Raw genomic sequence first — 55,974 nt, forward strand, 5'->3', positions numbered from 1 at the left:
GCCGTCACCCTCAGCATGGGTGGCGTCAGGGGGGATCGGGAGCTCGACAAGCAGGCGCGCCGCTTCATGGCCGTGCTGCAGCAGGCGCAGGAGTACTCGGTGATGGATGGCCGGCTGGTGGGCCTGCGTGTCGAGGACAACAGCTGGCAGTTCATGCAGCGCGCGGCCAAGGATCGCAAGTGGCAGGTGATGAGCGGCGACAAGCTGCTGGATCGGGTCGAGCTGCCCGACAACATGCAGCTGGCCATCGAGCTCGAGGGTTTCAGCTGGCGGACCGACTCCGACGAAAAGTACGAGAAGGGGCGCGACGAGAAGGAGCGCACGCCCCAGGTGTTCATCTTTCCCGGTGGTGAGCTGACCCCCTTCGTGCTGACCCTGACCCAGCAGGACGACGATCAGCGCTATGTGCGCACGGTCAAGGCGGACGAGTTCGGCCGCCTGCGCCTGCTGCAGGACGAGGAGGAAGAGGAATGAACGCCCGCGGCATGACCCTGCTGGAAGTCATGGTGGCGCTGGCGGTGTTCGCCATCGCCGGGCTGGCGGTGATGAAGACCGCCAGCGAGCACCTCTCCGGCCTCAACTATCTGGAACAGAAGACCCTGGCGACCTGGGTGGTGGAGAACCAGCTGGTGCAGCAGAAGCTCGAAGCCAAGTGGCCCGGTGACAGCTGGGTGGAGGGGGACGAGCAGATGGCGGGCCAGACCTGGTACTGGCGCTATCGCGGGGTCGCCACCGCCGACAGCAACTTCAAGGCGCTGGACATGGAAGTGCGCACTGCGCCCAAGGCCGACAGCCCGGTTGCCATGATCCGGACCTATATCAGCCGATGAACCTGCATCAAGGTGTCTCCATAAGCCGGAGCCGGCATCAGCCGATGAACATTCACCAACGTCTCTCCATTAGCCAGCGTCAGGCGGGGTTTACCCTGCTGGAGATGCTGGTGGCCATCGCCATCTTCGCCGGCCTGAGCCTGGGCGCCTATCAGGTGCTGCAAGGGGTGCTCACCAGCGACGAGGTGGCCAAGCGCAAGGAGGCGCGTCTCTCCGAGCTGCAGCTGGCCTTCTCCGTGCTGGAGCGGGACGTCACCCAGATGGTGCCGCGTAGCGGCCGCATCGACGGCGAGAGCAACAAGGTGCTGCTGGCGGCCTCCCGCTTCGGCCAGCAGAGCGACGACTGGGGCATGGCCTTCATGCGCGGCGGCTGGCTCAACCCCGATGGCATGCTGCCGCGCTCCGGCCTGCAGCGGGTCGGTTGGCGGCTCAAGGATCACAAGCTGGAGCGGCTGAGCTACCTCTACCCGGATCCGGTGATCGGCACCGAGCCGCGCATTCAGCCGATGCTGGATCGGGTAACGGCGATGCGACTCTACTTCTACGACAAGGGCCGCTGGAAAGAGGAGTGGACCCAGCGCAACGTGCTGCCCTACGGGTTGGCGGTAGAGCTGGATCTTGAAGACTATGGCACCATTCGCCGCCAGTTCCTGATCGGTGCCGGTGGTCAGAGGGCAGATAATGGTAACTGATCGTCAGTTTCCCCTGTCCGTCATGGAAGATGACGGCACTATTCGACGCCGCCAGTTCCTGATCGGTGCCGGCGGCCAGCGAGCGGACAATGGCAATTAAGCGCGGCCGGGGCCGATCCCGCACCACTCCGGGCCGCCAGGGGGGCATGGCCCTGCTGGTGGTGTTGCTCATCCTGTCGGTGATGGTGATCATCGCCAGCAACATGAGCGGCCGGTTGCAGCTGGAGCTGCGCCGCACCGCCAACCTCACCGCCGGCAAGCAGGCCTGGTGGTATGCCATGTCGGCGGAGGCGCTGGTGAGCAAGGTGCTGGCCCAGGATTTCAAGGATGACCCCAACGTGGTCAGCCTGGGGCAGAACTGGGCGCGCCAGGATGCGGTCTTCCCGGTGGATGACGGCAAGCTCACCGGCCGGGTGCGGGATCTGCAATCCTGTTTCAACCTCAACAGCCTGAGCGTGCCGTTGAAGGACGGGATCAGCGGCGACGACCTGGAGAAGCAGCCCTATCCGGTCAAGGTGTTCAAGGCGCTGCTCAAGCAGCTCGAGGTGGAAGATTACGAGGCGGTGCAGCTGACCGATGCCATCCGCGACTGGACCGACAAGGATACCGTGCTGGTGTCGAGCTACGGCGCCGAGGATGCCTATTACGAAGGGCTCACCCCCCCTTATCTGACCGCCAACCAGTGGATGCTCGGCACCGACGAGCTGCGGGCGGTGCGCGGGGTGAGCGCCAAACTGTACGCCCGGCTGGCGCCCTATGTGTGCACCCTGCCCAACGACAAGCTGGTGGTGAACGTCAACACCATCCGGCCGGAGCAGTCGGCCCTGCTGGTGGCGCTCTATCTGGACAAGGTGGGGCTGGACGATGCCAAGCGGGTGCTGACCAGCCGCCCCCAGAAGGGGTGGAAGAACAAGAAGGAGATGACGGACCAGATGCCGGTGCAGGTGGGCAACATCCAGGGTCTGGATGCGGCGCTGGACGTCAAGAGCAGCTATTTCGAGGCCAGGCTGCTTGCCGAGGTGGGTGACACCCGGGCCAGGCTGGAGAGCGTCTTCGTGCGCGGCAAGGACAACAAGCTGGTGATGCTGCGCCGTCTGAACGGCGGCGCCGAATAACAAGGGAGGCGGGTGACGGTCGTTGGCCGGCCCGCGCCATCCCCCGATTGGACTGCAGCCCATGGCTGCGCGCCCGCCCATCCCGAGGGATGCGAGCGAGCATGGCAGGAGAGACATTAGTGAGCGAGAGTCTGGTCATCCGTCTGGGGACCAATGCGCAGCAGCCGGTCGAGTGGCTGGTGTGGTCGGGCGGGGAGGAGGAGGTGATCGCCTCCGGTACCCTGGCCTCGGCCCATGCCCTTGGCGAGCTGCAGGAGCGGGCCGGTGGCCGCCCGGCGGTGGTGCTGGTGCCCGGCAGCGATCTTATCTTCCGGCGGGTGAGCCTGCCGGGCAAATACAGCCGCCAGAGTGCGGCCGCGCTTCCCTATCTGCTGGAGGAGCAAATCGCCTCCGACGTGGATGAGCTGCACCTGGTGGTGCTGGGTCATCAGGGTCACGAAGTGGACCTGATGGCGGTCGACAAGGAGAAGATGCAGACCTGGCTTGGCTGGCTGGAGCAGGCCGGTCTCAAGAGCCGGCAGCTGCTGCCGGACGTGCTGGCGCTGCCGCAGGCGAGCGAGGGCTGGTCGGCGCTGCAGCTGGGCAAGGAGTGGCTGCTGCGCCAGGGGCCCTGTCAGGGCATCGTCGCCGACGAGCCGCTGCTGGCCATGCTGCTGGCGGCGGAGCCGGCGCCGGTGACCATTCACTGCCATACCCCGCCGCCGGCCATTGCGGCGGCCAGCTGGCAGGCGGCCGATCCCGAACTGCCCATGCTGCTGCTGGCCCGGGGCGCGCTCGCCAGTCAGGCCAACCTGTTGCAGGGCCCCTACCGGCCGCAGACCGAATACTCCCGCTACTGGCAGCAGTGGCGCAAGGTGGCGGTGGTGGCCGGGGCGCTGCTGGTGGTGGCGTTTGCCCAGCGCGGCGTGCAGCTCTACCAGCTGGCGGAGCAGGACAAGGCGCTCAAGGCGGAGATCCGGCAGGTCTACACCCGGATCTTCCCGGGGGAGAGCCGCATCGTCAACGTGCGCAGCCAGATGACCCAGCACCTCCAGCAGCTGGGGCAGACGCCCCAGGACGGGGTGTTGATGGTGCTGACCGAGCTGGCGCCCACCTTCGCCGAAGTACCCGGCCTCAAGCCCGAGGTGCTGCGTTTCGACGCGGCACGCGGCGAGCTCAGGCTGCAGGTGACGGCCCCCGGTTTTGCCGAGATCGAGCGTTTTCGCGAGCTGGCCGGCAAGCGCTTCGAGGTGCAGCAGGGGGAGGTGCGTAGCACCGAAGGCAAGGTCGAAGGGGCACTGGTGCTGAAGGGTAAATCATCATGATGGACAAACTACAAAGCTGGTGGCGGAGCATCAGCGCCCGCGAGCAGCGGCTGGTGGCGGTGGGCGGCAGCGTACTGTTGATCGGCTTCTGCTACTGGGTCATCTGGCAACCGATCGGCAACCGCATCGACGAGCGCGAGCGGCAGGTATTGAGCCAGCAGCAGACTCTCGCCTGGCTGAAAGAGAAGGGTGAAGAGGTGCTGGCGCTGCAGGGTGGCCAGGGCCGCCAGCTCGATACCAGTGGCACCCTGGAAGGGGTGGTCAACCGCACCGCCTTCAACCAGAAGATCAAGATTGCCCGGCTGCAGCCCCAGGGCCAGGAGCTGCAGGTATGGATCGACACGGTGGCGTTCGATGATCTGCTGATCTGGCTGGCGACCCTGGCGGATCGCCATGGCGTGCAGGTACAGGTGATCGAGCTGGCCAGCGAGAATCTGGCGCCCGGTCTGGTCAAGGTACGCCGCTTGCAACTGAGCCGTCCCCAATGAAACCACGCGTCCCGAGCAGGGCCTCGCGCCTGATCGGGCGTTTGCAGTCGAGTCGTTTTCTATGAAGCAAAGAGTGCTGATTGCCGTGCTGTTTCTGGCGGCCTATCTGGTTTTCCTGCTGGCCAAGCTGCCGGCGTCTCTGGTGGTGCGCCATCTGCCGCTGCCGCCCCTGGTGCAGCTGGAAGGGGTGAGCGGCACCCTCTGGAGCGGCCAGGTTGCCCGCCTGCAATACGCCAGCGAGTCGCTGACCCAGCTGCGCTGGGAGCTCAACGGCTGGTCGCTGCTGCGTTTTGCCCCTGAGGTCTCCCTGCGCTTTGGCGAGCGCAGCGGCCTCAATGGGCAGGGGGTGGTCGGCTGGAGCGGCGCCGCCTTCGGCCGCGACATCACCCTCAACGTGCCGGCCCCCTGGCTGCTGGCGCGGGTGCCGATGCAGCTGCCCGTGCCGGTGACGGTGGCCGGCCAGCTGCAGCTCAAGCTGGATCAGTTTGCCCAGGGCAATCCCTGGTGCGACAACCTCTATGGCAACCTCTACTGGTACGGGGCCGATGCCGATACCCCGGCCGGCAAGCTGGTGCTGGGGGATCCCGAGATCAAGCTGACCTGCATCGACTCCCGGCTGGTGGCCGAGCTCAAGCAGGGCTCGGAGGCGGTGCAGGTGCAGGGCAAGCTGGAGCTGCAGGCCAATCGCCAGTACCTGTTTCAGGGCACGTTGAAACCCGGGCCCGAACTGCCGGAGCAGATGAAGCAGGGGCTGCCCTTCCTCGGCCAGCCCGATGGTCAGGGGCGCTTCCCGCTGCGCTACCAGGGCCGCATCTGACGGCGTTGCCGTCTGTGCTGGCAAGCATCGACACCACCCCGCCCCGGCGGGGTGGTGTCGTTATGGGGCCGCGGCGGCCGGCGCCGTGATGAGGTGATTGAGAAAGAAGCGGAACAGCTCGGCCCGCGAGCGCAGGTGCAGCTTGGCGTAGAGGTGCTTGCGATGATTTTTTACCGTGCCTCTGCCGATGCCAAGCGCTCCGGCAATGGCCTCGGTGTCGAGCCCCTGCAACAGCAATCCCGCCACCTGACGCTCGCGGCGGGTGAGGCTTGCGCCCCCCACGCTGGCGATGGCCTGCTCCACCGTCGCCTTGAGATCGGCGCCACCCGGTAGCATCGGGCTCTGGGCCAGCAACGCGGCTCCCTCCCGCCAGTGCTGGCGGCACAGCGAATGCACCAGCGGGAACAGCGCTTCCAGCCTCGCCAGCTCGTCACGACTGAGGGAGCTGCGCTTGTCGAGGCGCCCGAGAAACAACATCAGGGTGAGGCCGTCGCGTACCGGCAGGATCAGCCCCACCTCCTCCTGCCAGCCGGTGGCCTGATAGAAGTGGTGGCGATACTCGGGGTCGAGCCGTCCGTGCGACACCTGCGCCAGGGTCCAGACCCCGGCAGGCAAGCCCTGCTCCAGCGCCTGCATAAAGGGATCCTGACTGAAGTGGCGGGTGAGGTAGCGATCGAACAGCAGCGCACGCTGGTGGTGCAGGTTGTCATAGAGGTAGACGGGACGCTGCCCCACCCCGAGCAGCAGGGCACAGTCGAACGCCACCTGCTGCTGGATCAGGCGCACCAGGGCTGCCGGGAAGCCGCTGCCATGCAGGGCATCGACGACTTCGGTCATGCTGCGGGTCAGAGCTTCTGTGGTGAGGGACTGGATCATGGGTGCTGGTTCATGGCGGTGGCTTCCGGGTGGCTGGGCTGGCTACCCACTATGACAGGATGCTAGCACGAGAGTGGCAAAACTGTCCCCTGGGGGACATATTCGGCGCGGGCCGGAGCGGCGAGGATGTGGGCTTTCCCCTGCTGTTGGAGAACCCATGATCAACCCCCACCTGCTCGATGAGCTGACCCGACGTGGCCTGGTGGCCCAGAATTCCGACCCGGTGGCGCTCGCCTCTCACCTTGCCAGCCCGCGCATCGTCTACTGCGGGTTCGATCCCACCGCCGGCAGCCTGCACATCGGCCATCTGGTGCCGCTCTTGATGCTGCGCCGCTTCCAGCTGGCGGGCCACACCCCGGTGGCGCTGGTGGGCGGTGCCACTGGCCTTATCGGCGATCCCAGCTTCAAGGCAAGCGAGCGCAGCCTCAACAGCGCCAAGACGGTGCAGGGCTGGGTAGCCAGCCTGTCGGCCCAGATAAGCGCCCTGCTGCCGGCCAGCGACGGGCTGGCGGCGCCGCTGCTGGTCAACAACGCCGACTGGATGGGGCAGATGTCCGCCCTCGATTTTCTGCGGGACATCGGCAAGCACTTCTCGGTCAACGCCATGCTGGCCCGCGAATCGGTGCGCCAGCGCCTCGCCCGCCCGGATCAGGGCATCTCGTTCACCGAGTTCTCCTACACCCTGCTGCAATCCCAGGACTTCGCCGTGCTCAACCAGCGTCTCGGCTGCACCCTGCAGATAGGTGGCAACGACCAGTGGGGCAACATCACCAGCGGCATGGATCTCACCCGTCGGCTCAATCAGGCCCAGGTCTATGGCATGACCCTGCCCCTCATCACCAAGGCGGACGGCACCAAGTTCGGCAAGACCGAGGGGGGCGCAATCTGGCTCGATCCGGCGCTCACCTCGCCCTACGCCTTCTACCAGTTCTGGCTCGGCACCGCGGACGAGGATGTCTACCGCTTCCTGCGCTACTACAGCTTTATGGCGCTGGCCGAGATTGAGGCGCTGGAGGCAGAGGATGCCAAGCGGCAAGGGCGCAAGCTGGCCCAGCAGGTGCTGGCGGACGAGCTGACCGAGCTGGTGCACGGCAAGGGGGCACTGGCGGCGGCGCGGCGCATCAGCGAGCTGCTGTTCAGCGGTGACGTGGCCCACCTTGGCGAGAGCGATTTGGCTCAGCTGGCCCAGGATGGCCTGCCGAGCAGCCCCATCGAGGGGGAAACGGATCTGGTGACCCTGCTGGTGGCGTGTGGCCTGGCGAACTCCAGGCGCATCGCCCGCGAGCTGCTGGCGGCGGGGGCGGTCAGCCTCAACGGCGCTATCCGCCAGGATGGGCCAGTGACCGATGGCGACTGGCTGTTTGGCCGCTACCTGCTGCTGCGCCGGGGCAAGAAGCAGTACCACCTGGTGATCCGCTCATGAGGGGGTGAGCGCCTCGATGACGTAGTCGAGGAAGTGGCCGACCAGGGCCGACTCGGCCCGGCGCTGGGTGTAGAGGGCATAGAAGCCGGTCCCCTTGGGACGGTAGTCGGGCAGCACCTCGCGCACCACTCCCTCGGCCAGCTCGGCCGCCACCAGGTAGCGCGGCAAGCGGGCGATCCCCAGCCCCTGGCGCATCGCCTGGTGAATCGCCTTCTTGCTGCTGAAGGCCAGCTCGCCCGCCACTTCCAGCGGGATCTCGCGCCCCTGGGCAAGCAGGGTCCAGCGCTCGTGGCGGCTGTACTCCTGGCAGCGGGTGATGAGGGGGTGCTGCTGCAGATCCTGCGGCTCGCGCAAGGGCGGGTGGTGGTCCAGGTAGTCGGCGCTGGCGCAGAGCACCAGATCGTCAACCGCGATGGGGCGCGCCAGATAGGGCTGAGTGCCAAGCTCGGTGCTGCGAAACGCCACGTGCAGGTTGTCGCGCAGGAGGTCGGCCGGGGTATTGCTGAAGTCGGCGATGATCCGCACCTCGGGGTGGTCGGCGCGAAAGCGCAGCAGCACCGGGGTCAGCACCACCTCGCCCCACAGATCCGGCGCCGTGATGCGCAGCTCCCCGCACAGGGCCGAGCGGCGGCGCTGCAGGCCGTCCAGCAACTGCTCGTGCAGGGCGATCATCTGGTCGGCCTGGCGGTAGGCGAGCTCCCCAGCGTCGGTCAGCTGCACCCGGCGGGTGGTGCGGCTCAGGAGCGTGTTGCCGAGGCTCTGCTCCAGGTGGCGCAGATCCTTGGAGGCCTTGCTCGGGGTGATGCCGAGCTGGGCCGCCGCCGCGGCGAAGGATCCGCAGCGGACGATGGCGACCAGCAGGCGCATCAGGTAGAGGGTGTCGAGCTTGTGGTGACGCATGAGGGGTGATCTATTGTGTCTTGCTGGGAATGAATGCCTTGCTTGTGTGCCTGATTATATCCTGATTGTCCCGGTTTATAGTGGCGGCCATTCCATTGCGATCCCGGGAGAGGGCGATGAACAAGGCACTTGGCGACAGCTTCCACTTCGAACGGGCCGGATTGCGGCTCAAGAACCGGGCCGTGCTGGCCCCTTTGACCCACAACATGAGCGGTGCAGGCGGCGATCCCGCGCAGGCCGAGCTCGACTGGCTGGCGCGCTGCGCCCGGGGCGGCTTCGGTCTGCTCATCGCCGCCGCCACCCAGGTGCAGCCTGGCGGACGCTGCTGGGCGGGACAGCCGGCCCTGATGACCGACACCCAGCAGCAAGCCTTCACGGCCCTGGCCGACAGTACGCGGCAGGCCGGGGCACTGGCGGTGGTGCAGCTGCATCACGGCGGGATGCGGGCCTTGCCCGAACTGAACGATGGGGCGCCGGTCGGTCCGTGCGCGCTGGCGCCGGGCGGGCGCTACCCGCTCGGGGTCAAGGGGCTGAGCGAGGAGGGGATTCTTACGCTGATCGAGGCCTTCGTGGGCGCCGCCGAGCGGGCCCATGGTGCCGGCCTGCACGGGGTCGAGCTGCACGGGGCCCACAACTTCCTGCTCTGCAACTTCCTCAACCCCCTGCACAACCGGCGCACCGACCGCTGGGGTGGCAGCATCGCCAACCGGGCGCGGATCCTGGTGGAGATAGTGCGCGGCATCCGCGCCCGCCTGCCCCGGGACTTTCTGGTCGGGGTGCGCCTCTCCCCCGAAAACTATGCCCATATCCAGGGCATAGAGCTGCCCCATCAGCTGGCGGTGGCGCACCTGCTGGCGGACGAGGGGATCGACTACCTGCACTTCTCCATGGGGGACAGCTTCAAGGCGGTGGCGGGGGACCCCGACGGCGGCGCCCTGCTGGAGGCGGTGCGGGTCGGGTTGGCCGGGCGGGTGCCGCTCATGGTGGCGGGCAAGATCCACGATGCAGCCTCGGCCGAGCTGGCCCTGGCCGGCGGCGCCGACCTGGTAGCGGTGGGCACGGCGGCGATCGGAAATCCGGACTGGATGGAACGGGTGAGCCGCGGCCTGCCGCTGCAGCGCGCCCCCTTCACGGCGGCGCACCTCGCAGAGATCGGCTTCACCCCGAGCGCCCTCGACTACCTGGCCGGCATGGGGGTGCTGGTCCCGCGCGATGCGGCCTGAGGGCTTTAATCAGCGGACTGGCTGCTGAGCCGATATGACAAGGCCCTCGCGATGAGGGCCTTGAGCGTATCAGGTGCCGAGGGGCAACAGCTCGGCGTAGTCGCGGATCGCCGGAAAGGCGGTGATGCGCTGCTCGGGCTGCCGGCTGTCCGGGTTCTGGATGGCGAGCTGGTAGCCGATCCCGTAATCGGCGGCGGCGCGCAGGATCCGCTCGCTGTCATCCACGAACAGGGTGCGAGCCGGGTCGAACGCCAGCCGCTCGGCCAGTGCCTGCCAGCAGTGCTGGCTCTCCTTCGACCAGCCCAGCTCGTGGGTGCTCACCATCAGCTCGAGGTGCTCGGCGAGGCCGAGGTGCGCATCCTTGACCGACAGGCTGGCGGGGTGGGCATTGGTGAAGAGCACCAGCTGCTTGCCGGCGGCCTTGAGCGCGGCCAGGAAGGGGATGACGTTGGGGCGCCACTGGATCTTCTCCAGGATCTCCTGCTTGAAGGCGCGGATGTCGAGCCCGAGCGTCTCGCTCCAGTAATCTACGCAGTACCAGTCGAGGGTGCCGCTGACGGCCTGGTAGTGCGCCTCGATCTGCACTCTGGCCTCGGCCAGCGGCAGGCCGAGTCGCTCGGCATAGCGCTCGGGGACCAGCTGCTGCCAGAGGTGGTTGTCAAAATGGAGATCGATCAGGGTGCCATCCATATCGAGCAGGACAGTGTCTATCTGGTGCCAGGGCAGTGGGGTCGGCATGGGGCCTCGGTGGTCGGGTCGAAACGGGCGGGTATTATAACGGATTTTTCCCGCCGCTTTCCCACCCTTGCCCCGTGGTGTTCGAGAGGGGAGTCGTTTACTCTTGAAACACGATTTTTTAACGAGCAGCCAGCCCCGATGAGTGATCACCACCAACGCAAACCCGTCCACCTCAGCGTCGACACCATGGCGCACGACAAGAGCAAGCCGGAGATCCTCAATGCCGAGATAGTGGCCGAGAGCCGGCTGTTCAAGGTGGAGTCGCTTCACCTCAAGTTTTCCAACGGCGAGGAGCGGGTCTACGAGCGGATGCGTGGCGGCAACCGGGGCGCCGTCATGGTGGTGCCGCTGTTTGATGCCCACACCCTGCTGCTGGTGCGCGAGTACGCGGCGGGCACCCACTCCTACGAGCTGGGCTTTCCCAAGGGACTGATCGACCCGGGCGAAGATGCCTTCGAGGCGGGCAACCGGGAGCTGATGGAGGAGGCGGGCTTCGGGGCCAACAGCCTGACCCTGCTCAAGCAGGTGTCGCTGGCGCCGGGCTACTTCTCCAGCCGGATGGACATCTTGCTGGCGCGGGATCTCTTCCCCGAGCAGCGGGTGGGGGACGAGCCCGAGCCCCTCGAGGTGATCCCCTGGCCGCTGAACCGGATCGACGAATTGCTGGCGCGACCCGACTTCACGGAGTCGCGCAGCATCAGTGCGCTGCTGCTGGCCCAACGCTGGCTGGCGGAGCAGGCAGAGTAGCCCGCAGGGGCAGTTTGAATACAGAGGATAACAAGATGCAGGAGTTGTTGGCCTGGGTGCCGGGGGTCAAGGAGATCGCGCGCGAAGCGGGCAGGATCCTTCACGAAATCTATCACGGCGGTCAGTTCGAGCGTCAGCTGAAGGAGGATGCGACCCCGGTCACCAGTGCCGATCTTGCTGCCGATGCCTACCTCAAACAGGCGCTGTCGGCGCTCACTCCCCATGTTCCCGTGCTGACCGAAGAGGCGGCCGACATCCCCTTCAGTCAGCGCGCCAACTGGCGTCAGTACTGGCTGGTGGATCCCCTCGACGGCACCGGCGAGTTCATCGCCGGCAGCGGTGACTTCGCCACCCTGATCGCCCTGGTACAGGACAATGTGCCGGTACTCGGTGTCATCTATGCCCCCGAGTCGGACGTGCTCTACTGGGCGGTGCGCGGCCATGGCGCCTTCAAGGAGGCGAACGGCGAGGTGCACCCCATCAGCGCCATGCACCACGAACACGATCAGCCCGATTCGCTGGTGGTGGCCATCAGTCGCCGCCAGAAGCTGGAGAATCTGACCCGCCGCCTCAACCCGGCCATCAACTACGAGCTGATCCCGCTCGGCTCCAGCTCCCTCAAGTCCTGTCTGGTGGCGGAAGGGGCGGCCGACTGCTACGTGCGGCTCGGCCCCACCGGCGAGTGGGACACCGCCGCCGCCCAGTGCATCGTCGAGGCGGCCGGTGGCCGCATCCTCAGCCTGGCGCTGCAGCCGCTGCGTTACAACGAGACGGAGTCGCTGGAGAACCCGGACTTCATCGTGATGGGGGATCCGGATCTCGCCTGGGGCAGCATTCTGGCTCACTGAGTGGGTGAATATCTTATCGTTGACGGCAATCAGGCGGCCCCATGGCCGCCTGATTGCATGGTGTGATCCGCTGGTTTTATCGGGGATGAACAGGAATATCCGCTGGCAAAGCGCGGGAATGACAGTGAATCATCACAAGAGAGGGCGGCGGAATGGCACGATTTTTCAGGTAATTCTGTAAACGATCATTTGGTCAAAATAAAAAATTGACCATGAATGAAAATTTGGTTTTAAATTTCGTTAATTTGACTGAATTTAGTTTTACTCATTTATGTGATCCCGATTCCATTCCCAATCTCACTGGCTGAAGCCCGTAATGGTAGTGATATGTTTCAGGGGGGATTTTTGAGAATTAAATCCCGATAAACCACAATGAACTCAGATTAAAACACTGACAAAAAGTGAATTAGTAATGAGTTTATCTGTAGACGTCACAGGGGAGCTGTCCGGTTCCCGCTCCACCACCGTCAGCGCCACCCCCTGGCGCCGCCACGACACCCACTGGGTCATCAGCCTGTTTGGTACCGCCGTCGGTGCCGGCATCCTGTTCCTGCCCATCAACCTGGGTCTGGGCGGGATCTGGCCCCTCATCATAGTCGCCGTGCTGGCCGGCCCCATGACCTTCCTGGCCCACCGCGGGCTGGCGCGCTTCGTGCTTTCCTCGTCGCGCCCCCACGCCGACTTCACCGAGGTGGCCCAGGAGCACTTCGGCAAGATGGCCGGCCGCCTCATCTCGGCGCTCTACTTCCTCTCCATCTTCCCGATCCTGCTCATCTACGGGGTCGGGCTGACCAACACGGTGGAGAGCTTCATGATCAATCAGCTCGGCATGGCGACCCCGAACCGGGTGATGCTCTCCGGCATGCTGGTGTTCGCCATGATCGCCGTGATGCTGGCCGGTGAGAAGGCGATGCTGCGCGCCTTTGCCGTCATGGTCTATCCACTGGCGGCCATCCTGGCGGCGCTCTCCTGCTACCTGATCCCCCAGTGGCAGTGGCCGCAGCTGGGCAGCCTGGAGGGTGGCAGCTTCCTCAACACCGTCTGGCTGGCGCTGCCGGTCACCGTGTTCGCCTTCAGCCACGCCGCCGCCATCTCCGGCTTTGCCAACGTGCAGCGCCGGGAGTACGGCGAGCAGGCGGAAGCCAAGAGCAGCCTGATCCTGCGCAACACCACCGTCATGCTGGTGGGCTTCGTGCTGTTCTTCGTCTTCTCCTGCGTGCTGAGCCTCTCGCCGGCCCAGCTGGCCGAGGCCAAGGCCCAGAACGTCTCGGTACTCTCCTATCTTGCCAACATCACCGACAACCCGGTGATCGTGACCCTGGGGCCGCTCATCGCCTTCATCGCCATCAGCTCCTCCTTCCTCGGTCACTTCCTCGGTGCCCGCGAGAGCCTGAAAAGCCTGATCGCCAAGCCCACCGGCCTGTCGCTGGCGAAGGCGGACAAGCTCGGCATCGCCCTGATGTTCTTCTCCATCTGGGGCGCCGCCATCATCAACCCGGGGATCCTGGGGCTGATGGAGACCCTCTCCGGTCCGGTGATCGCCATGATCCTGTTCATCATGCCGGTGGTGGCCATCTACAAGGTGGAGGCGCTGGCTCGCTTCCGCCAGCGCTGGGCCAACGGCTTCATCCTGCTGACCGGCTCGCTGGCGGTGTCGGCGCTGATCTTCAGCCTGCTGAAGTAACGGCGGGCAACCAGCCGCAAAAGAGAGAGGCGACCCTTGGGTCGCCTCTCTTGTATCCGTCCGGTGGTGGCCTCAGCCTAGCTTGGCGCCGTTTTGCACCGCCTGCTCGGGGATGGCGATCACCACGGCGCCATCCGGCCGGTAGAAGCCGGTCAGCAGAAACTCCGACTGGATCGGGCCTATCTGCTTGGGGGGGAAGTTCACCACGGCGACAATCTGGCGACCTACCAGCGCCTCCGGTCGATAGAGGTCGGTGATCTGGGCGCTGCTCTTGCGCACCCCGAGCTCGGGGCCGAAATCCGCCCACACCTTGTAGGCCGGGCGGCGCGCCTCGGGGAAGGGCTCGACCCGCACCAGGGTGCCCACCCTGAGCTCCACCATCTCGAAATCCTGCCAGCTTATGGTCTGCATCTTGGCTCCTCGTTACCCATACCTTGCATGAGCCTCAGCATGCCTCGAAACCACCTGCGCCGTCTTCGGCAAACGGCCGCCCGGTTACGGCAAGCGGCCGTTTTGTTGGCGCCAGAGGGAAGGGGTTACTCCGGTTTCGGCCAGGAAGCGCTCGCCGAAGGCCCCCTGATTCTGGTAACCGCAGCGGCTGGCCACGTCGCCGACGGGCAGGGCGGTGTGGGCGAGCAGGGTACGTGCCAGCGCCATGCGCCGCGCCCGGATGTAGTGGGAGACGCTCATCCCCACCTGCTGCTGGAAGGCGTGCTTGAACTGGCTCTGGCCGAGGCAGGCGATGGCGGCCAGCCGCTCGTTGCTGAGGGGCTCGGCGAGATGCGCCTCGATATGGCGCTGCACCTTGCCGATGCGCGGGGCGAGGCGGGCACGGCCGCGCGAGCCTGCCTGCTGCGCCTCTGCCAGCAGACCCAGCCACACCTGCTCCATGCCGGCCACGTGGCGCCCCTCGGCCACCATGCGGTGCAGGAAGGCGAGGTAGTGGCGCTGGGCCTCGTCCAGCTCGATGAAGGGGCGCTCGCCCAGCTCGCCGGGCAGCCAGTGACTCTCCTGCACCAGAAACGAGAGCGCCGGATCGGCGGCGTAGTCGTGCCGCTCACCGGGGGCGATGATGCAGGCAAAACCGGGTGCGAGCCGCCGCCCCTGGCCCTGCACCTCGATCTCGATGGGACCGTCGAGGGGGATCACCAGCTGGGCATGGTCGTGGCTGTGGCTGCAGACGTCGCTCTGGTAGCGACGCAGGCTGAAAGGGGCGGATAGCGATGACGCGGCCAGGGGCCGCGTCATCGAAGGGGGTTTGCTGTCTGGCATCTGCTGCTGGATTACTCGGCGTCGAAATCTTCGATCTCTTTGCCCAGCGCTTCCATGATGGCACGCGCCTCGGCAGGGACGCTGTCCGGATGATCCTTGCGCAGATCTTCGTCGCAGGGCAGCGGCTGACCAGTGAAGGCGTGCAGGAAGGCTTCGCAGAGCAGCTCGCTGTTGGTCGCATGACGCAGGTTGTTCACCTGACGGCGGGTGCGCTCATCGGTCAACACCTTCAGCACCTTGAGCGGGATCGAGACGGTAATCTTCTTGACCTGTTCGCTCTTCTTGCCGTGCTCCGCGTAGGGGCTGACGTAGTCGCCGTTCCACTCTGTACCCATGATCCACCTGTTCTCGTTTAGCCGTGAGCGCGGATTTTAACCCTTAAGGAAATCAATGGCAATCCAACAGCAAAGCCATTTAGACGTCTAGAAGTGTTGACGGCCTTTTTAAGCTGGCGTAGTGTGGTTCACCATGAGCCTGCAATGGCGGGATGACGCGTGGCAGCAAGATGCCAGCGTGTGAAGAGACATCAAGGAGAGTGACATGACCCACAAGGCCACCCAGGCAGTGCGCACCGGGATTGAGACTGACCAGCAACACGGTGCCGTGGTGCCGCCCATCTACCTCTCCAGCAACTACACCTTTGCCGACTTTGGCGAGCCTCGTCAATACGATTATGCCCGCTCCGGCAACCCGACCCGCACCAATCTGGCGGACGCGCTGGCGGCGCTGGAAGGGGGCGCCGGCGCCGTGGTGACCGGCACCGGCATGGGGGCCGTCCATCTGGTCACCACCGCTCTGCTCAAGGCGGGGGATCTGCTGATCGCCCCCCATGACTGCTACGGCGGCACCTGGCGTCTGTTCGAGTACCTGGCGGCCAAGGGCCACTACCGGGTGCAGTTCGTCGATCAGGGGGATGCGGCGGCACTGGCTGAGGCGCTCTCGCAAAAACCGGCGCTGGTCTGGGTGGAGACCCCCTCCAACCCGCTGCTGCGGGTGGTGGACATCGCCGCCATCGCCGAGGCGTCCCACGCGGCGGGGGCCAATGTGGCGGTGGACAACACCTTCCTCTCGCCGCTGCTGCAACAGCCGCTGGCGCTGGGGGCCGACCTGGTGGTGCACTCCACCACCAAGTACATCAACGGCCACTCGGACGTGGTGGGCGGGGTCGCGATCGCGAAGGAACCCGAGCTGGCCGACTCCCTGGTGTGGTGGGCCAACTGTCTGGGGCTCACCTCCGGGGCGTTCGACTCCTACCTTACCCTGCGCGGTCTGCGCACCCTGGCTCCCAGGTTGCGCGCCCATCAGGAGAACACCGACCGCATCCTCGCCTTCCTGCAGCAGCAACCGCTGGTCAAACGCATCTATCACCCCAGCCTGCCGAGCCATCCGGGCCACGATATTGCGCGCCGTCAACAGTCCGGTTTCGGCGCCATGCTAAGTTTTGAGCTCGATTGCGGCGAGGCGGGCATTCGCGCCTTCCTGGCGGCCCTCACCCTCTTCTCGGTGGCCGAATCCCTCGGCGGGGTGGAGAGTCTGGTGGCCCATCCGGCCAGCATGACCCACAGGGCCATGACCCCGGCGGCCCAGCAGGCGGCAGGCATCAGCAGCCAGCTGCTGCGCCTGTCGGTCGGTATCGAACACGGTGAGGATCTGGTGGCCGATCTGGCCCAGGCGTTTGCACAGGCACAGCAGGCACAGCAGGTGGCGAAGTAATGGAACAGCAGCAACAAGGAGAGATCGCGGTGGCAACAGAAGCAGGCTTGAAGCGACGTCACGTCCACAAATTCGGTGGCAGCAGCCTGGCGGATCCGGTCTGTTATCGCCGGGTCGCCAGCATTCTCGAACAACAAGTCGAGCAGCAGGGGGGCGGGCGAGAGCTGGTGGTGGTCTCCGCCGCCGGCAAGACCACCAACCGGCTGATCCAGCTGGTGGAGCTGGCCGAAGCCGGGGATGAAGCCGCCGGCGAGGCCATCTCGGCCCTGCAGGCCTATCAGCAGAGCCTGATCGACGGTCTGCTGGAAGGAGATCTTCACCTCGAACTGAGCCAGCAGCTGGCGGACGACATGCAGCTGATCGCCAAGACCCTGGAGGGGCAGTTTGACCGCTTCGAGCGCAACGGTCTGCTCGCCTTTGGCGAGGTGTGGTCGGCGCGCCTGCTGGCGGCCCTGCTCACCAGTCGCGGCGACAAGGCCATCTGGCTCGATGCCCGCAGTTTCCTGCGCGCCGAGGATGGCGCCCTGGTCAAGGTGGATACTGCGCTCTCCAGCGAACTGCTCAAGGCGCGACTGGCCGAGCACGCCGGCCGCATCGTGGTGACCGGCTTTATCGCCGCCGACATGGAGGGACGATCCCTGCTGCTCGGTCGCAACGGCTCCGACTACAGCGCCAGCCTGTTGGCCCTGCTGGCGGACGGCGAATCCACCACCATCTGGAGCGACGTGGCCGGGGTCTACAGCGCCGACCCGCGCCGGGTGAAGGAAGCGCGCCTGCTGGAGCGCCTGAGCCTGGCCGAAGCCAACGAGCTGGCCCGCCTCGGCTCCTCGGTGCTGCACTCGCGCACCCTGCAGCCGGTGGCCGACAGCCGCCAGCGCCTCACCCTGCGCTGCAGCTACAACCCGGACGAGGGCTGCACCCACATTCTGCGCCGTGCAGCGCGCTCCGGCGGCGCTCGCATCGTCTCCTCGGTGGATCAGATCGCCCTGATCGAGCTGAAGGTGCTGCCGCAGACTGATTTTGAGCAGACAGTGGCAACCATCGAGGCTTATCTGGCCCGCCATCGCCTCAACCCGCTCACCCTGCAGCGCCAGCCTGATCGCCGGATCCTGCGCCTCGCCTACACCCTCGAGGTGGCGCAGGGGGCGTTCGAGCTGCTGCGCGACTTCCAGCTGCAGGGCAGCTTCACCGCTCTTATCCAGCGTGAAGGCTACAGCCTGGTGGCGCTGGTGGGGGCCGGCGTCACCGACAACGCCGAACAGTGCCATCGCTTCTACCAGCTGCTGGCGGATCAGCCGCTGGAGTTCGTGCAGGTGGCCAAAGATGGCCTGAGCCTGGTGGCCGTGCTGCGCCAGGTGGTGCTGGAGCCGCTGCTGATCGCCCTGCACAGCGCCTTGTTCAGCCGCCCGAACCGGGTCGGGCTGGTGGTGTTCGGCAAGGGCAACATCGGCGGTCACTGGCTGAACCTCTATGCCCGGGAAAAGGCACGGCTCGAGCATGAACTGAACCTGGCGCTCACCCTCTACGGGGTGTTCAGCTCGGAAGTGGGCCTGCTGGATGAAGAGGGGCTGGATCCGCTCAAGGTGCAGGACAACTTCAATCCCAAGCCGCTGATCTGGCCCGAGCTGCTGGCCCAGCTGGAGCAACACGGCTTCGATACCCTGATTGCGCTGGACATGACCGCCAGCGAGACGGTGAGCCGCTACTACCCGGACTTTGCCCAGCTCGGCATTCACATCATCGCCGCCAACAAGTTTGCCGGCGCCGCCGACAGCGAGTTCTACCAGCGCATCAAGCAGACCTGCCGCGATCATCAGGTGCAGTGGCGCTACAACGCCACCGTGGGCGCCGGGCTGCCGATCCAGTCCAGCATCCAGATGCTGCGCCAGAGCGGCGACCGCATTCAGGGGGTCTCCGGTATCTTCTCCGGCACTCTCTCCTGGCTGTTCCAGCAGTATGACGGCACTCGCCCCTTCTCCGAGCTGGTGGACGAGGCGTGGCAGCACGGCCTGACCGAGCCTGATCCCCGCGAGGATCTCTCCGGCCAGGATGTGCGCCGCAAGCTGCTCATTCTGGCGCGGGAGGCGGGTTTCGAGCTCGACTCTGCCGACATAGAGCTGGAGAACCTGGTGCCGGTGGCCCTGCGCAAGGTGAGTGCGGATCAGTTCATGGACAGGCTCAAGGAGCTGGATGACCCGATCCAGACCGCCTTCGAGGGGGCGCGCCGGGTCGGCAAGGTGCTGCGCTATGTCGCCCGTTTCGAGCACGACGGCAAGGCGCGGGTTGGGCTGGAGGCGCTGGAGCCGCACCACCCGTTCGCCAACCTGCTGCCGTGCGACAACGTGTTTGCCATCGAGAGCGACAGCTATCGCACCAACCCGCTGGTCATCCAGGGGCCGGGGGCCGGCCGGGAAGTGACGGCCGCCGCCATCCAGTACGACCTCTGGCAGATCTGTGCCAGCCTGTAACAGCGGACAAGCCGTTCAGTCAAAGAGGCGCCAGTGGCGCCTCTTTTTATTGTTTAGCGGCAGGTTTTTAGGTCTACGGGCTGATTTCCCTATCCCGTAAGCGGCCCGTTTTTGAGCGTCTTCAACAGGTTGTTGGCAGGAGTCAGGTAATAACCGGACTTGCACAGGTAGCATGAACGGGCACTACTCCCGCACAGACTGGCCAAGAACGGGCACGGTATTGGTTTCCCCTCTTATTCGCTGAGGCGAGCCCGCTTGTTCAGGCTGCGAGACAGGATGTCGAGCGAGCAGCGCCGGGCCATGGACGGCCCGTCGGTGCGTGCCGTCGGACAAGCGGGTGAGACGAAGGAACCCGACGTAGTCGGGCGAAGAAGCGGGGGAGAAGACCTTTGGTGACTTTGGGTCTTTCCAAAGTCACTCGCCCCAGCCCGAAGGGCGGGCGAAACCCCTTCAAGACCGGCAGGCTTGCATCCACCATCCTCTAAAGCTGTAAAGTGGGCGATTGCCCCTGATAGCTAATCGACCCTGCGATTCCATGGCAACGCCTAACGACCAAGGATTCTCCGGCAGCATGGCTCCAGCGGGCCCTGTCGATATGACAAAGGGCGCCGAGGCGCCCTTTGTCATTGAGGGGAGCTTGATAGCCCCGACTATCAACCCGTGTTGCGCATACCTGCGGCGATGCCGGCGATGGTGACCATCAGCGCCTGATCCAGCTCGGGATGCAGAGTTTCGGCATGGTTGCGCGAGCGGCCCAGCAACTCGACCTGCAGCACGTTGAGCGGGTCTGTGTAGGGGTTGCGCAGCTTGATGGACTCCTTGATCCAGGGCTGGTCGTCGAGCAAGTCGCCCTGCGGACGCAGCTCCAGCACCACCTGGATGGAGTCGGCAAGCTCCTGACGCAGCTGTTTGCCGAGGCCCCACAGCTCTTTGGGCACCAGCCGGGTGTCGTAGTACTCGGCCAGCCAGACGTCAGCCTTGAGGAACACCATCTCCAGCATCTCGAGGCGGGTGCGGAAGAAGGGCCATTGGCGGCTCATCTCTTCCAGCACGCCCTTCTGGCCGTCGGCGATGGCTTGCTGCAGTCCCTTGTGGGCACCGAGCCAGGCCGGCAGCATCAGCCGGTTCTGGGTCCAGGCGAAGATCCAGGGGATGGCGCGCAGGCTCTCGACGCCGCCGTTGGGCTTGCGCTTGGAGGGGCGCGAGCCGAGCGGCAGCTTGCCGAGCTCCATCTCGGGGGTGGCGGCGCGGAAGTAGGGCACGAAGTCCGGATGACCGCGCACGATACTGCGGTAGTGATCGCAGGAGACGGACGCCAGCTGCTCCATCACGGCGCGCCAGCACTCCTTGGGCTTGGGCGGCGGCAGCAGGTTCCCCTCCAGCACGGCGCTGGTGTAGAGGTTGAGGCTCTGGATGGCCACCTTGGGCAGGCCGAACTTGAAGCGGATCATCTCGCCCTGTTCGGTCACCCGCAGGCCACCGCGCAGGGATCCCGGCGGTTGCGACAGGATCGCCTGATGGGCAGGTGCACCACCACGGCCGACGGTACCGCCACGGCCATGGAACAGGGTGAGACGCAGATTGTTGGCCTCGGCCAGTGCCACCAGGGATTCCATGGCGGCGTACTGGGCCCAGCCGGCGGCCATCATGCCCGCGTCCTTGGCGGAGTCGGAGTAGCCGATCATCACGTACTGACGGCCCTGGATGTAGCCGCGATACCAGTCCACCGACAGCAGGCGCTCCATCACGGCGGTGCCCGCCATCAGGTCTTCCTGGGTCTCGAACAGCGGGGCGACCGGCATGCGGAACTTGCAGCCGGCCTCTTTGAGCAACAGCTGCACCGCCAGCACGTCGGACGGTGCGCCAGCCATGGAGATGATGTAGATGCCGAACGCATCGGGATCGTGCTGGGCAATGACCTTGCAGGTATCCAGGGTCTCGCGGGTCTCGTCGCTCGGCGCCCAGTCGCTCGGGATGAGCGGGCGGCGGGAGTTGAGTTCGTTGAGCAGGAAGGCCTGCTTGTCATCCTCGCTCCACTCGGCGTAGTCGCCCATGCCGAGGTAGCGGGTCAGCTCGGAGAAGACCTGGCCGTGACGCTCGCCATCCTGACGGATGTCCAGCTTGACCAGGTGGATGCCGAAGCAGGCCAGCTTGCGCAGCACGTCCAGCAGCATGCCGTCGGCGATGTTGCCCATGCCGCAGGCGTGCAGGGAGTGGTAGCAGAGCTCCAGCGGCTCGCGCAGCTGGGCGGTGGTCTTGACCAGATCCCGGCTCTCGCTCGCCTGGCCCTGCACCTTGGCGGTCAGGAACTCCTGGGTCTCGCGCAGCTGTTCGCGCAGCTCGCGTACCAGGGCGCGGTAAGGCTCGGGGTGGTCGCCGACTCGCTCGCGCACGGCGTCGGTGCAGTCGGACATGGAGAGCTCGGAGGTGAGCTCCTTGATGTCCTTGTAGAACAGGCTCACCGCCATCCAGCGGCCCAGCTCCAGCACTTCGGCGGTCACCTTGGCGGTGACGAAGGGGTTGCCGTCGCGGTCACCGCCCATCCAGGAGGTGAACTTGACCGGCGCGGCATCCAGCGGCAGCCGCACACCCAGGTGGTGTTGCAGCCGCTCGTCCAGATTGCGCATGAATTCGGGGATGGCCGGCCACAGGCTGTTTTCCACCACGGCGAAGCCCCACTTGGCCTCGTCCACCGGGGTCGGGCGCTGTTCGCGGATCTCGTTGGTGTGCCAGGCCTGGTTGACCAGCTGTTCGATGCGATTGAGGATCTTGTCCCGCTCGCGGGGCAGCAGATCGGAGAGCTCCAGCGCCTCGAGGCAGTCGTTGAGCTGCACATGCTTGTGGATCAGGGTGCGACGGGTCACCTCGGTGGGGTGGGCGGTCAGCACCAGATCGATGTCCAGCTCGCGCACGGCCTGGATGATGGCTTCCTGCGACAGGTTGGAGGCTTTCAGCTTGTCGAACATCTGCTCGAGCGGATCCGGGGTGCAGACCTGCTCTTCGCAGCGACGGGAGATGGTGTGGAACTGTTCGGCCACGTTGGCCAGGTTGAGGAACTGGCTGAAGGCGCGGGCCACCGGCAGCAGCTCGTCGTCGCTCAGGTTGCGCAGGGTGTCGAGCAGACGTTCCCGGTCCGTCTCATTGCCTTTGCGGGAGGATTTGGCCAGCTGGCGAATGGTTTCGATCTTGTCGAGGAAGGCCTGTCCCTGATGATCCTTGATGGACTTGCCCAGCAGTTGACCCAGCATGCCTACGTTGGCGCGTAGTGCGGCGTACTTTTCGTTCATTCCACATCCTTATCTTGTTGGTGCCTGACACCCATCCGGGGTGCGAGACGACCTCACTTATTGTTGTGCGATTACAACATATGCTCCGTCATCTTAGGGTGACAATCTACCCAGATTGTCTGCGCAAGGTCAAATAACAGGCCGATTCAGAACATGTATTTCCATCACCTGTCCCGAGGTGCGATGTCATGTAACTTACTTACATTCCCGTCAGTTCAGAGGCAGAAACGGCGGATCAGGTGCTGCAATACGCTGGTGGTCGGTTTGACGAACGACAGATCGAGATATTCGTCCGGCTGGTGGGCCTGAGCGATGTGGCCGGGGCCCAGCACTATGGTTTCACAACCGAGCTGCTGGATGAAGGGGGCCTCGGTGCAATAGTTCACGGATTCGGCGGCCCGGCCGCTGGCCCGCTCAGCCTCGCGCACCAGCTCGGAGTCATCGGCGCAGGCGTAGGCGGGGATGGGCTCGTGCAGGTGTTGCAGATGCAGGCAGCCAGGCTGGTGGATCTCGATGGGGGAGAGCGCTTCTTTGAGCATGCCCATCAGCTCGTCGGGGCCGACCTGCGGGGTGGGGCGCATGTCGATGTGCAGTTCGCAGCAGCCGCAGATGCGGTTCGGGCTGTCGCCCCCCTGGATGTAGCCGAGGTTCAGGGTCGGCTGCGGCACGGCGAATCTGTGATCGGCGTACTTCTCCTTCAGGCTGTGTTGCAGCTTGAGCACCTGGCCCATGGCCTGGTGCATGATCTCCAGCGCGTTGACGCCGTTGGCAGGATCCGAACTGTGGCCGCTCTTGCCGGTGATGCGGATGGCTTCCGACATGTGCCCCTTGTGGGCCACTACCGGTACCAGCCCGGTCGGCTCTCCAATCACCGCGTAGTCGGGTTTGAGTTCGGCCGCGGCGGCGATGGCGCGGGCCCCCGCCATGGTGGTCTCTTCATCGGCGGTGGCCAGGATGCGCAGCGGTTTGCTGAGGGTCTTGAGGTCGATCTCCTTGAGCGCCTCGACGATAAAGGCGAAGAAGCCCTTCATATCGATGGTGCCCAGCCCGTACAGGCGATTGCCCTCTTCGGTCACCTTGAAGGGATCCTTGCGCCAGGCCCCCTCGTCGAACGGCACCGTATCTGTGTGGCCCGCCAGCAGCAACCCCCCTTCACCCTGACCTATCGTCGCCACCAGATTGAACTTGCCCGGCAGATCGGGCAGGGCGGTCACCTCGCACTGAAAGCCGAGCTGACCGAACCAGTCTGCCAGCAGCCGGATCACCGCCTCATTGCTCTGATCCCAGCGGGGATCCGTGCTGCTGATGGACGGAATCGCAATAATATTCTTGTAGAGTGAAAAAAAATCCAGATTGGCCACCTGCTCCTCCTTGCTTCCCCGGAATGTTTCTGTTAGAAAATACAAATGCAAAGTGAGTGCATGAATATTCTATAAGTTTGCCTGAATACGTGGCTCATCGACAAGGCTTCTAGTTGTAAGGGAAAGTTAATGTTCTGTCACCTGATCTATAACCGACGACACACACCCGCCTGAATTGCCCCTCCGCACTTGTGCATGGGGCATCGAACCCCCTTGTGCACCGCAGCACCATGCTGTGAATCTCGAACTCTGACTTGGAATACTCAACATGCTTAACACCGTTATCGTCGGTGCCAGTGGCTACGCGGGAGCCGAGCTGGCCGCCCTGGTCCAGAACCACCCACAACTCAAGCTGTTCGGCCTCTATGTTTCCGCCGGCAGCCAGGACGCCCACAAGCGTTTCTCTGCTCTGCATCCCCAGTGGGTTGGCGCCCTGGATCAGCCGCTACTGCCGCTGGACGAAGATGGCATGACCCGGATCCTGACCCAGGCCGATCTGGTGCTGCTGGCCACCGCCCACGAGGTGAGCGCGGAACTTGCGCCCAAGTTCCTGGCCAAGGGGCTGCCGGTGTTCGATCTCTCCGGTGCCTTCCGGGTCAGGGATCAGCAGTTCTACGCCTCCTACTACGGCTTCACCCATGAGAGCGAGCAGTGGCTGGATCAGGCCGCCTACGGCCTGGCCGAGTGGAATGCCGAAGCGGTCAAGGCGGCCCAGCTGATTGCCGTGCCAGGTTGCTACCCGACCGCCTCCCTCTGCGCCCTCAAGCCGCTGCAGCAGGCCGGTCTCATCGCCAAGGGGTGGCAGCCCATCATCAACGCCGTCTCCGGGGTCTCCGGTGCCGGTCGCAAGGCGGCCATCAACACCAGCTTCTGCGAAGTGAGCCTCAACCCCTACGGCACCTTCAATCACAGGCACCAGCCGGAGATCAGCCACCACCTCGGCAAGGAGGTGCTGTTCCAGCCTCACCTTGGCAACTACGTGCGCGGCATCCTGGCCACCATCTATGTACAGCTGGCGGACGGCGTGACGCCGACCCAGGTGGATCAGGCCTATCTCAAGGCCTACGAGGGCAAGCCCTTGGTGCGCCTCACTGGCCAGATGCCCTCCATCCGCGGCGTCGCGGGCACCCCTTACTGCGACCTCGCCTGGCAACAGCAGGGCAACATGCTGGTGGTGGTATCCGCCATCGACAACCTGCTCAAGGGCGCCGCCTCCCAGGCCATGCAGTGCATAAATATCAAATTCGGATTTGAACCGGCCACCGGCCTGATTTAAGGACTCAAGGAAGGATCGCAACGATGAACAAGCAGACTCTGGTAATCAAGCTGGGCGGCGCACTGATCGAGAACGACGAGGCGCTGACCGCCCTGTTCGCCACCCTCAAAAGCTTTCTGGATGAGCAGCACAGACCCCTGGTGCTGGTGCACGGCGGCGGCTGCCTGGTGGATGACCTGCTCAAGGGGCTGGGTCTCACCTCCACCAAGAAGAACGGTCTGCGGGTGACCCCGTTCGAGCAGATCCCGTTTATCGCCGGCGCGCTGGCCGGTACCGCCAACAAGCAGATGATGGCCAAGGCCATCGCCACCGGCATTCCGGCGGTGGGGCTCTGTCTGGCGGATGGCGGTCTGTGCCAGGTGACCCAGCTCGACCCGGCACTCGGCGCGGTCGGTGACTGCCAGCCGGGCAACCCGGCGCTGGTGGCGGGGATCCTCGCTCAAGGCTTCCTGCCGGTGGTGAGCTCCATCGGCATCACCGCAGACGGCCAGCTGATGAACGTCAACGCGGATCAGGCGGCTACCGCCATTGCCGAGGCGCTCGGCGCCGACCTGGTGATGCTCTCCGACGTGAGCGGCATCCTGGATGGCAAGGGCAAGCTGGTGCCCCAGCTCGACAAGGTGACCGCGCTGGATCTGATGGAGAAGGGGGTGATCAGCGACGGCATGGCGGTCAAGGTGAAAGCCGCCCTGCATGCCGCCGAGACCCTGGGCAAACCGGTCTGTGTCGCCAGCTGGCGCTACCCGGATCAGCTGCTCAAGCTGCTGGCTGGCGGTGCGGTCGGCACCCAGGTCTCTCTCTGATCTCCACCGGAACAAGGAACATCCGATGCAACATCTTCTGAAAGACAGCGACTTGAGCAAGGCCCAGATCGAGGCGCTGATCGCGCTAGGCAAATCGGTCAAGGCCGATCCGAAAAAGTACGGCCAGGCACTGGCGGGCAAGAGCGTGGTGACCCTGTTTGAGAAACCCTCCCTGCGCACCCGGGTCACCTTCGACATCGGCATCGCCAAACTGGGCGGCCACAGCGTCTATCTGGATCAGCAGAACGGCGCGCTCGGCAAGCGCGAATCGGTGAAGGATTTAGCCGCCAACCTGTCGCGCTGGTGTGATGCCATCGTCGCCCGGGTGTTCGATCACCAGACCCTGGTCGAGCTGGCGGAGCACGGCACAGTGCCGGTGGTGAACAGCCTGTGCAACCTCTACCACCCCTGTCAGGGGCTGGCGGACTTCATGACCATTGCCGAACACTACGGCGATCTGTCCAAGGTGAAGCTGGCCTATCTCGGCGATGGCAACAACGTCAGCCACTCATTGCTGCTGCTGGGTGCGACCCTCGGCACCGACGTGACCCTGGTCTGCCCGAAAGGCCACGGGCCGGATACCCAGATCTTCCTGCAGGCCCAGGCGCTGGCGGCCCAGTCGGGGGCGACCATCCACATCAGCGACGACGTGGCGGCCATCGAAGGGTTTGACGTGGCCTACACGGATACCTGGGTCTCCATGGGTGACAACACGCCAATGGAGCAGGTAAAAGATATCTTTATGCCTTATCAGATCAACCAGGCCCTGCTCGACCGCACCGGCATCCAGCACGTGCTGCACTGCCAGCCGGCGCACCGGGAGCTGGAGATCACCTCTCAGGTCATGGACGGGCCTGGCTCCCTCATCATGGACGAGGCAGAAAACCGGATGCATATCCAGAACGCCGTGCTGCTGACCTTGCTTGGACATGGTCAGGGGCACAAATAACGGCAACCGACCCCAAATAACACCCTTTTATCGAATCATCATGGAGAGAAGTAAATGAGCGGAATCAACAAGATCGTACTGGCTTACTCGGGCGGACTGGATACCTCGGCCATCATTCCCTGGCTGAAGGAAAACTATGATGCGGAGATCATCGCCTTCGTCGCCGACGTCGGTCAGGAGCGTGACGATCTGGAAGGGATCGAGCAAAAAGCCATCGCCTCCGGCGCCACCAAGTGCATCGTCAAGGATCTGCGGGAAGAGTTCGTCAAAGAGTACGTCTACCCGACCCTGAAGACCGGCGCCGTCTATGAGGGCACCTACCTGCTGGGTACCTCCATGGCCCGTCCGGTGATCGCCAAGGCGATGGTCGAGGCGGCACTCGCGGAAGGGGCCGATGCCATCTCTCACGGTTGCACCGGCAAGGGCAACGATCAGGTGCGTTTCGAAGGTGCGGTGGCCGCGCTGGCGCCCCAGCTGAAAGTGATCGCCCCCTGGCGTCTGTGGGACATGCGCTCCCGGGAAGATCTGCTGGCCTACCTGGAAGCCCGTCAGATCCCCTGCAAGGCGACCCTGAAGAAGATCTACAGCCGCGACGCCAACGCCTGGCACATCTCCACCGAGGGTGGCGAGCTGGAGAGCACCTGGAACGAGCCCTCCGAAGCGGTCTGGCAGTGGACCGTTTCCGCCGAGCAGGCACCGGATCAGCCGGAGTACGTCAAGCTGACCGTGGCCCAGGGTGAGGTGGTGGCCGTTGACGACCAGCCGCTCAGCCCGCACCAGATCCTGATGACCCTGAACGAGCGTGCCGGCAAGCACGGCGTGGGCCGCATCGACATCACCGAAAACCGGATGGTGGGCATGAAGTCACGCGGCTGCTACGAGACCCCGGGCGGTACAGTGATGGTCGCTGCTCTGCGCGCGGTAGAAGAGCTGGTCTTGGATCGCCCGACCCGCGCCTGGCGGGAAAAGCTGGGTGCCGAGTTCTCCCACCTGGTCTATGACGGTCGCTGGTTCACCCCGCTGTGCAAGGCCATCGTTGCCTCCGCCAACGCCATCGCCGAAGATCTCGATGGTGAAGTGGTGCTGAAGATGTACAAGGGTCAGGTCACCGCGGTGCAGAAGAAGTCGCCGAACAGCCTCTACTCCGAAGACTTCGCCACTTTCGGCGCCGACGAAGTGTACGACCAGAGCCATGCCGAAGGCTTCATCCGTCTTTACACCCTGGCCAGCCGGATCCGCGCCATGAAGGAGCAGCATCAGGCGATCGGTGGTGATCACACCCACGGCTAACCCTATAGGTTCCAAGCCGCAGAAACAGGTGAGGGGGCTTGGCCCCCTCACTCATAAACGGCGACCTGATTCCCTCGCCTGTGAGCGGGGGGAAGGATAACCGATGAGCTGTGACAAGAGCGGCAGCGCCCCGGCCGCTTCTGTGAGATAACAGGGGCGGCTTTCAATGAGGGGTGTGCTTTGCCCCCTTCTCCCGCTTACGTGGAAAACAGGCGGAGAAGGGTTGGGGATGAGGGGGAAAATTGCCCTCACCCTAGCCCTCTCCCAAAGGGAGAGGGAACCGGTTCGCAGTTGCTGGATGTGACATGTTTAACGGCAACAGCACTCCTCACCACCGCACTGTTATACAGGAAAATACAGGGCAAGATTTCTGCGCGCAGGCCAAGAGGCCGCGCGAGTACGGCAGGCGCAAACGCCTACCGACAACGCATTCAAGGAGAGCAGTATGGCACTTTGGGGTGGACGCTTCAGTCAGGGAGCCGATAGCCGGTTCAAGCAGTTCAACGATTCGCTGCGGTTCGATTACCGGCTGGCGGAGCAGGATATTCAGGGCTCCATGGCCTGGGCCAAAGCGCTGGTCAAGGTAGGCGTGTTGACCGAGGGTGAACAGGGCAAGTTGCAGCAGGCGATGGAAGTGCTGCTCGCCTCTGTGCAGCAGGATCCCCAGCAGATCCTGAGCTCGGATGCTGAAGATATCCACTCCTGGGTCGAGAGCCAGCTCATCGCCGCCGTCGGCGACTTGGGCAAGAAGCTGCACACCGGCCGCTCGCGCAACGATCAGGTCGCCACCGACCTGAAACTCTGGTGCAAGGCACAGGGTGAGCTGCTGCTCGGCTCCATCACCGCCCTGCAACAGGGGCTGGTCGCCTCCGCCCGCGCCAATCAGGCCGCCGTGCTGCCGGGCTACACCCATCTGCAGCGGGCCCAGCCGGTCACCTACGCTCACTGGGCACTGGCCTATGTGGAGATGCTGGAGCGGGATTACTCCCGGCTGCAGGATGCCCTCAAGCGCCTCGACACCAGCCCGCTCGGCTGCGGCGCGCTGGCGGGCACCGCCTACGCCATCGACCGCGAAGCCTTGGCGCTCGACATGGGTTTTGCCGGCGCCACCCGCAACAGTCTGGATTCGGTCTCCGATCGGGATCACGTGGTGGAGCTGATGCACGTGGCGTCCCTCTCCATGACCCACCTGTCGCGCTTTGCCGAAGATCTCATCTTCTACAACACCGGCGAGGCTGGCTTTGTCGAGCTCTCCGATGCGGTCACTTCCGGCTCGTCGCTGATGCCGCAGAAGAAGAATCCGGATGCGCTGGAGCTGATCCGTGGCAAGACCGGCCGGGTGGTCGGCGCCCAGCTGGGCATGCTGATGAGCCTCAAGGCGCTGCCGCTGGCCTACAACAAGGACATGCAGGAAGACAAAGAGGGGCTGTTCGATGCCCTCGACACCTGGCACGACTGCCTCGACATGGCGGCCCTAGTGCTGATCGATCTGAAGGTCAATGGTGAGCGCACCATGGCGGCGGCGCAGGGGGGCTACGCCAACGCCACCGAGCTGGCAGACTATCTGGTGGCCAAGGGCATCCCGTTCCGTGAGGCGCACCATATCGTCGGTGAAACCGTGGTCTACGCGATCGGCGTGAAGAAGCCGCTGGAAGAGCTCTCCCTCCCCGAGTTCCAGCGCTTCAGCCCGGTGGTGGGGGAAGATGTCTACCCGAACCTGGAGCTGGAGGCGACCTTGGCCAAGCGGGTTGCCAAGGGAGGCGTCGCCCGCGAGCAGATTGAATCGGCCCTCACCACCGCCGAACAGTGGCTGGCCAAACGTGCCTAAATGCACAGGAACATCAAGAGAGGGCGTCAGCCCTCTTTTTTATGTCGGCTTATCAGCCTGTTTCGCTTGCCCCGAGGGCGGCAAAGCGGGCATAAATCCCTGACCAGGCTGAATGGAACTCAGCGCCAACCAGAAGGAACCTGCATGTACTTGCCACCCCATTTTGCCGTCACCGACTCCGAGACTCTGCACCAGCTGATCCGGGCCTATCCGCTGGGGGCTCTGATCACCCATGGTGAAGGGGGGCTGGATGCCAACCACCTGCCGTTCGAATTCGATGCTGGAGCAGGGGAACATGGCGTCCTGCGCGCCCACGTTGCCCGCAACAATCCGCTCTGGCAGGAGGTGAAAGACGGTGACGAGGTGCTGGTGATCTTCAAGGCTGCAGATGGTTACATCTCTCCCAGCTGGTATCCGGGCAAGCAGGAGCATCACAAGCTGGTACCGACCTGGAACTACAGCGTGGTGCATGCTCACGGTCGCATCCAGATCCGCGACGATGCCCGCTTCGTGCGCCGTCTGCTGGCTAATCTGACCCGCACCCATGAAGCTGCAGAGCCAACCCCCTGGAAGATGGCGGATGCGCCGCGAGACTATCTCGAGGCCATGGTGCAGGCGGTTGTCGGCATCGAAATCGAGATAACCGGGCTGGTCGGCAAGTTCAAGCTGGGTCAGAACAAGGAGACGGCGGATCGCCTGGGGGCGGCCAATGCCTTGCAGGATCGCGGGCAGAGCGCGCTGGCAGAGGCGATGCTGAGTCCACCTTCCTCACTACCCTAGCGTGGCTAACATGAGGTCCGGCCCGGCAAAAACGGCAACCAGGAGGTTGCCGTTTTTTTATTGCTCACCGCCGTTCACGCACTGGCATTGAGCAGCTTGCCGACGCCTTCCCCCTTGCCATTGGGCAGGGTCTGCTTGAAGGCGAAGAGCAGCTGATCGAGGCTGAGGTCGCTGTTGCCAAGGGAGCCCTTGAGGGTGTCGAGCTCGCCCTGCAGGGCGTCGAGGCGGGTGCTCTGGGTGCCGTTTGCCAGCTGGGTGCGGGCGGCGTCGATGGCCTGGGGCAGGGACTGGCCCGAGTACTCCTGCCCCAGGGTCTGCATCAGCGCCCCCATGAAGTGGTTGATGGCGGGACGGTTTTGCTCGCTGTTGGCCTCCTTGACGCCGAGGCGCTGGAACAGGCTCTGCACCGTGGGGGCGAGCCGCTCTTCCTGCACGGGGGGCTCCGGCTGGGCCGGTGGCGTGCTGTCCCCAAGCAGCTTGCTGCCGAGCTTGAGGGCGAGGGAGGCGAGGGGAAGCAGGGTGCCGATGGCGATCATGATGTCACTCTCCGTACTACTGATGTCATGACGGAGCAGGGAACGGGCCAGTTTGGCGAAAATTTAGTCTTAGAGTGGCAGGGGACTGATCCTGCGGTGAATTTAGTTTTTGCCAGGCAGAGGGCGGGCGAGTGCGAGAGAGGGCGGCGGCAAACCCTTGCAGCCCAGGGGCTGGCGGTTTGCCGCCCGGCTTGCCGGATCAGAGCTCCTTGAACGGGCGGCGCTTCTCCTCCTCGATGACGATGGCCTCCAGATTGGCGATGCGCTCCTGCAGTTCGTTGATGAGCATGTCCTGCTTGCCGAGACGATCGGTGATGCGGGCATCCCCCAACTGGTAGCGGGCCCGCTTGCTGAGAAAGCCGAACAGTGCGCTGATGAAGACGATCAGCACGATACCGGTCCACATGGTCATGAATGACTCCTTGCCGATGAATAAACGAGAAAACAGCCTTGTTGCCATCTGTTGTCTCATACCCGATTGCCGGCTGCAATGGCCGGCAAGGGGGTGGACGGGAATGTCGAGGGGCTACTTTGCCCGCGTCAGACCGTTTGCCAGAGCGGACGGCCGAGCCAGAGCCCCCACAGGGTCAGGTGCAGCAGCACGATGAACCAGAATACCCTGCGATAGCTCCCCTTCTGGGTCTTGTGGCGCAGCCAGTGGCGGGCCAGCAGGGCGCCGGGCCAGCCGCCGAACAGCTCGAGCAGGTGGAGCCGGGACTCGGGGATGCGCCAGCCGCCGCGCACCGCCTGGCGCTTGTCGTGGGCGTAGGCCAGCATCGTCAGCAGACTCATGGTGGTGATGATGGCCAGCGGCCACCAGTTGGCGTCGGCCAGACCGAGCCAGGCCGTCCACAGCAGGGGAAGCAGGGCGAGCCAGATCACAGGGCCAGCTCCCAGCCGCGGGGGGCGTCCGGGCTCAGGCTGCGGATCACGCGCGCCGGGTTGCCCACCGCCACCGAGTCGGCCGGGATGTCGCGGGTGACCACGGCGCCGGCCCCTATGATGGAACGGGGTCCTATGGTGACGCCGGGGCAGATGATGGCGCCACCGCCAATCCAGCAGTCATCGCCGATCCGCACCGGCTTGTTGTAGGCGGTCCAGTTGCGTCGCTCCAGATAGTCCATGGTGTGGGTGGCGGTGTAGATCTGCACGTTGGGGGCCAGCAGCACATGGCTGCCGATGTGCACCTCGCCCACGTCGAGAATGGTGATGTTGAAGTTGAAGAAGGTCTTCTCGCCGATGTGGATGTTGCGGCCGAATTCGCAGGTGAAGGGAGTGCTGATCCAGCAGGAGTCGGGGCAGTGGCCGAACAGCTCGCCGCACAGGCGCTGGCGCAGGGCTTGGTCACCGGCCGGGGAGGCGTTGAGTTGTGCCAGCAGCGCCTGACCGCGGATCCGGTCGTTCGCTATCTCCTCGCTCTGGCTGTCCAGGGCGCCGCCCACCAGAACCTTGTCCCAATCGCTTGCCATGCTACCGCTCCTCTCATGTGCCAAGAGGAGCCAGTATACGCGAGCACTTAGGCGGCGTCAGGCTGTCACTTGCTGCAACCTCAGGCGCCCGGCCAGATCAGCGGCAGGATCAGCAGGGCCGAGACGAAGTAGGGCAGCAGCACCCGCAGCCCCAGCCGGCGGCCGCCGATCCCCAGGGCCAGCAGCCCCTTCACCAGCGAGTTGACCAGCCCGGCCAACAGGATGCCGCGGGCTGCTACCTCCAGCGCCAGCTCCTTGTGGGAGAGCTGGGAGAGCGACAAGGTGATGGCGTCCACGTCGGTGATGCCGGAGACCAGCGACAGCAGATAGACCCCGGAGTTGCCCACCTTGTTCTGCAACAGGGTGGCCATGAAGCCGATCAGCGCCAGCAGCAGGCCGAACTTGATGGCGGTGGCGAGATCGAGCGGGTTGCTGGTCTGGGGTTGCACCGGGCCGTCGGTCAGCTCCTCGCGCTGGCGCCAGAACCAGAAGGCGAAGCCGTAGACGGTGGCTGCCAGCAGCAGCAGGGGCGCCGCCAGGCGCATCGCCAGCTCGTTGTGGATGAGCAGCACCAGCACCAGCAGTCGCAGCCACATGGTGGCCCCCGCCAGCAGGATGCCGGTGGCCAGCAGCCGCTCCAGCCCCCCCTGCTCCTTGTTGAGACGGGCGAACTGCAGGGTGAGGGCGGTGGAGGAGGCGAGCCCGGCCAGCATGCTGGTGAGCACCAGCCCGGCGCGGGTGCCGAGCAGGCGCACCGCGAAGTGGCCGCAGAACGAGATGCCGGCGATCACCACCACCATCAGCCAGATCTTGAAGGGGTTGAAGGCATCGAGCGGGCCCATCTCCTCGTTGGGCAGCACCGGCAGCAGCACCAGGGAGATGAGCAAAAAGCGCAGGGTGGCGTGAAATTCGGTCTCGCTCAGAAACAGCATCCCCTGCTGGATCTTGCCCTTGAGCCCCATCAGCAGCGCCGCCAGCACGGCGCAGGCCACTGCCTCGCTCGGGCTCAGCAGCACCGACATCAGCCCCAGCAGATAGGTGAGCAGCATGGCCACCGAGCTGGTGAGGCCGAACTCCCCCTGCCAGCGCTGGGCCAGCCAGACCGAGAGGCCGCAACCAATCACCACCGCCAGCAGGCCGAGCAGCGGCAGCCAGGGGCCCAGGGTGGGCAGCAGCAGGGCGCAGACCCCGCCGAGCAGGCCGATGAGGCCGTAGGTCCGCATCCCGGCGATTCGTTGGTTGTCCCCCAGCTGGCGCACCTGCCAGCCGCGCTCCAGCCCTATGATGAGGCCGATGGCCAGCGACACCAGGGCACCATTGACGGGTTCTGCGTTGATCCACATAACGACTTCCTGTTCGTCATCAGCCTGCCTTGTTTCCATGATGGCACAGCCGGCATCGGGCCAGCGCGGCCTGGCTCACAGAGTGCGCGAATGGCGCCTGCGCCCTCCTGATATGAGCAAATGAGATAAGCAAAGCGTTATTTCTTGGTTCTCGGCATAACAAGCCCGCGGCATGCTGAACTCAACCCAACGAGATATGGAGTATCCCCATGAAACTGCGAACGACAGCCCTGACCCTGCTCTCCCTGCTGGCCCTCGGTCAGGCCAATGCCGCCGAGATCCGCCTGCTCAACGTCTCCTACGATCCGACCCGCGAACTGTTCCAGGAGTACAACGGCGCCTTCGCCAGGGAGTGGAAGGCGAAGACCGGCGACGATGTTGTGGTCAGCCAGTCCCATGGTGGCTCCGGCAAGCAGGCGCGCGCCGTGGTGGACGGGCTGGAAGCGGACGTGGTGTCGCTGGCGCTGGCCTACGACGTCAATGCCGTGGCCAGGCAGGGGCTGATTGGCGCCGACTGGCAGAGCCGGCTGGCCAACAATGCGGCGCCCTACACCTCCACCATCGTGTTCCTGGTGCGCAAGGACAATCCCAAGCAGATCAAGGACTGGGATGATCTGGTGCGCAAGGACGTGGCCATCGTCACCCCCAACCCCAAGACTTCCGGCGGGGCGCGCTGGAACTACCTGGCTGCCTGGGGCTACGCCCTGAAGAAGAGTGGCAGCGAGGAGGGAGCCAGGCAGTTCGTCGGCGATCTCTACAAGAACGTGAAGGTGCTGGACTCCGGCGCCCGCGGTGCCACCACCAGCTTCATCGAGCGCGGCCTCGGCGATGTGCTGCTGGCCTGGGAGAACGAAGCCCTGCTGGTGCTGGGTCAGCCCGGCAATCGTGACAAGTTCGAGCTGGTGGTGCCGTCGGTCTCCATCCTGGCCGAGCCGCCGGTGGCGGTGGTGGACAAGGTGGCCAGGAAGCACGGCACCGAGGCGGTAGCCAAGGCTTACCTCGACTACCTCTACTCCGACGAGGGGCAGCGCATCGTCGCCAAATATCACTACCGCCCCAGCAACCCGGCGATCCTGAAGGAGACCGCAGCCCAGTTCCCGCAGCTGACCCTGTTCACCGTCAAGGATCTGGAAGGGGACTGGGACAAGGCGCAGAAGAAGCACTTCGCCCAGGGCGCCCTGTTTGACCAGATCTATCAGCCGGGTCGCTGAGCGGCCGGCCATCGTCAACTGAACTGGCCCCTGTGCCAGCTGATAGGAGCACCAAGATGAACAAGATCCTCCTGGTTCCCGGTCTGCACAACAGCGGGCCGGATCACTGGCAGAGCCGCTGGCACCAACAATTCCCCCACTGGCAGCGGATGGTGGGGCTGCCGTGGGATCGGCCCGACCTCACGGTCTGGAGTGCCAAGCTGGCGAGCAAGCTCAAAAGTCGGCGCGGGCGGGCTCACCTGGTGGCTCACTCCTTCGGCGCGCTGGCGGCCATCACGGCGGCGCGCCGGCAGCCCGACAAGGTGGCCTCGCTGTTTATCGTGGCGCCGGCGGATCCGGCCCGCTTCGGCTTGCCAGATGAGCTGCTGGCAGGCTCGCTCAAGGTGTCGGCCCAGCTGGTGGCCAGCCGCAACGATCCCTGGATGAGCTTCGAGCGGGCCGAATACTGGAGCCGGCAGTGGCAGGTGCCGCTGTTCGATGCCGGCGAGGTGGGCCACCTCAATGCCCAGTCCGGCCACGGTGAGTGGCACCAGGGGCTCAACTTGCTCGGCACCCTCTATCGGCGGGCCGAGATGGTGGTGGCACCGACGCCGGCGGTGTGGGAGCGGCGGGCGGCCTTGAGTTTTCGCTGAGCGGCGAACGTTGATCACAGAGGTTTGGAACAGAGAAGGAGGGCAGGCACCCGACACAACGACAGTCTGATTTGGATAGCTTGGTACATTGCACGACGCTCCATTTTTAGGTCTTTTATTTATATAAAAGACCTTTTTTTCATTTTATTGCTCTAAAAGCCTTGTATGTCGTTGTTAGATAAAAAAGTGCTTAGCAAAGGCGTTATTGGTGTTTGTTGCCCCTGACAGGAGTGCGCAGAATCGCTGTATCTAATGTTTTTCATAACAAACGGATGCGTTATGCGATTTGGTTCTTACTCCGTGCTGCCGGGCTTCGGCCCGACCCTCGGCTTCAGCCTGCTCTATCTGGGCGTGCTGGTGTTGCTGCCGCTCTCGGCGCTGGTGCTGTTCGCGGTGAACAATCTGACCCTGGCCGAGTTCTGGCAGGTGATAGGTTCGCCGCGGGTGCTCGCCTCCTTTCGTCTGAGCTTCGGGGCTGCCCTGGTGGCGGCGCTGCTCAACGCCCTGTTCGGCCTGATCCTGGCCTGGGTGCTGGTGCGTTATACCTTCCCCGGCCGCCGACTGGTGGATGCCCTGATCGACCTGCCGTTCGCCATGCCCACCGCCGTCTCCGGCATCGCCTTGTGCGCCATCTTCGCCCCGAACGGCTGGATCGGGCAGTGGGTCGCCCCGTTTGGCATCGAGCTCGCCTACAACCCCATCGGTGTGGTCATCGCGCTCACCTTCATCGGGCTGCCGTTCGTGGTGCGCACCCTGCAGCCGGTGCTGCGGGAAGCCGAGACCGAGCAGGAGGAGGCCGCCGCCAGCCTGGGTGCCGATCGCTGGCAGACCTTCATCCGGGTGCTGTGGCCGACCCTGGTGCCGGCCCTGCTCACCGGCTTTGCCCTGGCCTTCGCACGGGCGGTGGGGGAGTACGGCTCCGTCATCTTTATCGCTGGCAACCTGCCGATGGTGTCGGAGATCGCGCCGCTGATGATCATGAGCCACCTGGAGGAGTACGACTACGCCGGCGCCTCCGCCATCGCCGTGGTCATGCTGCTGATCTCTTTCATTTTGTTACTGCTTATCAACAAGTTGCAGGCCTGGAGCTGGGCCCGTATCGGGGGGAGCCGGATATGAACGCATCCAACGCACGCCTGACGCTGGCCACGGGCGAGGCGGCGCCGACCCCCTCGGTGCGCCAGCCCCCCGTCATCCGCGAGCCGGTCTGGGTCAAGTGGCTGCTGATCACGGTCGGCCTCGGCTGGTTTGCCGCCCTGCTGCTGCTGCCGCTGGCCACCGTCTTTATCCAGGCGCTGAGCCCTGGTTTGGCCTTCTTCTGGCACGCCATCAGCGAGCCGGACGCCCTCAGCGCCCTCGGCCTCACCGCCCTGGTGACCCTCTGTTCGGTACCCCTCAACCTGCTGTTCGGGGTCGCCGCGGCCTGGGCCATCGCCCGCTTCCGCTTCCCTGGCCGGCAGCTGCTCATCACCCTCATCGATCTGCCGTTCTCCGTGTCGCCGGTGATCGCGGGCCTGATGTTCGTGCTGATGTTCGGCAGTCGCGGCTGGTTCGGCGAATGGCTGAGCGAGCACGACATCAAGGTGATCTTCGCCACTCCCGGCATCATCCTGGCCACCACCTTCATCACAGTACCCTTCGTGGTGCGCGAGCTGCTGCCCCAGATGGAGGCGCGCGGCCCGGAAGAGGAAGAGGCCGCCATCATGCTGGGGGCGAGCGGCCTGCAGATGTTCTGGCGGGTCACTCTACCCGGCATCCGCTGGAGCCTGATGTACGGCCTGCTGCTCAGTACCGCCCGGGCGGTGGGGGAGTTCGGCGCCGTGTCGGTGGTCTCCGGCCACATTCGCGGCCAGACCAACACCCTGCCGCTGCACATCGAGATCCTCTACAACGAGTACCAGACCGGCGCCGCCTTCGCGGTGGCCAGCCTGTTGGCCCTGTTCGGGATCTTCACCCTGCTGGGGGAAACCCTGCTGGCCCGGCTGCGTGCCCAGCCCGTTCACTCTCACTGATCACCGAATTCAAGAGGCTGCCATGAGCATTCAGGTACAAGGACTCAACAAGCATTTCAACCAGTACGCGGCGCTGGCCGACATCAACCTCGACTTTCACGACGGTGAGCTGGTGGCGCTGCTCGGCCCCTCCGGCTGCGGCAAGACCACTCTGCTGCGGATCATCGCCGGGCTGGAGCAGGCCGACAGCGGCCACGTCATCATCCGCGGCGAGGATGCCTCGGATCTGCACGTGCGCGAGCGCAACGTCGGCTTCGTGTTCCAGCACTACGCCCTGTTTCGCCACATGACGGTGTTCGAGAACGTGGCGTTTGGCCTTAGGGTCAAGCCGCGCCGCGAGCGACCGGCCGAGGCGGCGATCCGCGCCCGGGTCAAGGAGCTGCTGGATCTGGTGCAGCTCAGCCACGTGGCCGCGCGCTACCCGACCCAGCTCTCCGGCGGTCAGCGCCAGCGGGTCGCCCTGGCCCGCGCGCTGGCGGTGCAGCCCAAGGTGCTGCTGCTGGACGAGCCCTTCGGCGCCCTCGACGCCCAGGTGCGCAAGGAGCTGCGCCGCTGGCTGCGCGAGCTGCACGACGAGCTGCACGTCACCAGCCTGTTCGTCACTCACGATCAGGAGGAGGCGCTGGAGGTGGCGGACCGGGTGGTGCTGATGAATGCCGGCAAGGTCGAGCAGATCGGCACCCCGGCCGAGGTCTACGACCAGCCCGCCAGCTCCTTCGTGCACAGCTTCCTCGGCAGCGTGAACCTGTTTCGCGGGCGGGTGGCCGGGCAGGGGCTCGGCATCGGCGAGCAGCTGCTGGGCGGGCCCATCAGCTCCCAGCTGGCGGAGGGCAGCGCGGCCGTCGCCTATGTGCGTCCCCACGAGCTGGAGATAGTGCCGGAGGATGCGCCGGGCGGCATCAGCGCCACCATCACCAGATTGCTGCCCATGGGGCCGCGCATCCGGGTGGAACTGCGTGGCAATGGGGATACAAACGGTGCACACTTCGAGGCCGAGCTGAGCAAGGAGGCGGCCCGCGCCTTCAGCCCGGGCCAGGGGGTGCGGCTGGTGGCCAGACAGGCCCAGCTCTACCCGGATTACCAGATTTAAGTGGCAGGCCCCTGGGGGGCCGCGCAGGCAAGCAGCGTGACCAGGGCGGAGTCTGCCCACCTGGGTACAACAGGGTCAGTATGGCGCTCAGAGTTCAGACTCGGGCAGCCAGACAAGATAACAACAAGGCGGCGGGGAGGGCCCCGACCGGCCGGTCAGCGCAGGAGGCGATGACGTGAATTTTCAGCAGTTGCGAATCATTCGGGAGGCGGCACGGCGGGATTACAACCTGACCGAGGTGGCCAATGCCCTGTTTACCTCCCAGTCCGGGGTCAGCCGCCATATCCGCGAGCTGGAAGAGGAGCTGGGGATCGAGTTGTTCATCCGCTACGGCAAGCGGCTGCTCGGCATGACAGAGCCGGGCAAGGAGCTGCTGGTGATCGCCGAGCGCATCCTCGGGGATGCCGAGAACATCCGCAAGCTGGCCAGCACCTTTGCCAACCGCGACTCGGGCCGGCTGCTGGTGGCGACCACCCACACCCAGGCCCGCTACGCCCTGCCGCGGGTGGTGAAGGCGTTTCGCGAGCAGTTCCCGCTGGTGCAGCTGGAGCTGCGCCAGGGCGGTCCGGAGGAGATAGTGCGGCTGGTGCAGACCGGCGAGGTGGACATCGGCATCAGCAGCGAGCAGCTCGACAAGAGCGAAGGGGTGGTGGCGTTTCCCTACTACCGCTGGCACCACAACATAGTTGTGCCGGAGCAGCATCCGCTCAGTGCCGAGCAGGAGCTGACCCTGGCGGCGCTGGCCCAGTGGCCCATCATCACCTATCAGGCCGGGCTGACCGGGCGGGCGCGGGTGGACGAGGCGTTTGCCGAGGCCGGCATAGCCCCGCAGATCCTGCTGACCGCGCAGGACTCCGACGTTATCAAGACCTATGTCGAGCTGGAGATGGGGGTGGGCATACTGGCGGACATGGCGTTCGACACCCAGCGCGACAAGGGACTGGTGCAGCTGGACGGCAGCCGGCTGTTTGCGCCCCACACCGCCTGGATCGGCCTTAAGCAGGGGCAGTTCCAGCACAACTTCGCCTGGCAGTTCATCCAGCTCTGCAACCCTGAGCTGGCGCTGGCGGACATTCAGGCCCGCGCCATGGGTGGCGAGCCCGCCATCGACTTCCAGATCTGAGCTGTCACAGCAGAGAAAACGGGGAGCCAGTGGCTCCCCGTTTTGTTGATGGCATCGTGCTGCGCCTGCGGGTCAGTTGACCAGGATCCAGGCATCCTGCCAATTGCTACCGACCCCGGGTTCATACTGGGTGGCGCTGGCCGACCACTGGCTGCACCAGCCGCGATAGGGGAAGGGCTTGCACTGGTAGATCTTGCCGTTCTTGGGCTGCAGCACCCTGGTGCCGTCGGTGTAGGACTTGAGCCCCTCCGGGAAGGTGAACTGGTAGTCACCGCCGGCGGCCGGATCCTTGAGCATCAGGTCCAGGGTCTGCTGCACCGCATCGCCACCGGCCTTGGGTTTGCCTTCGATCACCAGCTGGTGGTGACCGGCGCTGAGCCCGGTGAGCGGCATGGTGAAGCTGTGGCTGCTGTCCTTGATGTCGGCGCTGGTCTGTCCCTTGGCGGCCCCCCCGTGATCATACAGAGTGTTGGTGACGGTCAGATCACCCTCGGCGGCCACGGTAAAGTTGAGGGTCAGCTTGCCCTCGTCGAGCAGGTAGTCGCTCTCCAGGCCGCTCACGCTGACGCCGTTGCTCACCGGTGGCTGCTGCTGTTCGAGCTGGATCTCGACCCGCTCCAGCGCGCTGCCGGCCTTGAAGTAGACCGGGTTCTGGCCATAGACGGGGTTGAACTGGCCTTCACCGCTCTGCTGGCCGGCGCGGATCTGGCTCTGCTCTGCATTGATCTTGCTCGCCAGGGCGTGGGTCCAGTTGTTCTTCTGGCCCTGCTCCGGGCTGGCGATGGTCAGCTCGGTCTGCAGATCGGGGCGCACGCCGTTGGCGTCGAACACCAGGGTTCTGGCCTTGTCGCCGACCGCCAGCTCGGTGGAGGGGTAGATGGTGCCGCCCTGGCTCCATTCCAGCGGTGGCTGGGTGCCGCCCTTGAAGTTGGCGTCGATCACGTTATAGAAGCTGTTGCTGGTGTCACCCACTTCCCACACCCCCAGGATCACCTGATAGCCGGTGCGCTCGGGCAGGTTGCACTGGTGGGTGACCTGCTTGGGCGGCTGGGTCATGTTGCCGTCCACCACGCAGAAGGGGGTGAGCTCGAAGGCGGCGCGAGTCAGCGGCTGGTTCGGGTTCCAGTCCTGCTTGGTGAGGTAGTAGCGCCAGTTGCGGGTGACGTGGTTGGCGGTGAAGGTCCAGCTGATTGCGAAGGGGCCGGCCTGTACCTCGCGGCGGATCCAGCGGTCGCTGGTCTGGGCGTTCAGCTCGCCCCAGCTGGCGCTGCCGGCCGAGGCGATCTGGCCGTCGGCAGGGCCACCATTCGGGAAGCCGGAGGGACCTTCCACGCTCTGGGGTTCCCATTGCACCGCGCCGCACTGACTGTTGCCGCCGGTCTTGCACAGGTAGTTGCGCGATTCCGGCTGGCTGATGTAGCCGTGGGCGAGCACGCTGCCACTGACCAGCAGGGCCAGCGTCGCAGCGACGTGATTGAGTTGGATTTTTGCTGCCATACATTCCTCTGTTCGACAGATGTGGGCAGTCAAGTTGGCAGGGGCGTTCCCCGAAACACTGTGTGGCAACCCCGCTATCCTGGACGACATGTCTTTAGACCGGAGGCTTTGCGTCCTGGCCTTTCAACCAGTTTGCCAAATGACTACATAAAGGGTCATGGTGTCGCGTTTGGCGACAACTCATCATGACTATTTTTGATTAAATAATTAAGTGTAAATCTTTACAGCTTGACCTCATCGGAGTAGAGCAAACACTTAACTTTCTGTTTTTAAATGGCTATTAACTCGGCGTCACGGCATCAAGTTCGTCGAACAGGTCGACAAGATGCAAATATTTGGCATTTTTTCGCAATGAAAAACGCCCCCGTCAGCCGATCTGGCGGGGGCGTGCGCTGCGACAAGCCAGGACGGATCAGTGGCGGATGCGCGGGCGATCCGCCTGCTGCGGCGGTTGCGGCATCCGTGGCTGGGTTGCCGGCTGGTGGTTGGCCGAGCCCAGTTTGAACAGGGCCAGCCGCTCGTCCAGGCTGCGGGAGAGTCCGGCCAGCAGCTCGCTCTCCTGAGCCAGCTGGGAGGCGGACTGAGACATCTCCAGCGCCGAGTCGTTGATGCCGCTGACGTTGCGATTCATGTCCTCCGCCACCATGCTCTGCTGCTCCGCCGCGGTGGCGATCTGGGTCGCCATGTCGCTGACGTGCTGGATGTGGTTGACGATGAGGGAGAGATCCTGGCCCGCCTTCTCGGACTGGCCGACGCTGCTCTCCGCCAGCTTGCGGCTGGCGTCCATGGCGTCGGCCGCACTCACCGCCCGCTGCTGCAACTGGGCGATGGTGCCCTGGATCTCTTCGGTGGACTGGCGGGTACGGCTTGCCAGCTGGCGCACCTCGTCGGCCACCACGGCAAAGCCACGGCCCTGCTCGCCGGCGCGGGCCGCCTCGATGGCGGCGTTGAGGGCCAGCAGGTTGGTCTGCTCCGAGATGGCGCTGATGACCGCCGTCACCTCGCTTATCTGCATCACCCCCTCTTTAAGCTGGTTGACCTGCAGGGTGGCCTGCTCCACCTCGCTGGCCAGCGCCTGGATGCCGTGCACGCTGGCGTGCACGTCCCGGTTGCCGAGGCCGGCCTCGCTGGTGGCGTCCTGGGTGTCGCGGGCGGTGTTCTCGGCGTGGCCGGCCACGTCAGCGATGGTGGCGCTCATCTCGTTCATGGCGGTGGCGAGCTGGGCCAGCTGATCCCGCTGGCTGTTGACCGCCTGGTTGGTCTGTTCGGCGGAGGCGGCGATGCGCAGGGCGGCATCCGCCACGTTGCCGGCCCCCTGGCTTGCCTCCAGCAGGGCGTGCCGGATGGCGCTGAGCCCCTGGTTGGTGCAGCTGGCGACGGCCCCCAGCTCATCCTTGCCATGCACCGGGATGCTCACCACCAGATCGCCGGCGGCCACCTGCTGCATGGCCCGGTTGATCTCGGCCAGCGGGTTGACGATGGAGCGGCTGATGGCAAAGCCCAGCAGCCCCATCAGCAGGGTCACCAGCAGGGTAGCGCCCCCCATCAGCTGGTACTGGGACCAGATGGTGGCCTGGATGTCCTGCAGCAGCACGCCGGAGCCGAGGATCCAGCCCCAGGGCTGATAGCCTGCCACCAGCGACAGTTTCTGGGCCGATTCGCCGGAGGGGGAGACCCACTGGTACTCCAGCCGACCCTGCTGACCCCCTCTGCCGAGATCCACCATCCGCTGCCAGTGTGCGCCAGCGGTGGCGGATCCGCTCTCGCCCATCTGCTGGCCGACCAGCTCGGGCCGGACGGGGTGCACCAGCATCCGGCGGTTCTCGTCCAGCACGAACAGGTAGTTGTCACCGTCAAAGCGCATGCTGTTGAGCATGGCCCTGGCCTCGGCCTGCGCCTGCGGGGCGGGCAGGGTAGCGGCCAGCGCCTGGATCCGGCTCATGGCCAGATCCAGCACGGCCTGCAGCCTGGCTTCCCGTTCACTCATCAGATTGCGCTGCAGGGCACTGGCGGAGATGAGCAGCAGTGCGATGAAGCCGACCAGCGCCAGTGAGAGCAACAGCATCAATTTGCGGCTCACGGCAATATCACCGAGCTTGAACATAGTCTCTTCCTTAACTTTCCCATGCGGGTCTGGTGGTGACCAGTCTGTCGGCTGGCCCTGATTATTTTTCATTTAACATTTAATTAACTTTCAAAGGCTTGGCGCGACAGCACGCCAATTGAGAAGTTTGACACCAGTATAGCCAGCAGACAGAAACCCTCGCTTTTGGTAGCGTGTTCGCGCGCATCCCGGCGCACCATTTGCCGGATTATTTGCAGAAAATGTGAATGAGTCAGCATTTCACCAATAAAGGAGTGGGCACCCCGTGCTGCCCCATAACAAGAGGGAATTTATGAGTTCCATTGCCAGGAATTATCTCAACCAGCTCAACGCCGACTACCTGCAGGTGCACAGGCGCAAGGAGGATCTGTTCTGGTCCACCTACATGGGCACCAGCGACGATCAGGCCGGTTTCACCGCCGCCGAGCAGGCTTACAAGGCCTTCTGCGCCGATCCGGCGCGCCTGCCGGTGCTGCGGGAGATGCATGCCATGGCCGAGGAGACCGAGCTCAAGCGCGGTCTGGCAGGCTGGATCGCCTTCTTCGAATGCAACGTCATCGAGGCGCCGGACGCCGCCGCCCTGATGGACGAGCTGGTGGCCGCCGAGGCGGCGCTGTTCGCCCGCCGTCGGGAGCTGAAGCTGACCTTGCTGGACGAACAGGGCCGCCAGGTGGTCGGCAGTCTGCCCGCCGCCAGCACGGCATTGGCCGCCAGTAGCAACGAGGCGGTGCGCCAGAGCGCGCTCGCCATGTTCCACACCCTGGAAAACTGGGTGGTCGACAACGGCTACCTGGCCATAGTCGCGCTGCGCAACCGCTTCGCCCGGGCCATGGGGTATCGCGACTACTTCGACTACAAGGTGCACAAGAACGAGCAGATGAGCCCGGCGCAGCTGTTCGCCATCCTCGACGACTTCATCGCCGGCACCGAGCAGCGGTTGCACCAGAGCCTGGCCGAGCTGAAAGCGGCCAAGGGGGAAGCGGCTCTGCTGCCCCACAACCTGCGCTACAGCGTGAGCGGCGACGTGACCCGCCAGCTCGACCCTTACGTGCCTTTCTCCCGCGCCTTGCAGGATTGGGTCGAGAGCTTCCGCCGCCTCGGCATCCAGTACCGCGGCGCCAGCCTCACCCTGGATCTGCTGACCCGGGAGGGGAAATACGAGAACGGCTTCTGCCACGGCCCGGTGCCGAGCTTCTGGCAGGAGGGGGAGTGGGTGCCGGCGGTGGTCAACTTCACCAGCCTGGCCGACCCGGCCCAGGTGGGCAGCGGCTGGAGCGGGCTCAACACCCTGTTCCACGAGGGGGGCCATGCGGCGCACTTTGCCAACGTCACCGGCAACGCCCCCTGCTTCTCCCAGGAGTTCCCGCCCACCTCCATGGCCTACGCCGAGACCCAGTCGATGTTCTGCGACAGCCTGCTGGATGACGCGGACTGGCTCAAGCGCTACGCCAGAAATGCGGCGGGGGAGCCGATCCCGGATGCGCTGATCAAGGCGATGATCGAGGCACGACAGCCGTTTCGCGCCTTCAACGAGCGCCAGATCGCGCTGGTGGCTTACTTCGAGCGGGATCTCTACGCCATGGACGAGGCCGAACGTACCCCGGCCGCCGTGCTGGCGCTGGCCCGCCGCTGGGAGCGCCAGATCCTGGGGGTGGAGAGCCCGCGTCCGCTGCTGGCCATTCCGCACCTGCTCAACCAGGAGTCGGCCTGTGCCTATCACGGCTACCTGCTGGCGCTGATGGCGGTGGAGCAGACCCGCGCCTATTTCCTCAAACGCGACGGCTACCTCACCGACAACCCGCGCATCGGGCCGGATCTGGCCGCCCACTACTGGGGGCCGGGCAACGGCATGACCCATGACGAGACCCTGCGCAGCCTGACCGGCAAGGGCTTCAGCGCCGGCCCGCTGGCCGCGGTGTGCAACCAGAGCGTGGCCGAGGCGTGGCAGCAGGCCGAGGCTTGCATGGCGGCGGCCCGTCAGCGTCCGCCGGCCGGCGAGGGGGCACCGCTCGATGCCCGCATTCGGGTAGTTCACGGCGACCAGCTTATCGCCGACAATAGCGACTCAGAGGAAGCCATGTTGGCCGGCTTCGAACGCTGGATCCGCCACTACTACCAGGAGGCGGCCACCAGTCACTGAGGCGCAAGCCGGTGAACATGCGTTATGTCAGACCCCTGCCACGGCAGGGGTCTGTTTTTCATGGGAAGGAGTCGAGGGTGGGAACAAGATCGCGGTGGAGGTGGCTGCTGGCCACGCTGCTGCTGACGGGGTCGCTGGCGCAGCCGGCCCGGGCACTGCAGGCGCTGACCGAGCAGATGCCCCCTTACAACTACCAGCTGGCCGGCCAGCCGGTGAGCGGTTTCTCGGTGGATCTGCTGCAGGCCCTGCTGGCGCGCAGCGGCTTGGCGCTGCGCGGCGACATCCAGCTGCTGCCCTGGGCGCGGGCCTATCAGAATGCCCGTTATCGGGCGGGCAGCATCCTCTTCTCGGTGGCGCGCACCCCGGAGCGGGAGCACCAGTTCCAGTGGGTGGGGCCGGTCGGGCCGCGCACCATCAGGGTGTGGCGGCTGAGCTCGCGCACCGACATCCAGCCCCGCAGCCTGCAGGAGGCGGGCGACTACCGGATCGCCGTGGTACGCAACTCGGCCTCGGCCCAGCAGCTGATCCGCCAGGGGCTGGCGCCGGTCAGCGTCAACAGCGAGGAGGACAAGTTTCGCATGCTGCTGCGCGGCCGGGTGGAGCTGGTGACGGCGCTGGATCTGGGGGCGGCCTTCCACATGCACCAGCTGGGGCACGGCTTCGAGGCGCTCACCCCGCTGTTCGTCTATGACGACAGCGAGCAGTATTACTTCGCCCTCAACCTGGCGACGGAGCCGGCCAAGGTGCAGGCCCTGCAGCAGGCCCTCGACCAGATGCGCCAGGATGGCTCGCTGGAGACCCTGCGCCGGCGCTGGCTCAACCTCCATGCGCAGCCCACCGTCTCGCCCGGCGGGGCTGCTCCCTTCTGATCCCCCGTCACCCCGCCGGGCCTAGCCCTGGATCTTCAGCACGCTGACCGGTTTGCCCTTGAGCGCCACCAGCAGCTGGCGGCCCGCCAGCTTGTGGCCGTCGATCATGATGGAGTTGTGGCTGAAGTTGGCCACCAGCCGGCTGCCGTCGGAGAAGCGGGTCTCCTGCACCCGGCCCACCCCGTCACGCCAGCGAAAGCCCACCAGCGCCTTGTCCCACAGCGCCTCGTGCAGTGGGGCGAACTGCTCGTTCAGCCGGGTCAGCTCCGGCAAGCGACTGGCCAGCGTGCTGCGGCTCAGGTTGACCAGCGGCGGGGTGTTGTAGAGCAGGCCGAGCAGGGCACGCTCCTCCTTGATGCCGGGGAATTTCAGGTTGTCCAGCAGCCAGTGGTGGCTGTTGAGCACGGAGTCGTGGAATACCGCCTGATAGAGGGGCAGCCGATCCGCCGGATTGAACACTGTCTTCAGGTAGCGCGGCTTGAGCCGGGCGGGCTGGAAGAAGACTTGCGGCGCCTCGTCCGGCCACCACTTGCCGAGGTAGTAGGGGGACTTGGCCTGCTTGCGCATGGCGGCATCCTCCCAGCCAAAGCCCCAGCTCTGGATGCCGTGGGCAAACAGCAGCGGCTTGCTGGTGAGGGCGTTGCCATCCTCCGAGCCCAGCACCAGGCCGAGGTGATCCCCCACCCAGCTCATGCGGGCGTTGCGGTCGGCGACCATGGCCTGACTGCCCTGCTGGTGGGCCGGGTTGTAGTCGTTGGAGGCCATGGCGGTGCCATCCACGTCGAGGAACAGGCTGTTGATGCCGCTGGCCTTGGCCAGCTCGCTCATGCGCCCCTTGGCAAAGGGCAGGGTGCAGCCGGGGTTGAGATAGACCCCCTCGCCGCCAAAGCCCGGCTTGGGCTTGCCGTTGGCCTCGACGATGGCGCAGCGCTTGCCGATCTCCGGCGGCAGCTGGGCGGTGAGCCAGCTGTCGTTGGTGCCGGGCGCGATGGCGGTGTCGTAGGAGTCATAACTGCCCACCAGATAGCCCTGGCGCTGGGCGGCGGTGAGGGCATAGCCCTGCTGCAGGGCCGCCGTCCACTGCGGAGTGCCGAGCCACAGCTTGCGCAGTCCCGCCTGCTGCAGCGCCTCGATCACCGGCAGCGACAGCCCCTGGCCCCAGCGCTCCTGGGGCACCAGCAGATCCCCCAGCTGACCCTTGACCCACTGCTGACGCAGGGCCAGCACCTTGCTCTGGGCCTGCGGGCCCTGCTGGGCAGGCAGCGGCAGCTGGCTGGCAATCAGCCGGTTGAGGCCGCCCATGATCAGGCTCTGCTGCCAGATCTCGGGATGGGCGGCGGCCAGCGCCTCCCGCTCCTCGGCGTTGAAGGTCTGCAGCCACTCCGGCTTTTGCTGCAGTCTGGCCTGCAGAGCGGGCCACGCCTTCACGTCCTGCCGATCGAGCAGGGCATCCCCCCACAGGTAGACATGGCTGGCGCCGATCAGTCGCCGGCCGGCCGGGACGCGGGCAATCTTGTCGGCCAGGGATTGCCAGGCCCCCTCGCTCTGCAACCATGCCCGGTAGCGGCGTGCCCCTGCCAGCCAGTCATCCCCCACGCTCAGCCGCACCACCATGGGCGCCTGAGCGTTGAAGCTGCTGAACTCGTGGCTGGCGCTCAGCTGCAGCCGGCCCCCCTGGCGGCTGAACTTGAGCCGGTTGTCGTAGGGGCTCTGCAGGATCCAGCTGTAGGTCTGCTTGCCCGCATCCTGGCTCCAGAGCGGCAGCTTGAGGTCGTAGTGGGTGTTGAGCTCGGCCAGCTCGTCGCCGACATAGCCGAGCCAGTCGCTGTCGCGCACGGAGAAGCGGCTGCCCTCGCCGATGGCGAGGGAGAGGTGGGTCTGGTTTCTCGGCAGGCTGTACCAGGTCAGCTGACGGGGACTGTCGCTGGCAAGCGTCAGCAGCAGGTCGTCGCCATCCAGCCTGACCTCCACCCTGGCCTCCTGGGCGGGCCAGCGCCAGCTGGCCTGCTGGTCATCCTGCTGCAGCTGATCGACCTGGCGGGCGGGCTGGCCCGCGCTGACCGGGATCCGGTTCACCGCAATGGCCAGGGTATCGGGATCGATGCTGTAACTTTGAGTCCCGCCTTGCAGGGTCAGAGGGGCGGCGGCGAGCGGCGCCGCCAGCCATGAAATTGCCAGCCAGCCCAGTGCTGGCGCCGTTATTCGCAAACCGTTCATGCAACATCCTTGACCTGATCAATGCCATCAGGGTACGCCGCAGCCCGCCTCCCGGTACAGCCAAATTTGCTTAACCCATATGGGGTGAAGGGAGTCATGCCGGTCGCTTTCACGGACGTTTTACTGCAGCAAAAAAGCATCATTCGAACCCTTCCTCAGCCCCCGCCAGCGCTGGCTTTGTCGACTCAAATGGATGTGTGCAAACACCAGCGTCGATTTTTCAGACGCCCCATATAGGGGGGTGCCAGCCTTGTCGCCAGTTTCTAGCATGCCCCCTCACTTTGAATGCAATTCATTGTTTTATAAGGATTGTTTTTGACTGGAGTATCAGTATGAAGAGAGCGAAATGGGGGCTTGGGCTGGCGTTGTGCGCCCTCTTGGCCGGGGTGATCGGCTGGTGGCTGTGGCCGCAGCCGGTGGCGCCCGGAGCAATGACGACAGGGGATGAGGCGCGTGCGGCAGAGTCGGCCCCGCTGGTGGAGCTGACGCCACTCGCCGCCATGCCGGTACCCGCGCTCAAACCGGCGCCGGTCACGCCCCCCGCCAAGCCGGATCGGCTGCGGGAAGATGGCAGCCAGCAGCTGGAGACCCCCTGGCAGGCGGCCGAGGTGGATGCGGACTTTCCGCTGGCGGAGCCCGGCGATGCGGTCGAGCAACCCCAGCCGATCGCCCTGCAGGGCAGCGATCTGGAGCGGGCCCAGGTGGGTGACAGCGTGGCGTTGCCGCTGCCGGATGGCAGCACCCTGCAGGCCAGGGTGACCAAGGTCGAGCTGCAGCGCGGCGGGGAGCGCAACTGGCAAGGGGAGATTCGGGTCGAGGGTGACAGCTATCCGGTCAATTTCACCGTCGGCAAGCAAGCGACTTTCGGGTTCATCGGCACGCCGCAAGGCAGTTACTCCGTCGAGACCCTGGGAGGCAAGGGCTGGGTTTACAAGAACCCGCCGCTGGATCTGGGTCATGGCGGCGATGACGCCCTGATCCCGACTCACCAATAACAACAGAAAAGGAAGATCACATGCAGAAAACTACCTTGGGGATCATGATTGCGGGATTGCTCGGGGCGACCCCCGTGCTGGCGGAAACCATCGACCTGATGGTGCTGCACAGCCCGGGGCTGGCGGCCCGCTATCAGGGGGATGCGCAGACCCGGATCCAGCACATGATCAACGTCACCAACCAGATCTATGCCGCCAGCGGCCTGGATCTGACGGTGCGGAGCGTGCACGACCAGCAGGTCAATTACCCGGATGGCGGCACCGACGAATCCGCACTCAACGCGGTGACCTACCAGCAGGATCCGGCTTTCAAGCAGGTACCGACCCTGCGCACCCGTTATGGCGCCGACATGGTGGTGCTGATGCGCCCCCAGACAGGTGATCACGGCAGCTGCGGGCTGGCCTGGGTTGGTGGTTCCGCGACCTATAGCGATGGCCGCAAGGCGTATGCCGACGGGGATGTCTCCCAGGATGCCGGCAGCATGTTCAGCCATGTCACGGCCACCGGCTGTGGCGACGTGGTGCTGGCGCACGAGCTGGGTCACAACATGGGGCTCAACCACTCCCGCCTGCAAGATGGCACGGGGGGCACTTACCACTATGCGCTGGGACACGGGGTGCGGGGTTCCTTCGCCACCGTGATGGCCTATCCCTCCAGCTTCGGGGTCTACAGCCACGAGTACAAGTTCTCCAGCCCGGACCTGGTCTGCAAGGGGCAGCCGTGCGGCGTGGATTACCGGGATCAGGCCAACGGGGCCGATGCGGTGCGGGCGCTGAAGGTGACCACGCCGCAGATCGCCGCCTTCTACCCCACCATGGTGACGGAAGCGCTGCCGGATCTGGGCGAGCTGGAACGCTCCCTCGAAACCCGGCGCCAGGACTTGGCGGCGGCCCAGGAGCACTACAGCCAGCAGGTGGCGGCCAGAACCGCCCTGCAGGATCGCCAGCAGACGCTCAAGGGCAACTTTGATCGCTACCAGCGCGAGCTGAACCAGCTGAACCAGCGCAACCGCCAGACGGTGCAGGAGATCAACCGGCTGGTGCGCGAGCACAACAGCTACAACGGCAGCTACGGCCCGGAAGAGTATCGCCGGATCCGAGTCATCCAGGCGGGCCTGAGCACCCGCATCGATCAGTTGCACGATGAGAACAACGCCATCATTCGCCAGTCCAACGAGATCAGCCAGCGTTACCAGGCCGAGGTGAAGGAGTACAACGGCAGCTGGGATCGCTACAACCAGCTGGTGGCGGCGGTGAAGAGCGCCGACGGCAAGGTGGATGAGGCGCGCCGCGAGCTGGAGCTGGCCGAGCACAGGTATCAGTTGGCGCTGGCCCGCCAGCCGGCCGAGACGCAGCCGGCCTGATGCATCAAGGGCGCCCCGCAACAGGCGGGGCGCCCTTGATGTCTGTCTGTCAAAGGAGCCGACCGGGCAAGCCCGGCCGGCTCCTCTTTTTATGGCGGGCTTATCTGGCCGCCGGTAGCTGGGCGAGGGCGGCCTGCACCGCGGCTGCCAGCTGGGGATCGCGCCCCGCCACCATGTCGGCCGGGGTCAGTGCCACCTGCACGTCCGGGATCAGCTCCTGGTTCTCGTACAGGGTGCCGTCGGGGTTGCGCAGCCCCAGGGTCGGGATGCCGTAGGCGAGGCCCGGGATCAGCCTGGAGGTGTGGCCGTACACCATGGTGCCAGTACCCGGCACCGGTTCGCCGACGATGGGGCCCACCTTGAGGGTGCGGTAGTACTGGGGAAAGGCCGAGCCTTCCGAGTAGCTGCCCGCATTGACCAGCACCACCGAGGGCTTGGTCCACTGGCGGGTGGCGGCGTCCGTCTCACCCTTGCCAAGGCGCGGCCAGCTGCTGGCCATGCCCTGGGCGCTGCCGCTGCCGGTCAGGAACTCCACCAGGGTGTTGGCCAGATAGCCCCCCTTGTTGAAGCGCACGTCGACGATCAGCGCCTCGCGGTTGCGCTGGCGACCGAGGGCGTCGGCCACCACCTCCTCATAGACGGCGCTGCTCATCTCCGGCAGATAGACATAGCCGACCCGCCCCTGACTCAACTGTTCCACTTGGCTGCGGCGCTTGGCGATCCAGCCGTCGAGCTGCAGCTGATACTCCTGCTGCTGGTCGATGGCGGTGACCTCCAGCTGGTGCGGCTCCTTGGCCCCCTTGGGCAGCAGGGTGAGGGCCAGCCGCTGGCCGGCCTGATGGTTGAGCAGGGCATCCAGCTCGTTGAGGCTGTGCAGTTCGGTGCCGTTGATGGCCAGCAGGCGGGCGCCTGGCGCCAGATCCGTCTCCTGCTCCAGCGGGCCGCCGGCCAGCAGGGCGGTCAGCTCGACCGCTCCTTGCCGCTCGCGCCAGTAGCCGCCGAGGCTGGCGGTGTCGTCCGGCATGCGCAGGGAGGAGTCGGGGACGCTGCCCCAGGTGTGAGAAACATTGAGCTCGCCGGCCAGCTCCGCCAGCAGGTTGCCGAAGTCACGCTCGTTGCTGATGCCGGGCAGCAGGCGGCGATAGGCGGCCACGTAGCCATCCCAGTCCACCCCGTTCATGTCGGCCCGGTAGAATTCGTCCCGGGTGAGGCGGGTGATCTGGTCGAAGGCGGCGTTCATCCGATCCTGCCAGCTGGCGGTGATCAGCAGATTGAAGGGGTGGCTGCTGGCCTCGCCGGAGCGGGTATCGATGAGGGCGATCTCCCCCTCCCGCACCAGGGTGGCGAGGCTGGCATCTTGGTTGAGGCTGGCCAGCGCCGGCCCCGGCTGCTCGGCAAACAGCAGCTTGGTCTCGCCCTTGCGCAGATCCCGGGCGTAACCCTTGATCTCGCTCTCGCCGTTGGCCCCGCTGGTCTCCACCAGATAGACCAGGTGATCGTCGACGATGCGACTGGCGAGAGCGGTGCCTTCTGGCTGCAACTGCAGCGCCTCCCGGTGTGCCAGCCGGTCGGTTTCGAAGCCGTAGCCAGCCTTGGGCGGTGCCTGTTCGGCAAGGAAATCGCTTCTGGCGGCGCGGCTGCTGTAGAGGCCGAGCAGGCTGCTGCCGAGGGGCTCGCCATCGGCCCCCAGCACGCCGTACTTGGTGGATTGCCAATAGAGAATACCGCCATCCTGGCTCCAGGCCGGCTCACCATCCCGATAGCCGTTGAGGCTGACGTTGACCGGCTTGGCCTTGGCATCCCGGGTGTCGATGACGGCGATCTCCTGCTGGCTGGAGTCGGGCTGGATGGTCAGCGCCAGGTGGCGCGAGTCGGGGGCAAAGGCCAGCTCCACCGTATGGCGGGAGGGGTTGAACTCGGCGGCGACCAGCTGGCGCTGCTTGCCGCTGGCCAGATCCAGCAGATGGACGGCCTGGCCATCCACCACGAAGGCGAGCTGCTTGCCGTCGGGGGAGAGGGTCGGCACGCTGATGGCGGCGCCCGGGATGGCCAGCAGCTTCTCTTCTATCAGGGTGCCGGGCGCGCTGAACAGGGTGTCTGGCTGCTCCTTCTTGAGGCGATACAACGCCGCCGGCCCCTCCTGTTCGGAGAGGTAGATGAGCATCTGCTCCTTATCGAGATAACGTGGCGCCGACTGCTCGCTGGGGTGGCGAGTGAGCTGGCGTACCCGCTCGCGCCGGGTGTCGACCGCGTAGAGATCCCCCTGGCTGACCAGGATCACCTCTTCTCCGTCCTGGCGGGCGATGGCCTCGTCGATGGGGCCGGGCTGCCAGCTCTGTTCGGCCGGCACCTTGGCGAACAGCGGCTGGATGGCGAGCTTGTGCGGGGTGTCGCTGCCTGCATCGAGGCGGTAGAGCTCCCCCTGCCAGGACCAGACCAGATCCCCCTGGCGGGAGGCACTGAGGCCGCGCACCGGGTGACCCTTGAAGTGGGTGAGCTGGCGATCCTGGCCGCTGGCCAGATCCCGTTGCCAGACGTTGAAGTCGCCGCTGCGCTCGCTCAGGTAGTAGAGCTGCTTGCCCTGCTCATCCCAGACCGGATCGCTGGCGGCTACCCTGTCTTCGGTCAGCTGGCGATGCTGCTTGCCGTCAAACAGCCAGAGGCGGGAGACGGCGAACGAATGCTGATGCTTGCGAAACGGCTGATCCATGCCCGGCATCTGGTAGGCCAGCTGGTTGCCGTGGGGGCGGGCCAGGGTGGCGGGCAGGGGCTGGGCCGGGGTTAGCGGGCCGCCGGTAACTGGCGTCCAGTAGAGGTTGCTGGCCCGATACCCCTCCGCCACGAAGTGATCGGCATCGGGGTTGGTCAGGCGCTGGCTGCTCAGCAGCAGCTGCTTGCCATCGGCGCTGAAGGCCTGGGGCAGATCGGGGCGCGAATCGCGGGTCAGCCGCTCCATCTCGCCGCCGCGGCTCGGCACCACGAACACGTCTTCATTGCCGTAGAGGTTGGCGGCAAAGGCTATGAGCTTGCCATCCGGCGACCAGAGCGGGCGCTGGCTCAGATAGCTGCCGTCGGTGAGGGGCACGGCGCTGCCGCCATCCCCCGCGCTCAGGTAGATGCGACCCTGCCAGGTGAAGGCAAGCTGCTTGCCGTCGGGGGAGAGGGCGGGCTCGCGCAGCCAGAGTGGCTCGGCCGCCTGCAGGGGGGAGCAGATCAGCAAGAGCAGCAGGGAGAGTCGGTATCGCATCGTGAGGTTCCTGAGAGGTGAAAAGCGCCTTATCTTCCCCCAATGTCCCGCCCGGGACTATCCCGAGATAGGGGGGTTATCCCGTTGTTTTAGCAGTTAATTGTAACAATCTATAAAAGATGGCGCGGGATATGTTTCTCTGGATATATTGAGTATTGATGGCGATCCAATATGATGGCGCTCGCCCGCCACACCAGGCGGTGCAGTTCAGATGATTTGGTAACAGAAAAGCCCTTACCAGAGGCTTGCCGAGGGATGGAATGAGAGCCGTATTACTGTGTTTGCTGGGGCTGTGGCCCGCATTGAGTTTTGCCACCCTGTCCGCCGATATGGTGGTGGTGAAGAAATCGAGTTATAGCCTGACCCTGATGAAGGATGGCAAGGAGGTCAAACGCTACTGGATCGCTCTGGGCCCGGCTCCCAAGGGGCACAAGCAGCGGGAAGGGGATCAGCGCACGCCGGAAGGCCGTTACATCCTCGACTACAAGAAGACCAACTCCAACTATTACAAGGCCATCCACATCAACTACCCGAATCTGGACGACATCAAGGCGGCCAACGAGATGGGTGTGCGACCGGGCGGCATGATCATGATCCACGGTCAGCGCAACAGCATAGGCAACACCCGTTTGCAGCCGTCCAACTGGACCAATGGCTGCATCGCCATGCTCAACAAGGATCTGGACGAAGTGTGGAACGCCATCGAACCCGGCACTCCCATCATCATTCAGCCCTGACTCTCTGCAGCGCGCCACCTTCGGGTGGCGTTCTGTTTTTTGGGCCCTCTGTTCTGCTTCATCCTCTCTTTACCCGCAGCCTCTTGGTATCCGTCCCCGTGCTGTGCTAGTTTTTCCGGCTCGCCGTGGCCGCAACAAGGATGATCCCATGCCGTCAGCAACCCTCTCTCCGTCCGTCGGGGCCGAGAGTACCCGCGCGCTCTGGTGGCGCGCCTCCATCGATATTCTGCCGCTCTCCGTTTCGGTGATCCCCTGGGGGATCCTGTGCGGCGCCCTGGCGCTGCAGGTAGGGCTGAGCCCGCTGCAGGCCCAGCTGATGTCGCTGCTGGTCTATGCCGGCGCCGCCCAGCTCTCGGCCACCACCCTGTTCGGGGCAGGCACGCCGCTGCTGCCCATCATGGGCTCCACCTTCGTCATCACCTCTCAGCACCTGCTCTACGGCTTCACTTTTCGCCGCGACGTGCTGCCGCTCTCCCTGCGCTGGCGCGCCAGTCTCGCCTTCTTCCTGACTGACGAGATGTTCGCGGTGGCGCTCAAAGACAGGGAGCGCGGTGGCCGCTTCGATCCGGCCTACGCGCTCATCGCCGGCTTCGTCTTCTATCTGTTCTGGAATCTGGCGACCCTGCTCGGCATCGCCGCCGGCCAGTACATCGACGGGCTGGATCAGATGGGGCTG

The 55,974-nt window shown here is 65.1% G+C and carries 49 protein-coding genes and 1 riboswitch (2 of these 50 only partly in view); of the genes, 32 read left to right on the forward strand and 17 right to left on the reverse strand.

Annotated features, from left to right (window positions below):
* The 7 genes from exeH to exeN form a co-directional block, all read left to right on the forward strand.
* Positions 1-474, forward strand: partial view of a GspH family T2SS minor pseudopilin variant ExeH gene (gene exeH, locus AB5Y95_RS15805; protein ID WP_279451722.1) — the 3' portion only. It extends 90 nt beyond the left edge of the window; 474 of the gene's 564 nt are visible here — the last part of the coding sequence; its start codon lies beyond the left edge, outside the window; its stop codon occupies positions 472-474.
* Positions 471-830, forward strand: coding sequence for a GspI family T2SS minor pseudopilin variant ExeI (gene exeI, locus AB5Y95_RS15810; protein WP_005308487.1), 360 nt, complete (start codon positions 471-473; stop codon positions 828-830). Before exeH ends, exeI begins: the two co-directional genes overlap by 4 nt.
* A 44-nt stretch (positions 831-874) precedes the next feature.
* Positions 875-1,522 (forward strand): GspJ family T2SS minor pseudopilin variant ExeJ, encoded by a 648-nt coding sequence (gene exeJ, locus AB5Y95_RS15815; protein ID WP_368161560.1) that lies wholly within the window; start codon positions 875-877, stop codon positions 1,520-1,522.
* Positions 1,523-1,611: 89 nt separating this feature from the next.
* Positions 1,612-2,637 carry a GspK family T2SS minor pseudopilin variant ExeK gene (exeK, locus tag AB5Y95_RS15820; protein WP_368161561.1) on the forward strand — a complete coding sequence of 342 codons (1,026 nt, stop codon included), beginning with the start codon at positions 1,612-1,614 and terminating at the stop codon, positions 2,635-2,637.
* Positions 2,638-2,756: 119 nt separating this feature from the next.
* Positions 2,757-3,941 carry a GspL family type II secretion system protein ExeL gene (gene exeL / locus AB5Y95_RS15825; RefSeq protein ID WP_017780399.1) on the forward strand — a complete coding sequence of 395 codons (1,185 nt, stop codon included), beginning with the start codon at positions 2,757-2,759 and terminating at the stop codon, positions 3,939-3,941.
* The gene (exeM, locus tag AB5Y95_RS15830) at positions 3,938-4,429 is read left to right on the forward strand and encodes a GspM family type II secretion system protein ExeM (protein WP_368161562.1); all 492 of its coding nucleotides are present in this window, start codon (positions 3,938-3,940) and stop codon (positions 4,427-4,429) included. Before exeL ends, exeM begins: the two co-directional genes overlap by 4 nt.
* Positions 4,430-4,490: 61 nt before the next feature.
* A complete protein-coding gene (gene exeN / locus AB5Y95_RS15835) occupies positions 4,491-5,246 on the forward strand; it encodes a GspN family type II secretion system protein ExeN (RefSeq protein ID WP_017783584.1) in 756 nt (251 codons plus the stop codon).
* 60 nt (positions 5,247-5,306) lie between these two features.
* On the opposite strand, the gene AB5Y95_RS15840 is transcribed toward exeN, so the two are convergent.
* The gene (locus AB5Y95_RS15840; RefSeq protein WP_211027965.1) at positions 5,307-6,122 is read right to left on the reverse strand and encodes a helix-turn-helix transcriptional regulator; all 816 of its coding nucleotides are present in this window, start codon (positions 6,120-6,122) and stop codon (positions 5,307-5,309) included.
* A gap of 157 nt (positions 6,123-6,279) precedes the next feature.
* Here AB5Y95_RS15840 and tyrS point away from each other — a divergent pair, with 157 nt between their 5' ends.
* Positions 6,280-7,545 (forward strand): tyrosine--tRNA ligase, encoded by a 1,266-nt coding sequence (gene tyrS, locus AB5Y95_RS15845; RefSeq protein WP_211027966.1) that lies wholly within the window; start codon positions 6,280-6,282, stop codon positions 7,543-7,545.
* Here the strand turns inward: tyrS and AB5Y95_RS15850 are convergent.
* Positions 7,540-8,445 (reverse strand): LysR family transcriptional regulator, encoded by a 906-nt coding sequence (locus AB5Y95_RS15850; RefSeq protein WP_211027967.1) that lies wholly within the window; start codon positions 8,443-8,445, stop codon positions 7,540-7,542. The two genes, tyrS and AB5Y95_RS15850, sit on opposite strands and share 6 nt — an antisense overlap.
* A 116-nt stretch (positions 8,446-8,561) precedes the next feature.
* Between AB5Y95_RS15850 and AB5Y95_RS15855 the strand changes: the two genes are divergently transcribed.
* Positions 8,562-9,668 carry an NADH:flavin oxidoreductase gene (locus AB5Y95_RS15855; protein WP_211027968.1) on the forward strand — a complete coding sequence of 369 codons (1,107 nt, stop codon included), beginning with the start codon at positions 8,562-8,564 and terminating at the stop codon, positions 9,666-9,668.
* Positions 9,669-9,737: 69 nt separating this feature from the next.
* Here AB5Y95_RS15855 and yrfG read toward each other — a convergent pair whose 3' ends face one another.
* Positions 9,738-10,406, reverse strand: a complete 669-nt coding sequence (gene yrfG / locus AB5Y95_RS15860) for a GMP/IMP nucleotidase (protein ID WP_338713484.1) — start codon at positions 10,404-10,406, stop codon at positions 9,738-9,740.
* Between the two features lie 138 nt (positions 10,407-10,544).
* Between yrfG and nudE the strand changes: the two genes are divergently transcribed.
* The 3 genes from nudE to AB5Y95_RS15875 all read left to right on the forward strand — a co-directional run bounded on the left by nudE (position 10,545) and on the right by AB5Y95_RS15875 (position 13,685).
* Positions 10,545-11,153, forward strand: coding sequence for an ADP compounds hydrolase NudE (gene nudE / locus AB5Y95_RS15865; protein WP_010635219.1), 609 nt, complete (start codon positions 10,545-10,547; stop codon positions 11,151-11,153).
* A 35-nt stretch (positions 11,154-11,188) separates the two neighbouring features.
* On the forward strand, positions 11,189-12,001 hold the full coding sequence (gene cysQ / locus AB5Y95_RS15870; RefSeq protein ID WP_005308514.1) for a 3'(2'),5'-bisphosphate nucleotidase CysQ: 813 nt from the start codon (positions 11,189-11,191) through the stop codon (positions 11,999-12,001).
* A gap of 412 nt (positions 12,002-12,413) precedes the next feature.
* Complete coding sequence (locus tag AB5Y95_RS15875) at positions 12,414-13,685, forward strand: aromatic amino acid transport family protein (RefSeq protein WP_010635218.1); 1,272 nt, start codon at positions 12,414-12,416, stop codon at positions 13,683-13,685.
* 72 nt (positions 13,686-13,757) lie between these two features.
* On the opposite strand, the gene AB5Y95_RS15880 is transcribed toward AB5Y95_RS15875, so the two are convergent.
* The 3 genes from AB5Y95_RS15880 to metJ form a co-directional block, all read right to left on the reverse strand.
* Positions 13,758-14,096: a tRNA-binding protein gene (locus AB5Y95_RS15880; RefSeq protein WP_043169363.1), complete on the reverse strand. Its 339-nt coding sequence runs from the start codon at positions 14,094-14,096 to the stop codon at positions 13,758-13,760.
* 84 nt (positions 14,097-14,180) lie between these two features.
* Positions 14,181-14,933, reverse strand: a complete 753-nt coding sequence (locus tag AB5Y95_RS15885; RefSeq protein WP_260752591.1) for an AraC family transcriptional regulator — start codon at positions 14,931-14,933, stop codon at positions 14,181-14,183.
* Positions 14,934-14,968: 35 nt separating this feature from the next.
* Positions 14,969-15,292, reverse strand: a complete 324-nt coding sequence (metJ, locus tag AB5Y95_RS15890) for a met regulon transcriptional regulator MetJ (RefSeq protein ID WP_005308521.1) — start codon at positions 15,290-15,292, stop codon at positions 14,969-14,971.
* A gap of 205 nt (positions 15,293-15,497) precedes the next feature.
* Between metJ and metB the strand changes: the two genes are divergently transcribed.
* Positions 15,498-16,670, forward strand: coding sequence for a cystathionine gamma-synthase (gene metB, locus AB5Y95_RS15895; RefSeq protein WP_368161563.1), 1,173 nt, complete (start codon positions 15,498-15,500; stop codon positions 16,668-16,670).
* Entirely contained in the window at positions 16,670-19,138 is a 2,469-nt protein-coding gene (locus AB5Y95_RS15900; protein WP_368161564.1) for a bifunctional aspartate kinase/homoserine dehydrogenase II, read from the forward strand. The genes metB and AB5Y95_RS15900 overlap by 1 nt, the downstream gene beginning before the upstream one ends.
* Positions 19,139-19,791: 653 nt before the next feature.
* Here the strand turns inward: AB5Y95_RS15900 and ppc are convergent.
* Positions 19,792-22,425 (reverse strand): phosphoenolpyruvate carboxylase, encoded by a 2,634-nt coding sequence (ppc, locus tag AB5Y95_RS15905; RefSeq protein WP_042051466.1) that lies wholly within the window; start codon positions 22,423-22,425, stop codon positions 19,792-19,794.
* 215 nt (positions 22,426-22,640) lie between these two features.
* Complete coding sequence (argE, locus tag AB5Y95_RS15910) at positions 22,641-23,786, reverse strand: acetylornithine deacetylase (protein ID WP_017784641.1); 1,146 nt, start codon at positions 23,784-23,786, stop codon at positions 22,641-22,643.
* A 268-nt stretch (positions 23,787-24,054) separates the two neighbouring features.
* On the opposite strand from argE, the gene argC reads away from it, so the two are divergent.
* From argC to AB5Y95_RS15940, 6 genes are all read left to right on the forward strand, one after another.
* Positions 24,055-25,062, forward strand: coding sequence for an N-acetyl-gamma-glutamyl-phosphate reductase (gene argC, locus AB5Y95_RS15915; RefSeq protein WP_017784640.1), 1,008 nt, complete (start codon positions 24,055-24,057; stop codon positions 25,060-25,062).
* A 23-nt stretch (positions 25,063-25,085) separates the two neighbouring features.
* Positions 25,086-25,865 (forward strand): acetylglutamate kinase, encoded by a 780-nt coding sequence (argB, locus tag AB5Y95_RS15920; RefSeq protein WP_005308537.1) that lies wholly within the window; start codon positions 25,086-25,088, stop codon positions 25,863-25,865.
* A 25-nt stretch (positions 25,866-25,890) separates the two neighbouring features.
* The gene (locus tag AB5Y95_RS15925; RefSeq protein ID WP_368161565.1) at positions 25,891-26,814 is read left to right on the forward strand and encodes an ornithine carbamoyltransferase; all 924 of its coding nucleotides are present in this window, start codon (positions 25,891-25,893) and stop codon (positions 26,812-26,814) included.
* A 54-nt stretch (positions 26,815-26,868) separates the two neighbouring features.
* On the forward strand, positions 26,869-28,104 hold the full coding sequence (locus tag AB5Y95_RS15930; RefSeq protein ID WP_010635203.1) for an argininosuccinate synthase: 1,236 nt from the start codon (positions 26,869-26,871) through the stop codon (positions 28,102-28,104).
* A gap of 445 nt (positions 28,105-28,549) precedes the next feature.
* Positions 28,550-29,932: an argininosuccinate lyase gene (gene argH, locus AB5Y95_RS15935; protein ID WP_368161566.1), complete on the forward strand. Its 1,383-nt coding sequence runs from the start codon at positions 28,550-28,552 to the stop codon at positions 29,930-29,932.
* A gap of 144 nt (positions 29,933-30,076) precedes the next feature.
* Positions 30,077-30,712 (forward strand): FMN-binding negative transcriptional regulator, encoded by a 636-nt coding sequence (locus tag AB5Y95_RS15940; protein WP_279699385.1) that lies wholly within the window; start codon positions 30,077-30,079, stop codon positions 30,710-30,712.
* A 74-nt stretch (positions 30,713-30,786) separates the two neighbouring features.
* Here the strand turns inward: AB5Y95_RS15940 and AB5Y95_RS15945 are convergent, their stop codons facing one another.
* The 5 genes from AB5Y95_RS15945 to AB5Y95_RS15965 all read right to left on the reverse strand — a co-directional run bounded on the left by AB5Y95_RS15945 (position 30,787) and on the right by AB5Y95_RS15965 (position 34,060).
* A complete protein-coding gene (locus tag AB5Y95_RS15945; RefSeq protein ID WP_268010147.1) occupies positions 30,787-31,248 on the reverse strand; it encodes a hypothetical protein in 462 nt (153 codons plus the stop codon).
* Between the two features lie 199 nt (positions 31,249-31,447).
* The gene (locus AB5Y95_RS15950) at positions 31,448-31,660 is read right to left on the reverse strand and encodes a hypothetical protein (protein ID WP_005308557.1); all 213 of its coding nucleotides are present in this window, start codon (positions 31,658-31,660) and stop codon (positions 31,448-31,450) included.
* 128 nt (positions 31,661-31,788) lie between these two features.
* Entirely contained in the window at positions 31,789-32,130 is a 342-nt protein-coding gene (locus AB5Y95_RS15955; protein WP_054544028.1) for a DUF1294 domain-containing protein, read from the reverse strand.
* Positions 32,127-32,717: a sugar O-acetyltransferase gene (locus AB5Y95_RS15960; protein ID WP_368161567.1), complete on the reverse strand. Its 591-nt coding sequence runs from the start codon at positions 32,715-32,717 to the stop codon at positions 32,127-32,129. The genes AB5Y95_RS15955 and AB5Y95_RS15960 overlap by 4 nt, the downstream gene beginning before the upstream one ends.
* 80 nt (positions 32,718-32,797) lie before the next feature.
* Entirely contained in the window at positions 32,798-34,060 is a 1,263-nt protein-coding gene (locus AB5Y95_RS15965) for an MgtC/SapB family protein (protein ID WP_005308564.1), read from the reverse strand.
* A gap of 209 nt (positions 34,061-34,269) precedes the next feature.
* Here AB5Y95_RS15965 and AB5Y95_RS15970 point away from each other — a divergent pair, with 209 nt between their 5' ends.
* From AB5Y95_RS15970 to cbl, 6 genes are all read left to right on the forward strand, one after another.
* Positions 34,270-35,271, forward strand: coding sequence for a sulfate ABC transporter substrate-binding protein (locus AB5Y95_RS15970; RefSeq protein ID WP_019840783.1), 1,002 nt, complete (start codon positions 34,270-34,272; stop codon positions 35,269-35,271).
* A 56-nt stretch (positions 35,272-35,327) separates the two neighbouring features.
* Positions 35,328-35,903, forward strand: a complete 576-nt coding sequence (locus AB5Y95_RS15975; RefSeq protein WP_010635195.1) for an alpha/beta hydrolase — start codon at positions 35,328-35,330, stop codon at positions 35,901-35,903.
* 279 nt (positions 35,904-36,182) lie between these two features.
* Positions 36,183-37,022 carry a sulfate ABC transporter permease subunit CysT gene (cysT, locus tag AB5Y95_RS15980; RefSeq protein WP_005308571.1) on the forward strand — a complete coding sequence of 280 codons (840 nt, stop codon included), beginning with the start codon at positions 36,183-36,185 and terminating at the stop codon, positions 37,020-37,022.
* A complete protein-coding gene (gene cysW / locus AB5Y95_RS15985) occupies positions 37,019-37,915 on the forward strand; it encodes a sulfate ABC transporter permease subunit CysW (RefSeq protein WP_368161568.1) in 897 nt (298 codons plus the stop codon). The genes cysT and cysW overlap by 4 nt, the downstream gene beginning before the upstream one ends.
* A 22-nt stretch (positions 37,916-37,937) precedes the next feature.
* Positions 37,938-39,005: a sulfate/molybdate ABC transporter ATP-binding protein gene (locus AB5Y95_RS15990; RefSeq protein ID WP_368161569.1), complete on the forward strand. Its 1,068-nt coding sequence runs from the start codon at positions 37,938-37,940 to the stop codon at positions 39,003-39,005.
* A gap of 175 nt (positions 39,006-39,180) precedes the next feature.
* Positions 39,181-40,128, forward strand: a complete 948-nt coding sequence (gene cbl, locus AB5Y95_RS15995) for an HTH-type transcriptional regulator Cbl (protein ID WP_005308577.1) — start codon at positions 39,181-39,183, stop codon at positions 40,126-40,128.
* A gap of 72 nt (positions 40,129-40,200) precedes the next feature.
* On the opposite strand, the gene gbpA is transcribed toward cbl, so the two are convergent.
* Together gbpA and AB5Y95_RS16005 are read right to left on the reverse strand one after the other, a co-directional pair.
* A complete protein-coding gene (gene gbpA, locus AB5Y95_RS16000) occupies positions 40,201-41,625 on the reverse strand; it encodes an N-acetylglucosamine-binding protein GbpA (protein WP_368161570.1) in 1,425 nt (474 codons plus the stop codon).
* A gap of 61 nt (positions 41,626-41,686) precedes the next feature.
* A riboswitch (cyclic di-GMP riboswitch) is annotated at positions 41,687-41,772 on the reverse strand.
* Between the two features lie 265 nt (positions 41,773-42,037).
* Positions 42,038-43,729, reverse strand: coding sequence for a methyl-accepting chemotaxis protein (locus AB5Y95_RS16005; RefSeq protein ID WP_368161571.1), 1,692 nt, complete (start codon positions 43,727-43,729; stop codon positions 42,038-42,040).
* A gap of 292 nt (positions 43,730-44,021) precedes the next feature.
* Between AB5Y95_RS16005 and AB5Y95_RS16010 the strand changes: the two genes are divergently transcribed.
* Positions 44,022-45,869, forward strand: coding sequence for a M3 family metallopeptidase (locus AB5Y95_RS16010; protein ID WP_349934385.1), 1,848 nt, complete (start codon positions 44,022-44,024; stop codon positions 45,867-45,869).
* A 77-nt stretch (positions 45,870-45,946) separates the two neighbouring features.
* The gene (locus tag AB5Y95_RS16015; protein ID WP_368161572.1) at positions 45,947-46,738 is read left to right on the forward strand and encodes a substrate-binding periplasmic protein; all 792 of its coding nucleotides are present in this window, start codon (positions 45,947-45,949) and stop codon (positions 46,736-46,738) included.
* A gap of 21 nt (positions 46,739-46,759) precedes the next feature.
* On the opposite strand, the gene AB5Y95_RS16020 is transcribed toward AB5Y95_RS16015, so the two are convergent.
* Entirely contained in the window at positions 46,760-48,955 is a 2,196-nt protein-coding gene (locus AB5Y95_RS16020) for a glycoside hydrolase (RefSeq protein WP_368161573.1), read from the reverse strand.
* Between the two features lie 332 nt (positions 48,956-49,287).
* Between AB5Y95_RS16020 and AB5Y95_RS16025 the strand changes: the two genes are divergently transcribed.
* The gene (locus tag AB5Y95_RS16025) at positions 49,288-49,950 is read left to right on the forward strand and encodes a hypothetical protein (protein WP_054544038.1); all 663 of its coding nucleotides are present in this window, start codon (positions 49,288-49,290) and stop codon (positions 49,948-49,950) included.
* A 20-nt stretch (positions 49,951-49,970) separates the two neighbouring features.
* Entirely contained in the window at positions 49,971-51,314 is a 1,344-nt protein-coding gene (locus tag AB5Y95_RS16030) for a zinc-dependent metalloprotease (protein ID WP_279484895.1), read from the forward strand.
* A gap of 100 nt (positions 51,315-51,414) precedes the next feature.
* Here AB5Y95_RS16030 and AB5Y95_RS16035 read toward each other — a convergent pair whose 3' ends face one another.
* Positions 51,415-54,561 (reverse strand): S41 family peptidase, encoded by a 3,147-nt coding sequence (locus AB5Y95_RS16035; RefSeq protein WP_368161574.1) that lies wholly within the window; start codon positions 54,559-54,561, stop codon positions 51,415-51,417.
* Positions 54,562-54,821: 260 nt separating this feature from the next.
* Here AB5Y95_RS16035 and AB5Y95_RS16040 point away from each other — a divergent pair, with 260 nt between their 5' ends.
* Entirely contained in the window at positions 54,822-55,298 is a 477-nt protein-coding gene (locus AB5Y95_RS16040) for a murein L,D-transpeptidase family protein (RefSeq protein ID WP_005308598.1), read from the forward strand.
* Positions 55,299-55,446: 148 nt separating this feature from the next.
* Positions 55,447-55,974 carry the 5' portion of an AzlC family ABC transporter permease gene (locus tag AB5Y95_RS16045; RefSeq protein ID WP_368161575.1) on the forward strand. Its footprint extends 192 nt past the window's final position, so 528 of the gene's 720 nt are visible here — the first part of the coding sequence; its start codon is at positions 55,447-55,449; its stop codon lies beyond the right edge, outside the window.

The sequence above is a fragment of the Aeromonas sp. R5-3 genome (assembly GCF_040908225.1).
Classification (GTDB): Bacteria; Pseudomonadota; Gammaproteobacteria; order Enterobacterales; family Aeromonadaceae; genus Aeromonas; species Aeromonas dhakensis.

What these genes read in the sequence shown, in the direction of transcription:
- AB5Y95_RS15900 (WP_368161564.1), top strand. Translation starts at nt 16,670, where the DNA reads ATGGAACAGCAGCAACAAGGAGAGATCGCGGTGGCAACAGAAGCAGGC.
- exeN (WP_017783584.1), top strand. Translation starts at nt 4,491, where the DNA reads ATGAAGCAAAGAGTGCTGATTGCCGTGCTGTTTCTGGCGGCCTATCTG.
- cysQ (WP_005308514.1), top strand. Translation starts at nt 11,189, where the DNA reads ATGCAGGAGTTGTTGGCCTGGGTGCCGGGGGTCAAGGAGATCGCGCGC.
- metJ (WP_005308521.1), bottom strand. Translation starts at nt 15,292, where the DNA reads ATGGGTACAGAGTGGAACGGCGACTACGTCAGCCCCTACGCGGAGCAC.
- AB5Y95_RS15990 (WP_368161569.1), top strand. Translation starts at nt 37,938, where the DNA reads ATGAGCATTCAGGTACAAGGACTCAACAAGCATTTCAACCAGTACGCG.
- AB5Y95_RS16005 (WP_368161571.1), bottom strand. Translation starts at nt 43,729, where the DNA reads ATGTTCAAGCTCGGTGATATTGCCGTGAGCCGCAAATTGATGCTGTTG.
- argB (WP_005308537.1), top strand. Translation starts at nt 25,086, where the DNA reads ATGAACAAGCAGACTCTGGTAATCAAGCTGGGCGGCGCACTGATCGAG.
- AB5Y95_RS16010 (WP_349934385.1), top strand. Translation starts at nt 44,022, where the DNA reads ATGAGTTCCATTGCCAGGAATTATCTCAACCAGCTCAACGCCGACTAC.
- AB5Y95_RS15850 (WP_211027967.1), bottom strand. Translation starts at nt 8,445, where the DNA reads ATGCGTCACCACAAGCTCGACACCCTCTACCTGATGCGCCTGCTGGTC.
- AB5Y95_RS15965 (WP_005308564.1), bottom strand. Translation starts at nt 34,060, where the DNA reads ATGTGGATCAACGCAGAACCCGTCAATGGTGCCCTGGTGTCGCTGGCC.
- AB5Y95_RS15975 (WP_010635195.1), top strand. Translation starts at nt 35,328, where the DNA reads ATGAACAAGATCCTCCTGGTTCCCGGTCTGCACAACAGCGGGCCGGAT.
- AB5Y95_RS15875 (WP_010635218.1), top strand. Translation starts at nt 12,414, where the DNA reads ATGAGTTTATCTGTAGACGTCACAGGGGAGCTGTCCGGTTCCCGCTCC.
- AB5Y95_RS15970 (WP_019840783.1), top strand. Translation starts at nt 34,270, where the DNA reads ATGAAACTGCGAACGACAGCCCTGACCCTGCTCTCCCTGCTGGCCCTC.
- argH (WP_368161566.1), top strand. Translation starts at nt 28,550, where the DNA reads ATGGCACTTTGGGGTGGACGCTTCAGTCAGGGAGCCGATAGCCGGTTC.
- AB5Y95_RS15945 (WP_268010147.1), bottom strand. Translation starts at nt 31,248, where the DNA reads ATGATCGCCATCGGCACCCTGCTTCCCCTCGCCTCCCTCGCCCTCAAG.
- AB5Y95_RS15960 (WP_368161567.1), bottom strand. Translation starts at nt 32,717, where the DNA reads ATGGCAAGCGATTGGGACAAGGTTCTGGTGGGCGGCGCCCTGGACAGC.
- AB5Y95_RS16020 (WP_368161573.1), bottom strand. Translation starts at nt 48,955, where the DNA reads ATGAACGGTTTGCGAATAACGGCGCCAGCACTGGGCTGGCTGGCAATT.
- nudE (WP_010635219.1), top strand. Translation starts at nt 10,545, where the DNA reads ATGAGTGATCACCACCAACGCAAACCCGTCCACCTCAGCGTCGACACC.
- AB5Y95_RS15930 (WP_010635203.1), top strand. Translation starts at nt 26,869, where the DNA reads ATGAGCGGAATCAACAAGATCGTACTGGCTTACTCGGGCGGACTGGAT.
- argC (WP_017784640.1), top strand. Translation starts at nt 24,055, where the DNA reads ATGCTTAACACCGTTATCGTCGGTGCCAGTGGCTACGCGGGAGCCGAG.
- ppc (WP_042051466.1), bottom strand. Translation starts at nt 22,425, where the DNA reads ATGAACGAAAAGTACGCCGCACTACGCGCCAACGTAGGCATGCTGGGT.
- AB5Y95_RS15940 (WP_279699385.1), top strand. Translation starts at nt 30,077, where the DNA reads ATGTACTTGCCACCCCATTTTGCCGTCACCGACTCCGAGACTCTGCAC.
- AB5Y95_RS15950 (WP_005308557.1), bottom strand. Translation starts at nt 31,660, where the DNA reads ATGACCATGTGGACCGGTATCGTGCTGATCGTCTTCATCAGCGCACTG.
- yrfG (WP_338713484.1), bottom strand. Translation starts at nt 10,406, where the DNA reads ATGCCGACCCCACTGCCCTGGCACCAGATAGACACTGTCCTGCTCGAT.
- AB5Y95_RS16035 (WP_368161574.1), bottom strand. Translation starts at nt 54,561, where the DNA reads ATGCGATACCGACTCTCCCTGCTGCTCTTGCTGATCTGCTCCCCCCTG.
- AB5Y95_RS16040 (WP_005308598.1), top strand. Translation starts at nt 54,822, where the DNA reads ATGAGAGCCGTATTACTGTGTTTGCTGGGGCTGTGGCCCGCATTGAGT.
- tyrS (WP_211027966.1), top strand. Translation starts at nt 6,280, where the DNA reads ATGATCAACCCCCACCTGCTCGATGAGCTGACCCGACGTGGCCTGGTG.
- AB5Y95_RS15840 (WP_211027965.1), bottom strand. Translation starts at nt 6,122, where the DNA reads ATGATCCAGTCCCTCACCACAGAAGCTCTGACCCGCAGCATGACCGAA.
- AB5Y95_RS16030 (WP_279484895.1), top strand. Translation starts at nt 49,971, where the DNA reads ATGCAGAAAACTACCTTGGGGATCATGATTGCGGGATTGCTCGGGGCG.
- AB5Y95_RS15880 (WP_043169363.1), bottom strand. Translation starts at nt 14,096, where the DNA reads ATGCAGACCATAAGCTGGCAGGATTTCGAGATGGTGGAGCTCAGGGTG.
- cysT (WP_005308571.1), top strand. Translation starts at nt 36,183, where the DNA reads ATGCGATTTGGTTCTTACTCCGTGCTGCCGGGCTTCGGCCCGACCCTC.
- metB (WP_368161563.1), top strand. Translation starts at nt 15,498, where the DNA reads ATGACCCACAAGGCCACCCAGGCAGTGCGCACCGGGATTGAGACTGAC.
- AB5Y95_RS15925 (WP_368161565.1), top strand. Translation starts at nt 25,891, where the DNA reads ATGCAACATCTTCTGAAAGACAGCGACTTGAGCAAGGCCCAGATCGAG.
- AB5Y95_RS16025 (WP_054544038.1), top strand. Translation starts at nt 49,288, where the DNA reads ATGAAGAGAGCGAAATGGGGGCTTGGGCTGGCGTTGTGCGCCCTCTTG.
- exeK (WP_368161561.1), top strand. Translation starts at nt 1,612, where the DNA reads ATGGCAATTAAGCGCGGCCGGGGCCGATCCCGCACCACTCCGGGCCGC.
- exeI (WP_005308487.1), top strand. Translation starts at nt 471, where the DNA reads ATGAACGCCCGCGGCATGACCCTGCTGGAAGTCATGGTGGCGCTGGCG.
- cysW (WP_368161568.1), top strand. Translation starts at nt 37,019, where the DNA reads ATGAACGCATCCAACGCACGCCTGACGCTGGCCACGGGCGAGGCGGCG.
- AB5Y95_RS15885 (WP_260752591.1), bottom strand. Translation starts at nt 14,933, where the DNA reads ATGACGCGGCCCCTGGCCGCGTCATCGCTATCCGCCCCTTTCAGCCTG.
- gbpA (WP_368161570.1), bottom strand. Translation starts at nt 41,625, where the DNA reads ATGGCAGCAAAAATCCAACTCAATCACGTCGCTGCGACGCTGGCCCTG.
- exeM (WP_368161562.1), top strand. Translation starts at nt 3,938, where the DNA reads ATGATGGACAAACTACAAAGCTGGTGGCGGAGCATCAGCGCCCGCGAG.
- AB5Y95_RS15855 (WP_211027968.1), top strand. Translation starts at nt 8,562, where the DNA reads ATGAACAAGGCACTTGGCGACAGCTTCCACTTCGAACGGGCCGGATTG.
- exeJ (WP_368161560.1), top strand. Translation starts at nt 875, where the DNA reads ATGAACATTCACCAACGTCTCTCCATTAGCCAGCGTCAGGCGGGGTTT.